Raw genomic sequence first — 55,657 nt, forward strand, 5'->3', positions numbered from 1 at the left:
TGCGCGCCCAATAGAAGCTCTGGAATGGGGCGGCGGTAAGAGCTGTTTTGTCTGACGAGAGCGGCACGGCATAAAGACGAAAAAGGACAAGCAAAAGCGATTGCTTCTTGCTTGTCCTTTTATGCATCCCGCAGCAGATGCTCTAGCGGGCTGCCGATTGCGCTTGCTTTCAGGCGGCTATCCGCCCCGGAACGCTCTAGTTACTCGTCCTCGGCTACGCCCTTCTTGTAGAGGTTAAAACGGAACAGCTTGGACTCATCCGCTTCTTTTTCGCACATAACAAAAGCCTCGGCGATTTTGCCACCCTCGATCAGGGCTGTAAGCCCTACCAGCTGGCAGAGTTTACTCTTCAGATTCAGCCGGTTGCCGTCCCGGGTCATGAGATAGACCTCGCCTTCACAGCTGTCCAGAACCTGCAGGAAGGACGGCACGTCAATGTCGTGTAGTTCCACCATTTTCGGGGACATTTGATCTCCTCCTTACATTTGGATACCTATGTAGGGCACTATTATAACACAGCTTCTGGAAAAAGGCAAGTCTCGAAAAAGAAGGGGACATGGACAGGCCGCAAAAGGCTATTTCCCGAAGATCCTCCCCAAAAGACCGGACTTTCCAAAAATTTTAACGCTTTTCAGCCAGGCGGGCTCGATCTTTTCCAGCACCACCTGGGGACAATCATACTGTCCTGGCTTTTTCTGGGTTTTTAGGTTTTCCAGCAGCTGGTTGTACTGGCGCACGGTGATTTCCTCGCAGTCTGGCCGCAGGACTTTATAATTACCCGGCCGGGTGAATTTGAACGCATAGAGAAAATCGGCCCATTCCGCATACTCGGTGAGATGGATGTATTTATCGGGTACTTCCAGAGTCAGCCGCACGGAACTGGAAACCTTACCGCCGGTGTTCTGTCTTTTCCCCTTCACCACAGCGAAAATCGGGCACTCGCAGTGCAGGCCGAGCATGTCGATCATGGCGTCGTATTCTCCCCGCAGAGACAAGTTTGGCTTAGCACGGTACACCTCGCCCGCTTTCAGCGTGCGCAGCACAAGTTTTGATTGATAGGTTTGCACAGTCATTCTTCGGTCACTCCTTTCGCCCTTTCCAGTTGGCTGGGCTTCTTGGTGGCCCAGTCGTAAAGATAAGTGTCAAAGTTGCCCAGACGGTTGGGCCGGATGAGAAACCGCCGCAGGAGGGCGTCCTCCTCCTGGCCGGTGCCGCCGTAAAAGGCGTCGGCAATCCCCCCGGCAATGCAGCCTACCGTATCCGTGTCGCAGCGCACGCTGTAGACGTTGCGGATGCAGCTTTCCCAATCCTCCGATTCCCAGAAGCATCGCAGAGCCAGGGGCATGGTGCCCATGGCGGTCACGTCAAATTTGCCAAAGGGACGGTACGTCAGAAGAGGGCGCAGCACGGTATATTTATACTTCTTGTGGATATAATATGCAATCTCCCGCTTACTGGCCCCTGTGCGGGCCATATAAACCGCTACGGCGGTAGCTTGCGCGGCCTTGATGCCCTCCGGGTGGTCGTGGGTGCAGCGGGAGCTGAGAGCCGCCTGAGCCTCCACCTCCTCCAGGGTCTGGAAATGCCAGCCGATATAGCTGACCCGCATGGCCGAGCCGTTTCCGTAGCTCTGATAGCCCCGGTCAGACTGGGCGTGAAGCCAATTTTTGAACATGGGCCCATAACCTGCCTGCATATACCGCCGCCCGAACTGCCGGTAGGCCAGATGATAGGGCGTTCCGGTAAGCACCGCGTATTTGGTGGCCACAGTAAGCACCGTATCATCGGTGTATTTGCTCATACCGGTGAACAGCTGTTCTGTTCGCCAGTTAAAATGCTCCGGCCGGGTAAACTCAAACCGCGAGCCCGCAATATCCCCCAAGATCGCCCCGTACATCCGGTCTGCCCCTTTCTCCCTCTTTTTTCTTATTCTAACATAAACGCGGGAGAATTTCCACCACAAAATAAAAAACAGGGAAAAGCCCGCTGGTAGGGTGCGGACAGGTTCAGGACTTTGCGGAAGGACAAAAGACAGCGGCACGGTGCTCAAAAATAGAGAAAAGCCGGGTCCAAAGACCCGGCAAAAGTCCCCTTGGCAAAAGGATTAGCCCTCCTGGAAGGTGCAGCATTCGGTGCCGCTTTTGCTGGTGGCGTCCTGGCAGCAGCAGCCTACGCAAACACATTCCGCCTCGCATTTGCAATTGTCATTATAAACGCAGTTGTGGGCCTTGCAGTCGATAGAGGTTTCCGGGGAAGGGGAGGAATAGCCGGAAACGGAGTTAGAGCTCCGCTGAGAGCGCTCCTCAAAGGATTCGCAGCAGGTCTGGCTGCTGCACCGGGCCCCGGGACCCTCCACCTTGATGCTGGGCAGGTCGCAGAGATTGTTGCTGTTGTGCAGGCAGGTGGTTACAGAACATTCCAGTCTGTTTTTCATGGCAAATACCTCGGCTCATAAAGATTTGTAAAACCGGTTTCAGCTTTACGGCCTTAGTCTGCCCGAAAAATTCACATTTATCATGAGCTTTTATCGTAAATGCGGTTCAAAAAAGACAGAATATCTTTTTTGAACCAAGCCGCGACGCGCGGTTACGATACGCCATGCCGGGAAAAGGCAGCGGCCTTAAAAGAGCCGATCCAGGTCCTCTACCCGGGCGTAGGTGTTGGCGGCCATGGTGCTGTTCAGGAAGAGCAGGTCCGTGATGCCGTTTTCCTGACAGAACCCTGGCAGATTGCCCTCAAAACTGCGAAAATCAATAGCGTACACCTGGTCGAAGCTGGCCGCCAGAAAGGCCCCGATAGCGTTGCCGTAGGACTCTTTTACCAGGGCCAGCCTTCGGCCGGTTTGGGCGCTCTCATTTACCACCCGCAGGCAGGGATTATCCCCCCACAGGAGCATACTGTAGCCCATAGAACTGTCGGTGCTGTTGATTCCCGCCAAGGGTGAAAAACTCTCTCCATCATAGGAGACCTCGGCGGTGTAGGGGAATCCAGGCTCATACAGCTCGATCTGCTCCGGGTGGGTCTCCAGGGAGCTGTCCCCAGTCATCTGGTATAGATAGCCCAGGAAGCCCGGATAGGAACTCTTGGTGAAGTCCGAGAGGGGGGCCGCCGGGACTCCCGCCTGGGAACAGAATACTTCATAGGCATAGTAGGCCCCCAGGGCGGTCCAGTGGGTGTCGGTGTTGAAGTAGATGGGCTCCTCCTTGTGCTGGTTCAGGGCGTCGTAGATGTCCACCGGGGTGACGCCGGAACCATAGCTCTGGTAGATGAAGGAGGTGTTCGCCCGCTGGGAGCCGCAGCCCAGGCCGTCCCGCAGGCGCTCCGGCAGGCCGAACTCGCTGTGGTTGGGCACCACCATATTGTACACCCGTACCCCCGGCAGCTTTTCGGCGTAGCCGGAGATGGCCTGGGCGTAGGGCTGGGCGGACTCGTCATAGCCGTAGAACAGCTCGAAGGCCATGTTGTTCCAGATGTACAAGCCCTCGGAGAGGTAGCCGTCCTCGCCGTTGTCCGGGATCGGGCCGGGGGTGGGCGTGGGCTCCGGGGTAGGCTCGGGGGTGGGCGTGGGAGGCGCCGTGGGGGTGGGCGTGGGAGGCGCCGTGGGGGTGGGCGTAGGCGCGGCGGTGGGCAGAGCTGTGGGAGCGGGCGTCTCTATGGCGGCTCTGCCGCCGGACCCCGGTTCAAATTTCTTCCACAGCAGAAACCCGGCGGCGACAAGTCCGGCCAGGACGATGAGAACGGCGGCGATGAGCCAGGGCGCGCGGGAGGGCTCCGGGGCGCGGTGTCTAGCGGGCATGAGGATTCCCCCTTTTACAGATGATATGGATTATTATATAGGAAATCGGGGGAAAAGGCAAGGGGTTTGGGGAGAAGGAGGCTGGTCCGCGGTTTTTTGGGGACGATGTTTTGGCCGCTGGCAGGGAGGGGCTTCGCCCCCTCCACCCCCACCACCTTTTGAAAAAGGTGGACGAAAACTTTACCCTGGTTGGCTGAGAGCGCCCGCACCCAGCTTGACAGAGTTTTGCGAAGCAAAACTCATGACACACCGCGAAACCTAGCCTGCTCATTTCGCCTCGCTTGGCGCGGTGTGCCGGAGGCCTCCCACTACTCAAAAAAATTTTTTCAGGATAAACTTCCCGGCGAACTGCATTACCAGAGCCGCCGCAAGGCATGTGATCAGGATTTCCGGGAGCATATAGGCGCCGTTATAGCAGATGGAATAGATGAGGGCCAGACTGTTCCCCGTGAGGCCCCCAAGGCCCGGGAAGAACCCGGCCACCAGCTCCTGCATGTAGTTCACCTCCATGAATTGCGCCCACAGCAGCCAGCCGGAGAGGATGGAGGAAATGTAGCGCAGCAGCATGGCCACAAGACAGCCCAGGGTGAAGGCGGCGGGGTCGTTCTGGATCCTGTTCCGGAAAATTCCGGCCAGGCCCAGCACGGAAAAGGCCAGGAGATAGTCTAAGAAGATGGAGCCCGCGATGGTGGCGCCGGAGATTCCCTTGAGCCCGTCCAGACCAAAGAGCAGTTGGAGCACGCTGAAGGTGAAGCCAGCCCCCAGGCCCCATCTGGTCCCGGCGCGGTAGGCGAAAAGCATCACGGGCAGCATGGAGCACAGGGTGACGGAGCCGCCCCAGGGCAGGTTCAGAAACTTTACAAAGGAGAGCGCGGTGCCCAGGGCGATGAGTACCCCGGCCAGCACCAGATTGTAGACCCCGGTTTTTTTGGTTGGCGCGGGAGAGGGATTGGTTGTGTTGTTCATATAAATTGTCCTTTCCAGAAAATTATTCTTTGAAAAATGAAAAGCGCCGCCTGGATTTTCTCCAGACGGCGCGCAGCGCATTTTCCGCAAAGGACAAGGGACTTTCCGGCCCCCGGAACGCCTGGCCCCGCTCCCCTGTTGAGAAAATGAAATGCTTCCTCCGTCGGTATGATCCGCATCAGGTTCGTAGGGTTTAAGCTCGAAGCTCCTCTCAGCCCGCACCGGGTTCGCTCCCGCTCTTCCACGCGGATCAACCATCGCTGGCGGATCGCGGCAAGAGTTTGCGAAGCAAACTCGGATACTTCATGGAACGCAGTTCCATGAACGTATAGGACACCCCTGCTTTTCACTTTTCGACATTCATTTTAAATCAAGAGAGAGGTTTTGTCAAGTTAGCCCTTGCATTTTGTCCCCGGATAGGGTATTATAAGTTTATAAAGAGTTTATAAACTTGCTGGGGTGTTTACCATATGAAAGCAAAAGACCTTGCAAAAAAACTAGGGGTTTCGCCCGCCACGATCTCTCTGGTGCTGAACAATAAGCCAGGAATCAGCGATTCTCTGCGGAAAAGCCTCCTGGAAAAGATACAGGAGCTGGGCCACGGGGAAATGCTCTGCCAGTCCTGCCGGGACGGCGTGGGGCCAGAGGCCAGGCCTGCGCCCCAGGAAAAGGAAAAGCCTGGGGGCTGTGCCTGCGATGTGATCGCCTATATCATTACCGATGACTTCTTCGCGGATCGGAACGATCCCTATAACTTTTTTTCCGGCGTGATGGCTGGTGTGGAGGCGGAGGCCTGGGAGAACGACTGCTGCCTGATGATGGTCCACAGAAACCGGTATAAAAACCTGAGCTTGGCCGAGCAGCTGCGGCGCACGGGAAATGTGGTGGGAGCGATTGTGCATCCCTGCCGGCTGACAAAAGAACTGGAACGGGATGTGGAGTCCAGCGGCATACCGTTTGTCTTTATGGATACATATACGTCAATCGGTTGGGAACCGCCCAGCGTATGCATCAGCAACCGGCAGGGGATTTTTAGTGTGGTAAATTACCTGAAGGAAATGGGGCATAAAGAGATCGGCTTTACATACAGCGGCTGGCAGGGCCAGGTGCGGGAGGACCGCAGGAAATGTTATCAGCAGGCTCTGAAGGAGCTGGGGCTGGAGGACCGGCCGGAATTCTACTTCTGCTCTGGCACAGGGGAGGACCTGTTTGAATATCAGCGGCTGGTGGAGGCTTTTCAGAGCGCCAAAGCGCTGCCCACGGCCTTGGTTTGCGAGAATGACCGGCAGGCCTGGCGGGCGGTGAAAGCCCTGAATCAAATTGGCAAGAAGGTGCCGGAGGACGTATCCGTCACGGGCTTTGACGATCAGCCCCTCTGCACCCAGATCAAGCCCAATCTCACCAGCGTACGCAATTCCCCCCAGCTGATGGGCCGGGAGTGTGTGCTTCTGCTGAAAAATCTGATCCGCCTTCGGGAGCTGGGCGAGAAGGACCCCTGGCTGCGCTATGAGCTGCCCGCCCGGCTGGTGGTGCGGGACAGTGTGAAAAACTTGAATGAAAAATAGGTAATAATGAATATACGTATTCTGGAATCGGGGAAAAGGTTTGTTCTCAGGGAAAATATTAACTTTTTTGTAACCCTTTTCGCCTTGACCTCAACTATAGAGGGGAGTATAATGCCAATTGGCCCGGTAAATCGTCTGAAAGCTGGGCGCTGCCTGCATCAAAAGAAAATGAAGAAAGGTGATTGCGTATGAAAAAGAATCTGGTTCGGATTTTGGCCGGGGTTATGGCGCTGGTAATGGTGCTGAGCCTGGCGGCCTGCGGCGGAAAGCCGGAGGGCGGCAAGAACGCCGACGGCAAGTATGTTTCCATCCAGGCTTTTCTGGAGGACCCGGAGGTTAAGCCCGAGATCGACGCCATAATTGAGACGCTGCTGTCCAGCGATTCTGGAATGTCCGCTGCGGTAACCGGCGAAGGGGAAAAGCTGGTGTATACATTTACTTTCTCTGAGGAGATTCTGCCCGAGGGCACCGACTTGGAGACAATCAAAACCGCCCTGGAGACGAATATGGGCACAGTGACTTCCACATTTGAGGGGATTGCCGCTGAGATTGCCAACGTGGTGGATGTGAAGGATCCCAAGGTTGTGGTAACCTATGAGACTTCCGGCGGTGAAGAGATCTATAGCGAAGAGTTCAGCGCGAAATAACGCGATCGGCGAATAAGGACGAAAAATCGAAAAGACAGAATGAAAACCAGAAAAGCCGCAGGGAGAAGTCCCTGCGGCTTTTCGTTTTGGACTTACATCTGCTCCGGCGCGGTCACCTTGAACAGGGCCAGGGCGTTTTCGATCACTGTTTTGGCGGCACCGCACAGGCAGAGCCGGGCGGCGGTGAGGGAGGGCTCTACGCCCTTTACCCGGCAGGTATTGTAGAATTTATGGAATAAAGTGGACAGATTCAATACATACCGGGTAATCCGGGCGGGGTCCATATTCCGGGCGGCGTTTGCCACCTCGTCCGTAAACCCAGAAAGATAGCGGATCAGCTCCACCTCCTCCGGAGCGGTGAGCAGAAGGAGCTCTTCGGGTTCGCAGTGCCGGGGCCGGATGCCGTCCGCCGCCAGATTCCGCAGGATGCTGCAAATTCTTGCGTGGGCATACTGCACGTAGTAGACCGGGTTCTGGGCGTCCTCTTTCACCGCAAGATCCAGGTCGAAGTCGATACGGGTGTTGGGCTCATAGGAGTTGAAAAGAAAACGAGCCGCGTCGATGGGAACCTCGTCCAACAGGTTCGCCATGGTGATGGCCTTGCCGCTGCGTTTCGAGAGCTTTACGGCCTCCCCGTCCCGCACCAGGCTCACCATCTGCATGAGCACCACCTTCAAACGGTTGGGGTCGATGCCCAGAGCCGCGATGGCGGCCTTCAGCCGGGGGACATAGCCGTGGTGGTCGGCCCCCAGCACATTGATGGCCGTGTCAAAATTCCGGGTCACCAGCTTGTTATAGTGATAGGCGATGTCCGGCACCACATAGGTGGGCACGCCGTTGGAGCGCACCAGCACGAAATCCTCCGAGCCAAAGGGCTCTCCCCGGAACCAGAGGGCTTCCTCTTTTTCATAGGTGCAGCCCTTCTCCTTGAGAAGTTGGATCACCCGGTCCACCGCGCCACTCTCGTGGAGGGAGGACTCGTGGAACCAGTTGTCATATTCCACCCGGTAGCGCTGGAGATCATCGTGGAGCACCTGGATGTTTTTGGGAATGGCATAGGCGATGAGGGCCTTGCGCCGGGACTCGCTGTCCAGGTTCACGAGCTCGTCTCCATGGACTTCCGAGAAAGCCTGGGCGTTTTCCGTCACATCCGCGCCCAGATAGCCGTCCTCCGGGAAGGGGAAATCCGGCTGGAAGAGCTGCATATACCGGGCCTCGATGGACAGGCCGTAGCGGTTTACCTGGTTGCCCGCGTCGTTCACATAGAACTCCCGCTCTACTCGATAGCCGGCAACCGCCAACGTGGCGGAGAGGGCGTCTCCCAGCACGCCGCCCCGGGCGTTGCCGATGTGCATGGGCCCGGTGGGGTTGGCAGAGACGTATTCCACCAGTACCCGCTGGCCCTGGCCCAGGCGGCTTCTGCCATAATTCGGGCCCAGAGCCTCAATATCCTGGAGGATTTTTCCGTAAAAAGAGGGGGCATAGGTGAAGTTCAGGAAGCCGGGCCCGGCGGTTTCGCATTTAGAGAAAAGGGTGCCCTCCAGATTCAGATGGGCCTGGATGGCTTCGGCGATTTTCCGGGGGGCGGCGTGGAAAGCCCGGGCCCCGGCCATGGCGGCGTTGCAGGACCAATCCCCATGGGCCCGGTCGGCGGGGACCTCCAGGGCGAAGCCGGGAAGCTCCGCCGGGGGCAGTTCCCCTGCGGCGATCGCTTGGGTCATGGCCTGGGAGACAGCCTCCCGCAGCTGCTGCCGGGCTTTTTCAACGAGTTGGGACATGATATTTTCTTCCTCTCTATTTTAGACGTTTGGTGAGTCTCTATAATGGATGGTCCATGCCGGCTACAGCCCTATCGGGGGCAGAGGGGTGACCTCCACCCGGAGTTCATTGCGGCTGGACAGGTTGGAGTCGATGTCCAGGGTGTACTTGATTTCCAGGGAACCGCCGGTATGGTCCAGGGCGGACCGGAGCTCGCTGGTGAAAACCCCTACTGTCATGGAGCCGAAGCCCGTGTCATATAGGCACAGATGCCGCCGGCCCTTTTCCAAAATTAGCCGGGTGGTGGAACCAGCCCGCATCATGGTGACCTTGCCGGGCTCCACCTTCAGCACCGCCGTGTGGGAGAGCCGGGCGTCCTCCTCATCGTACTCTTTATAAGCGATAAACTGAACTCCATCCCGTTCCTTGTAGGTGCCCACGGTGGAAAGGGTGATCTCTCCGGTGTCCTCCTCGTAGATCTGCTTTCCCTTGATATTGATGGTATAGTCCTCTTTCATTTCCCGCCCTCCTTTTCACTAAAACAGGGGCTTCTTTTTGTGTCAGTACTTTTCAATGTCCACACGGGTTCCCTCTACCGGATGGCCTAAAAAGAGCTTTGCCGCAGCGGAGAAGTTTTCCGGCGCGTCGGTAACGTAATATTGGGCCTGACGGGGAATGCCCGGCGGACAGAGCAGATCCTTTTCCCGGAGAGCCTCCCCCAGGGCCAGAGCGGCTTCTTTGCCGCTGTCAATCAGCGTGACGCCGGGCCCCATCACGCGGCTGATGGCCAGGCTGAGCAGGGGATAATGGGTGCAGCCCAGAATCAGCACGTCCACCCCGGCCTCCCGGAGGGAAGCCAGATACCGCTCCGCCACCAGCAGGGTTACCGGGTCCTCCGGAGAGACGAAGCCGCTCTCCACTAGAGGGACGAACAGGGGGCAGGCCATGGGGTAGACCTGGACCGCCGGGTCCGCCGTTTTCAGGGCCTGGACATAGGCTCCGCTGTGGATAGAGGCATTGGTGCCGGTGACGCCCACCTTCCCGTTTCGAGTGGCTCTGGCGGCGGCCCGGGCCGTGGGGGCCACCACGTCGAAATAGGGGACCGGCAACTGTGCCCCGATGTCTGCCGAGGTAGAGCTCACCGTACCGCAGGCGGCCAGAACGGCCTTTACGTCATGAGCGATCAGGAAAGCCATGTCCTGGCGAGCGTAGCGCCGCACGGCCTCCCGGCTTCGGGTGCCGTAAGGGACCCGGCCTGTGTCCCCAAAATAGACCACGCTCTCTCCGGGCAGGATCTCCTCCAGTTCCCTTACCGCCGTAAGCCCCCCCAGGCCGGAGTCGAATACGCCGATGGGCCGCTTATCCATGGGGGTTTCCCGCCCTCTCCAGGGCCAATTCTACCAGCCGGTCCAGCAGCTCGCCATAGGAGTACCCCTCGGCCATCCACAGTTTGGGGTACATGCTGATAGAGGTAAAGCCCGGCAGGGTGTTGATCTCGTTGAGCACCACCTTGTTTTCCGGGGTGACGAAGAAGTCCACCCGGGCAAGGCCCTGGCATCCCATCAGGCGGTAGGCCCGCAGGGCAGTCTCCCGGATCTCCTCCGCCACGGTCTCGGGGATGCGTGCGGGGATATAGAGCTGGCTGGTGCCGTTGATGTATTTGTCGTCGTAGTCGTAGAACTGGGCGGAGGCGCCGATCTCGCCGATCATGGAGGCTTTTGCATCTACCCGGCTGCCCAGCACCGCGCATTCCACCTCTTGTCCCTGCACCCCCTCCTCGACTACGACCTTGCCGTCCTCCCGGGCGGCCTTCTTGATGGCGGCGTCCAGCTCCTCGGGAGCCTCCACCTTGCTGACCCCTACAGAGGAGCCGGCATTGGCGGGCTTCACGAACACGGGGAAGTTGAGCCGGGCCTGGATTTTGTTGTGGATGGTTTCCGGGGCCACTTCATAGCGCTGGGAATAGAACCACAGGTAGTGGGCCTGTGGAATGTCTCCGGCGGAAAGCAGGGTGTGGGTGACAGCCTTATCCATACAGGCTGCGGAGCTAAGCACTCCGCAGCCCACATAGGGGATACCGGAAAGCTGGAACAGCCCCTGGATGGAGCCGTCCTCGCCATTTTTGCCATGAAGGGCAGGGAGGAGGCAGTCCAGCCGGATAATTTTGCCGCCGTCTGCCACCAGGCCATGAATGCTGGGATCAGGGGCAAGGAAAGCGGGAGTGGAGTTCTGCGGCCAGGAGCCGTCTGCGAGGCCGGAAACCGGGCCCTCATAGAGAAGCCAGCGGCCCTCCTTGGTGATGCCGACCGGGTAGATCTGATATTTTTCCGTGTCCAGGTTTTTCAGGATGGAGCCGGCGGACATAAGGGAAACCTCGTGTTCGGAGGACTGGCCGCCGAAAATAACGCCCAGGCAGATTTTTTCGCTCATGAGTATCACGCTCGATTCTTAAAAATATAAATATTTCCAGCTATCTAGCTATATCTATGCTCTGGTCCATCCCCGTCATTATACTATAGATGAAAGGATTTCGCAACTGTTTTGCGAGGGAATTCGTTGACAAAGGCGCGGGGGATTGGTATAATGAGAAAAATATGGGTGGACGAAACTTTTACCCTGGACGGCTTTGACCGGTCCAGCTGGTCTTAAGCTGGCGGGGAGTTTGAGGGCGAGAAGCCCTCAAGGTCTTGCCGGAGAACGCGTTTCTGTGCGTTCGGAGGCCACACAGTATTACTCTGCAAAATATACCTTTCATATAAAAAATCTGGAGTTGATTGATTTGAATTTTGACGCCTTTCAGCTGATCGAAAACGCCCTGGGCGCGGAGCTTTCCGGCCAGGGCTTCAAGGAGCCTGCGCCTTTGGAGGACCCCGCCGGGAGGGCGGCGATGTTCGCCACGGACGAAGTGGCCTACAGCCTTCTTTATGACGACAAGAAGCAGAGCTTTCTGCTGCGCTCCACTACTCTGAACGACAAGGGGGAGCCCGGGGATTGGCGACAGCTTTCCGTATGGCTTTTTGACAAGCGGACCGGGGAGCGGGATGACGCGGAGAGCATCATCAATGACTTCTTGGAGGTGGTCCGGGGACCCAAGCGGGTGGCTATTGTCCAGCAGAGGAAGAAGTCTGGCAAGGGCGAGGACCGGAACGTGGACCCCCTGTTCTTTATCAACCGGCTGGTGGGAATTTTCCCGGAGCTGAAAGAGGCCCTCAACGAGGAGAAGATTGTCTACGGGCAGGTGCGTTTTGTCACCTTTATCCGGGGCCATGTTCTGCCTTTGGCGGAGGACCTGCTTAAGCGCTATCCGGACAGCGAACCCGCGGATAAGCTGGGAGCCTTGCTGGAGGATATGTACAAAAACGGCGACATGGACCTGCGGTCCATCCTCACCTATGTGCTGCTGAACGGGCTCACCCAAGAGAGCTACGATGCCATCCAGCCTAAGCTGGGGGCCGACCTGCAAAAGGTAGCCAAATTCTCCCGCAGACTTATCGGAAAGAACATTAAGCCTGAAAAGAAAAAGAAGAAGCGGGGCAAAAAGGTGGAGGCCCGGCTGAGCTGACGCCCTCGGAATGAGAGAAGAAAGACCGGCCTGCATAGTCGCGGGCCGGTCTTTTTGAGTAGTGGGAGGCCTCCATGCGCACAGAAGAGTTCGCAAGCGAACTCTCGCGCATTCCGGCAAGACCGTGGGACTCTGTCCCACACCCTGCCACCTTTTGAAAAAGGTGGACGAAAACTTTACCCTGGTTAGCTATGTGCGATAAAGACAGACACATTGCGCGGTCAAAGACTTGGCGAAGCCAAGTCTCAGGCGTCTAGGCCCCTGGTGGGGTTTGGGGGTGAGTGTCTGCCAGTGGCAGACAAGCTACGAACCGACCGAGTCGGCAGGCGAGACCCTTTGCGACGGAGGCCTTCTATTACTTCCCCAAAAACACACGCCCAGGCCGTTCCCCGGGCCCAATCTCCTCTTGACAGTCTGGCCCGCTTGTGCTATAGTATAGATACCTCGAAAAGGGGGGTTCTTTTTTTGCGCCCTGCTTTCTGAGGGAGGCAGAGACGTTGAAACCGTTGTTTCAAGTCTCGACCAAAACCAATTTTATGGAGGTGCCGATATGCGAGTCAAGATCGTGCTGGCCTGCACAGAGTGCAAGCAGCGGAACTACCTGACCAAGAAAAACAAGAAGAACGATCCGGACAGGCTGGAGATGAACAAATACTGCCGGTTCTGCCGGAAACACACCCTGCACAGGGAAACAAAGTAAGGAGCGGGAATATGGCGGATAACGAGAAAAACGCTAAGAAGCCCGAGGCAAAAAGCAAAAAGCCCAATCCCGTGGCCGCTTTCGGCAAAAGGGTGGTTAAATTTGTAAAGGACTGCAAGGGCGAGATCAAGAAGATCGTTTGGCCTACGCCCAAGGCAACTTTTAAGAATACCGGCGTGGTGCTGGTCACCATCATCGTGCTGGGGCTTTTTGTGTTTTTGCTGGACACAGCCTTTATGAATCTTTTGGGGCTGGTAATGAACGTGGCCGCGTAAAAGCGGCGGACGGCAGTGTGGATTCGGAGGAGAACAGATGGCAGACGAAGCAAAATGGTATGTGGTGCACACCTATTCCGGCTATGAGAACAAAGTGGCCTCTAACCTGGAAAAAACGGTGGAGAACCGCCAGCTGCAAGAGCTGATCCAGGAAATCCGGGTGCCCACCGAGCAGGTGACGGAGATCACCGAGGACGGCAGGCGCAAGGAAGTGGAACGGAAGATCTTCCCCGGCTACGTGATCGTCAAAATGATAATGACCGACGAGAGCTGGTACGCCGTGCGGAATATCCGGGGCTGTACCGGCTTTGTGGGACCGTCCTCCAAGCCCGTGCCTCTCACTGAGACAGAGGTCGCCCGGCTGGGCATTGAGCAGCGTGAGATTGAGGTGAGCTACAAGGTGGGCGATTCGGTGAACATCACCGACGGTCCTCTGGAGGGCTTCATCGGCGTGGTGGAAGAGATGGACCCGGAGAAAAATCGGGTGCGGGTCATGGTTTCTATGTTCGGCCGGGATACCCCGGTGGAGCTGGAGCTGGATCAGGCCGAGCCGGTGGACTGATCGGCCCCTGGGAAGGAGGAACTGCTATGTCGGGAAAACGCTTTTTCGCGGCCTTGCTTTTGGCCGGAGCTTTCTCTCTGGCCGGATGCTCGGCCTCCCCTGGAATCGTCCACCCCTGGGTTCAGGAATATGAGCCCGGCCAGGGGAACGTGAAGGGGAATGTGGACGTGGACAAGTACACTGCCCTGGGCTCTTCCTTCGCTATTGGGGCGGACGCGGAGGGCTACGCGGTGTTCAAGGACCCGCAGGCCGCTTTCGAGGGGCTGAAGGAGAATTGCGGCCAAGGCCTGGCTTTGATTCAGGAGGAGTTCGTCCTGGGTCCCATTCGTAAGAATGACTATGCTGGGTATAAGATCTATGGCTGGCAGGTGACTGCCGGAAGCCAGGAGGAAAAGGCCCAGGCACGGTTTGTATCCAGTTTTCTGGATATCTATGAGAACAGCTTTGAATCCCGGTGAAATTTACTAGACCTCTTGCAAAGTCGATCAGATTGGGCAAATTACGCGGTCCAGGGGCGTTAGGCCCCTGGTAGGGTGTGGGGGTGAGTGTTCTGCCGGATACGTGGCAAAGCCAAGTATTGCAGACAATGCTGCGAACCGACCGAAGCGGGGAAGCTCCCCAGTGGGGAGCGTTCTGACCCGACCAAGTCGGCAGACGAGACCAGCTGAGACTCAAAGCCCCACGGTCTTGCCGCAGGCGGCGGTCTGTGCCGCCGAAGGCCCCTCAGTACTCAAAAAAATTATTTTCGCAAGAGCTCTGCTGGGAAAATGGCCTTACGCGCGGCCGGAGCCAAAGACGGCGCTGTCCGCGTTCAGTGTGGGAGGCATGGGTAAAATTTTCCTGCCCCTGCCGCTAAAACCACAAATATTGGAGGTAATGTAAAATGGCACAAAAGGTAACGGGCTTTATCAAGCTCCAGATCCCCGCCGGAAAAGCCACTCCGGCCCCGCCTGTGGGCCCCGCTCTGGGCCAGCACGGCGTGAACATCATGGCGTTTACCAAGGAGTTCAACGAGCGCACAAAGAATGACGTGGGACTGATTATTCCCGTTGTAATTACTGTGTACGCAGACCGCTCTTTCACCTTTATCACCAAGACTCCGCCCGCTGCGGTTCTCATCAAGAAGGCCTGCGGCATTGAGACCGCCTCCGGTGAGCCCAACAAAAAGAAGGTGGCCAAGATCACCAAGGAGCAGGTGCAGAAGATCGCCGAGACCAAGATGCCCGATTTGAACGCCGGCTCTTTGGAAGCGGCCATGAGCATGATCGCCGGAACCGCCCGCAGCATGGGCATCGAAGTAGTAGACTAAGGGAAGGGGGAAACTGCAATGAAACACGGAAAGAAATACAGAGAGAGCGCAAAGCTCATTGACCGCGCGAAGCTATATGATACCGCAGAGGCCCTGGACCTTTGCGTAAAAACCGGCACCACTAAGTTTGACGAGACGGTAGAGCTCCATGTAAAACTGGGCGTTGACGGCCGCCACGCGGACCAGCAGGTGCGCGGCGCCATCGTGCTGCCCAACGGCACCGGCAAGAACGTGCGCGTTCTTGCCATCTGCAAGGGCGACAACGTGGAGGCCGCCGAGGCCGCCGGAGCCGATTTCGTGGGCGCGGAGGAGATGGTCCAGAAGATCCAGTCCGAGGGCTGGATGGACTTCGATGTGGTGGTCACCTCTCCCGACATGATGGGCCTGGTTGGCCGTTTGGGTAAGATCCTGGGCCCCCGTGGCCTGATGCCCAACCCCAAGGCCGGCACCGTGACCCCGGACATCGCCCGGGCCGTGCAGGAGGCCAAGGCCGGTAAGATTGAGTACCGCCTGGACAAGACCAATATCATCCATTGTCCCATCGGTAAGGTTTCTTTTGGTGCCGAGAAGCTGGCAGAGAACTTCAACACGTTGATGGACGCCATTGTGAAAGCTAAGCCCGCTGCCGCCAAGGGCCAGTATGTGCGGTCCTGTGTGCTCAGCGCCACTATGGGCCCTGGAATTAAGATTAACCCGGCCAAGTTCGTTTAACGATCAAGAGGCGGATGTGGATTTGCCGCAATATGGCCGGTTTGTGGACGTGTTGTGTTCTTTACCGCTGATTTCTATCTGAAGAATCAAAACGGGCATCTTTTGATGCCCGTTTTTCTTGTCTGTTGAAGGCCAACACAGCTTCGCGCCGCTCCGGTTTTGTTCAAAATGGTCTCCGCTGCCCGCGTCCCTCGGGCTAGAGCCGTTATAGCTTAATGGGAACATGCCCTAGTTGAGCGCCTCTTCCAGGGCTTCTACCACGATCTTCAGCGCCTTGATACGGGCGTATTTTTTGTCCACGGATTCCAGAATATGCCAGGGGGCGTAGGTTGTGCTGGTCTTTTGCAGCATCTCGTCGACAGCTGCCTCATACACATCCCACTTCTCTCGATTGCGCCAGTCCTCGTCAGTGAGCTTCCACTGTTTGGAAGGGATGTTCTGCCGGTCGGTGAACCGCTGGAGCTGCGTATCCTTGTCGATCTGCACCCAGAACTTCAGCACCACCGCGCCCCAGTTGTGAAGTTCCTGCTCGAATTCATTCATCTCGTAGTAAGCCCGCTGCCAGTCATTTTCTGAGCAGAAGCCCTCCAGGCGCTCTACCATCACCCGGCCGTACCAGCTGCGGTCAAAGATGGCTACATGGCCGTCCTTGGGCAGATTGGTCCAGAAGCGCCACAGATAGTGCCGGGCCTTCTCGTGGGGCTCGGGGCTGGCAACCGGATGCACCTCAAAGCCCCGTGGGTCCATGGCCCCGGTAAGGCGCTTGATGTTCCCGCCTTTCCCGGCGGCGTCCCATCCCTCATAGACGATGACCACCGGCACCCGCTTGCGGTACAGCCGGTTGTGGAGCATCCGCAGCTTCCCCTGAAGCTTTTTCAGCTGCTCTTTGTACTCCCCGTCGCTGAGTGTCTTGTCTGCAAGAGAAACCTCGCTGAGTTTGGGCATTTTGATCAGGGGGAATACATTTTGCAGCAAGGGCACAGCTAGGCTTTCGTTGTGCAAGGCGGTTTCAATCCCGGTGCACAGGGTTTCCATCACCTGCAGCTCAGCGAATTTTTTGTTTTTAGCGTCTACAATGTACCAGGGCGCGCTGGGCGTGTTGGTGTCCTCCAGATAGCGGTCGAAAACCTCCAGACAGCGGTCATAGTGGGCATTTTGCCACACATCCCCCCGGCTGACTCGCCAGGCGGTATCCTTGTCGTCCATCAGGGCGTCAATCCGCCCGGCTTGTTCTTTCCTGCTGATCTGGAAAAAGAATTTCAGTACCAGATAACCGTTGTCGGTGAGCTGGCGCTCAAAGCGCTTCACGCTGTCAACGCGCTGGGCGTAGCCTTGGTCGGTGAGCACCCCGTTGAGGCGCTCTCGGGTAATTTCATCCATCCAGCCGGAATCCAGAAAGGTGAATTTCCCGGCTTCGGGAATCTTCTCAAAATAGCGGGTGAGAAAGGGCTTGCGGCGCTCTTCCATGGTGGGGGCGTTCATAGAAAAGACTTTGAAGAATCGGGGGTCGATGTGCCTGATGATCTGGCCGATGGCGCTGCCTTTTCCGGCGGCTCCCCAGCCTTCGATCAACACCAGCACAGGGAGCTTTTTATCCTTCAGCAGCATTTGCTGGGTTTCCAATTTCTCCTGGGCGGTTTTCAGGCGGGCTTTCAGCTCGTCTTGTTGGGGACGGCTGGGCTTGATCCAATTTTTCAACATAGAATTCACCTCGAAAACATTATAGCAGTTTTTGTGAGAAAAAGCTACCATTCTTTCTTAAAAGCTGTACCAATAGGATTTGTGTTATAGTTAACACACTTTCCCGTGCTCTGCCTGGAAAGGCCTGTGTTCTAACCGCTTCTCTCCCCGCATAGTCTGAATGGAAAGCGGGGCGGGGTTATGTTCTTTACCATAAAAATGAAGGGCAAGATTTGGGGCGGGGTGCTGGCGGCAGTGCTCCTGCTGGCGGCGGTGCTGCCAGCATTCAGCCAGGCTTGGGCCGCGGAAGCGGAGGGTTCGGAAAAGCCCAAAGGATTTATCAAATGGGTGGATTTCGACGTGCCCGCCAAGCTGCTGCAAATGGCGCTGGACGCGGACCAGGATGCCCATGACAGCGGCTCCCCCATCAGCTGGGTCGATCTGCTGGCCTATCTGGCGGCAAAATACGGTGGAGACTTTTCCCTGTTCCGGCAAAAGGATTTCGAAACCGGCCTGGAAAAGCTCCAGGCCGGGGAGGATCTCTCCTCTATGCCCTCCTTCCCCTACTACCAGGAGGCCTATGGCGCGGTACTGGGCGGCTTCGTGGGGGAATATGAGCTGGAAGAGGGGGAGGGCTGGAAAAGCTACTATGGCCTAAAGGCCTACTCCCCCATTGCGGAAACCTTTCCCTATAGCGACTACGACGACTTCGGGGTCAGCCGGGAATACGGCTACCACCGCCGCCATCTGGGCCACGACATGATGGCGGCGGTGGGGACCCCGGTGATCGCGGTTGAATCGGGTCGGGTTGAGGCCCTGGGCTGGAACCAGTATGGGGGCTGGCGAATCGGGATCCGCAGTTTCGACGGGCTGCGTTATCATTACTACGCTCACCTGCGGAAGGACCGTCCCTTTGCGGAAGGTCTTGCCCTGGGGGATACAGTTTTGGCGGGAGATGTAATCGGATATGTGGGCCGCACAGGCTACAGCGCCACAGAAAATGTCAACGGCATTGAGCAGAGTCATCTTCACTATGGCCTGCAAATTATCTTTGATGAAAGCCAGAAAGAGGGAAACGGAGAAATCTGGGTGGACGTGTACTCTCTGTGCCGCCTGCTTCGGGACCGTCAAAGCGCCGTGCAGCGCAATGATTCCACAAAGGAGTGGACCCGGACCCATGGATACCGGGAGGCCGTTCCATCGGAAGTGCCGGACCCGTCCGGTACAACTTAAGGCGTCTGCCGGATCCTTTTTCGCTATATAGTTAATTAACTATACTTTACTAATAGTACGTTTTGGCCTCCGGCAACTGGGGGGGCTTTTCACCTGCCGGTTCGGTTGGTGCTTGACGGTCCCCACCGGGGACCAGCACCCCCACACGACGACCAGCTGTAAACTTGGCGTTGCCAAGTTTTGACCAGCTGGACCGGCCAAGGCTATCCAGGTTAAAAGTTTCGTCCACCTTTTCAAAGGTGGTGGGGCTTTCAGGGGTGAAACCCCTGAACCGCCGGAGCCGCCGATCTGTGGCGGCGGAGGCCACACAGTATTACTCTCAAAAAGTATAAGAACCTGTATTCATTGTCGAAACTGCCGACTGTGAATACAGGTTCTTAATTCACTGAGGAGATTTATTCCACGTCCACCTTCCGCAGCTCTTTCTTTGCCAGGATATCATACATCGCGGGCACCACGAAGAGGGTCATCAGCGTGGCGTAGAGCAGGCCCCCAATGCACACAATGGCTACCGGCTGCATCATCTCGGCCCCCATGCCCGTGGCCAAAGCCATAAAGACCAGGCCCAGCACCGTAGTAAGCACCGTCATGAGGATGGGGCGCATCCGGGTGCGCCCCGCCAACAGAATGGCGTCTTGCCGGGACATCCCTGTCAGGCGCAGCTGGTTGATATAGTCGATGAGCACAATGCCGTTGTTCACGATGATTCCCGCCAGCATGATAAAGCCAATCATGCTCACCACGCTCACCTCCATGCCGCAGAGATACAGAGCCAGAAAGCCTCCTGTAAAGGCCAGAGGAATGGTGAACATCACGATAAAAGGCAGCAACAGTGATTGGAACTGGATCACCATAATCAAATAGATAATCAGGATCGCCAGGGCTGCCATCTGCATCAGCTGGCCCATGGCCTCCATAATCGTCTCGTTCTCTCCCGCCATCTCCCAGACCACGCCCTGGGGCGGCTGGTAATTCCTCAGGGCCTTTTCCGCCTCCCCGGTAACCAGGGTGACGTTGTATCCCTCCTCCAACTGAGCGCTTACCGTAAGGACCCGGTTCTGATTTTCCCGCCGGACGGCGTTCAGGCTCTGGCGGTCCTCAAATCTGGCAATGCGGATCAAGGGAACTTCCTCTGTCTCTCCGGTCAGCCGGTCTGTGGCGGATACCGTAAGGCTTTTGACATAGCCCTCGTCCATCTCTCCATCCTTGGGATGGACCACCAGCACATCCTGGGCGAAGCCTTCGATATTCATCGATGTAGCGGCTGAGCTCTCTCCAATCGCCGCGCTGACGCTCTGATAGACCTGGGCAATGGTGAGACCGTTTTCCATAGCCTTGTTTTTGTCCACCACAATGCGCAGCTCCGGGGAGGAATCCTCCAGGTCGCTCTCTACCTCCCCGACTCCGTCTACGTCCGCCAGAAGCTCGCTTATCTGATTGGCCGTGTCGATCAAGCTGTCCATATCGTTCCCCCGCAGCTTGACCTCCACGCCGGAACCGCTCATCGCAGACATATAGGCGCTCATATCCATACTTCCCTGGGCAGAAACCTGGCAGTCCAGATCTCCGCAGGCGGCTTCGATGTCTTTGGCGGCCTCGCTGTCCTTGACGCCCGTGTTTTCATCCAGAAGCACATAGATGGACACCGCGCCGTCTCCGCCGGCCATCATGCTCATCATGTCGCCCGCACCAGAGCCGGAACCGCCGGAGGCCATGGCTCCCACTGTGGTAACATAGTCCAGACCCAAAATCCGCTCTGTGATCTGGTCTGCCATGGCGGTGCGCTCTTCAAAGCTGTGGTCCTCCCGATCCTCCCCGGGAAGGGTAAAGCTGACCGTAAGCTGGCTGCCGCTCATGGCGGGCATGAAGATGAAACCACGGGATAAGGCCAGAACCACGCTTCCCGCCAGCAGTACCAGGGACAACGTCAGGCAGACCCATTTGTGCCGCAAAGAGGCCGCCCCCAGCCGCCCGTATCCATTGAGCACCCGGTCAAAAACCCCGTGGGATTTGGGGGTGCTGGCCCGCAAGGTCGTGGAGGTCATGGCAGGCACCAGGGTGATGGCCACAAAAAGGCTTGCCAGCAGGGAATAGCCGATGGTCAGGGCCATGTCTGTAAACAGTTGGCGGGTAACCCCATCCACAAAGACGATGGGCAGAAACACGCATACCGTGGTGAAGGTGGAGGCGACAATGGCCCCTGTGACCTGCACCGCTCCCTGGACAGAGGCCTTGGCGGCGGAGACGCCCTCATTTCGCAAGCGGTAGATGTTCTCAATAACTACCACGGAGTTATCTACCAGCATTCCCACGCCCACCGCCAGGCCCGAAAGAGAGATGACGTTCAGGGTGACCCCTGAGAAGTGCATGAGCACAATAGCTACCAGCAGGGAAATCGGAATGGAAAAGGCAATGACAATGGTGGGACGCAGATCCCGCAGAAAGAACAGCAGAATCAGCACCGCCAAACCCGCGCCCAAAATCAGGTTTTGCAGCACGGTGTCCACCACAATGTAGATGTAATCCCCCTGATCGGAGAGGGTGGAGAAGCGCATCCCCTCATATTCCTCCGAGAGCTTCTCAAAGCGCTCCTGGATGTTCCGGGAAACCTGAGCGGTGGAATAAGTAGACTGCTTGGTAAAGGACAGCAGAAGGCCGTCCTCGCCGTTAATTTTGGCATAGAGCTCAGAGGCGTTGCTTTCAACGGCCACATCGGCCACGTCCCGCAGATAGACCTTACCGATGCCGTCATCGCCGGTGTCGAAGAGCAGCAGGTTTAGAAGCTCCTCCGGATCCTCCAGCTCGTCGCCCACCCGCACCATGCATGAAACGCCGTCCTGCTCAATATATCCGGCCGGCATGGAGAAGTTCTGGGCTTTCAGGATAGAGGAGACCATCTCCATGGTGATCTCCAGCTTGGCATTTTGATAGGCGGCGGATTTCTGGCTGTCAAAATCCTCCCGGGCGGTGTCCAGCTGTTCCCTGGCGGCTTCCAGCTGCTGCTGGGCGGCGGCCACGGCGGATTGACCTGAGATGATCTGGGAGAGCCCGGAGCTGATCTGCATTATACCGCTGGCCTGCTGCTTTGAGAGCTCTTTGAGAGCCTGGTCTACCGTCACCCCGCCGGTCTCCAGCTGCTTGTTGGTGGCTTCCAGCTGGGCTTTCCCGGCGATGAGCTGGTCCAGGTTTTTTTGAGCCTCGTCGATGGAGGCGTCTAGCTTTTCCGGGTCAGCGCCCCCGGCGGAGGCCATGGCTTTCGCCTCCGCGATGGCCTTAGCTACCCTCTCCCGGCCGGCCTGGAGCTCGGCCAGCTTCTGGGGTGCTTCCCCGGCGGTGGTTTCAAAGGCGGCGAATCCCGCCTCTGCAGCGGCGATCTGAGGGGCAAGGGCTTCCAGCTGCGTCTGGATGGCGGCGGCTTCCGGGCTTTCCGGCTCCAGCCCGGCCATCTGCTCTTGGAGGGCCGCCCGCTGGGCTGTCAACGCCTGATAGCCGTTGAGGAGCTCCTGAAGCCCGGCGACAGCTTGGTCCAACGAGGCGAGCTGTTGGTTCAGTTGATCCAGGGAGAGCTTCAGGCTGTTCAGCTTATCTAAAGCATCCTCCAGCTGTTTCTGATTCTGTCCCATAGTGGTTAGCTGGGCTGTGATCTGGGCCTTGGCGGACTCCAGCTCCACCTTCTGAGAGATCAGCTGTCCCTGGGCTCCCGCCGTCTGCTGGACAAGCTGTTCCTGACCCTGTTCCAGCTGCTGGCGCTGTCCGGCCAACTGATCCGCTTGCTCCTGGGCTTCGGAAAGACCGTCCTCAATCTCCTTGCCGCTGCTGTCCAGCTCCTCCTGGGCTTCGGCGAATTTATTATCCAGCTTCTCTTTCATCCGGGCGTTGAGAGCGTCAATTTTGTCCTGACGCAGCCGGACGGCAACGCTCTCTTCCACATTGCCGCTGGCGGACACGCTGGCCACGCCTTCAACGCCCTCCAGTTTGGTCATCAGTTCAGAGTCCAGCAGATTGGTAAGGGCAGCGTTGTCCATGCCGTCCATTTCTACGGCGGCAACGGTAACGGGCAGCATACTGGGGTTGATCTTCATGATGTAGGGCGTGCCCACCATATCGTCCCAGCCGCCGGAGACAGAATTGAGCTTCTCCCGAATATCCGCGGTAAGGGTATCCATATTGGCGTCATCGGTGAGCTGGAGCATAACCTGGGAGGCGTTCTCCTGGGAGACGGAGTTGATCTCCTCCACATGATCCAGCGTAGCCATAGCCTGCTCAATGGGCCGGGTGACCTCCTGCTCTACCTCTTCCGGAGTCGCGCCGGGATAGGCTGTGACGATCACGGCATAGGGCAAATTGATGTTGGGAAGAAGGTCCGGGGTCATCCGGGAAAAAGCCACGGCCCCCAGGACCAAAGCAATCACAACGCCCACAAGAACGGTCATGGGCTTCTTAACGCTGAATCGGGAAAACATGGGGATCCCTTCTTTCTCTAAAGGTAAGGAGTTATAGCAGGCGCACTTGAAAGTGGATATTTACCGATTTTGAGCTGGGCGGTTCAGGAGGCTGTGACCTCCCCGCCGGGTTCCAAAAGGCCTTTTACCTCTTTTCAGCTGCGTTAACTATATATTCCTATTCTAGAATAAAACGACAAAACAAGTATAATCCACCCTGACGGCGGTTTCATGAACGATTTGTAAACCTTGTGAGAGGAAATCGCGGTTTCCTCAAAAACCTCAGAGAAAGCGCAAAAGCCGGCGCGGTTTCACACCGTGCCGGCCCCTGCCATATGATTGGATGACGCTTTTCCCTATGACTATATCTTAAATAGTAAATTGGCTTTAGAAACCATTTCTTTTGGGAGTTTTAAGACAGGCTCTAGCCCAGAATAAACCGTTCGACAGCTTTCGCCAGCCCGTCCTGGTCGTGGGCATCCGTTATGTATTTCGCGGCGGCCAGGGCCTCCGGAGACCCATCCCCCACTGCTACCGAGCAGCCTGCCGCTTCCAGCATGGTCACATCGTTGCCGTTGTCGCCCAGGGCCATGATCTGTTCCGCGTCAAGACCCAGCCTCTCTGCCAGAGCCGTCAGCGCCCCGCCCTTATGGGCAGCCTCCGCGTTGACCTCGATATTATCCGGGATGGAGGAGGTAAGCCGCAGGCCCCCCAGCTCCGCCAGCCGCGCCCAGATCTCCCGCCGCTGGCCGGCCTCCATAAATGGAAGGTTGATCTTTTCCGGGCAGAGGGCCGTCTCCCGAAGCATCTCTCCCAGACTGTCCACCAGGGTGTAGTGCTTCCCGTCCACAAAGCCCCATTTACTCTCCGGCAGGCCAAAATGGGTCCGGGCCAGCGCCGGCATATCCCGGCGGGTGATGGCCTCTCCCTGGGTGTAATACTCAATATAGATGTCGTAGTCCTCCAGGACTTTCTGGACCTCCCGCGCCTTCTCGTTGGGAATCAGGTTTTCCACAATAGGCTTTCCCGTGGAAATATCATAGACCGCGCCGCCATTGGAAGTGATGGCGTACCGCACGGGCAACTCTCGGATATTCTGGGGCAGAAACCCCATCATCCGCCCGGTGGCCGGGACCAGAATGACCCTTTTCTCCGCCGCCGTAAGCAGGGCCCGGCGGTTTGCCTCGGGCAGCAGACTGTGCTTCACCAGAGTGGTGCCGTCCAGATCAAAAGCCAGCAGCTTGATCGCCATTACGATTTCTCATCCTCCACCATATATTTCCGCCAGCCGCCCTCCACCTTCTCATAGCGCCTGCGACGGTTGATCTCCATCTTCCGTACCACTTCGTCCTCCAGGTCGTAGCCCAGAATCTCCGCCAGTCCCAGCAGGTAGATGGCAATGTCCGCCAGCTCCTCTCCCAGGTCGGGCTTATTGTCCCGCCAGGCGGCATGGGCCTCGGCCGTTTCCCTGTAGAGATAGCAGAACTCCAGATTGATATCCGTCACATTGAAATTGTGGTCCAGCTTGTTCTGATAGACCCGCTTCTGCAGCTCTTTCCAGTCTGCCATGGGACTTCGTCCTTTCTATAATCGCGAAATATGGAGTATCCGAACCACGCACTCTTTTAGTATAATATTTCGCCTCCGGCGGTTTAGAGTTGATCCAAATCAAAGATTTGGTCAACTCTTGGGTTCAAGACTTCGTCTTACGAACTCTACCCCTAAAAACCCCGCAACCTTTGAAAAAGGTAAGACTTCGTTTCACGAAGTCTACGAAACATTTTACTGTTCTCTTGCCGGAGCTTTTCCTTTAACTCCGCGCTTTGAACACTCCAGAAAAATTCGCTGTTTTTTATTTCTCCGATTTCCTGGCCAGATAGCGGCCCGTGGCGGCCATCAGTCCCAAGGCTTCCGGGGCCAGCTCCCGGGGGAAGATCTTGAGGAAGTTGTCCGCCTCAAAGGTGAAGTCCCCCTGGTAGCCGATGTCCCTCAGAGCGTCGGTGAGGGCCTGGAAGTCGATTTTGCCGGTAAAGGGCAGGGTGTGGCTGTCGGCGCGCAGGTCGTTGTCGTGGACGTGCAGGGCCCGCAGGCGCTCCTTGCCCATGGTCCGGATGAAATACCCAAGATCCTCGTCCGTCAGGGCCACATGGCCCACGTCCAGGCATCCCACGATCCAGGGGCTGCCGATCTCGTCCAGATAGCTGCAGAACTCCTCGGGCCGAGCGCAGGTGCTGGGGACGATCCGGCCGCTCTCCGGGCTCTGCTGCCACATATTTTCAGCGGCCACCTGGATGCCGAATTCTTGGCAGTAGGGGACCAGCGCCCGGTAGAACGCCACGTTCATCTCCCGCAGTTCCTGGATATGGGTGCGGTAGGGCAGGTGCTGCTTGGGATGGACCACAATGATCTTGGCCCCCACAATGGCGGCGCCCTCCATGGACCGCACGATGGAGCGGAAGATGGCCTTGTCCCGGTCCGGGTCGCCGGTGCTGGAGGCAAAGGGAGCGTGGGCCTGGTTGCACACGATGCCGCACTCGTCCGCCGTCCGGCGCAGGCTGGCGGCAAATTCCTTGTATTCCGGGCCGTTCATAGGATAGCCCGGATCGGAGAACATGGAGAACAGGCTCAGGTCGAAGCCATCGAACCCGGCCCCCGCCAGCATCCGGATGGCCTCCTTCTCGCCGTACAGGCCCGCCAGGGCCTCGGTCTGTGTTGATAAGAGCATGGATACACGCTTCCTTTCTCAAAAATTCACTGCTGTGTCATCGGAATTCCCCAAAAAGTCCAGCCCGTCCACCAGCCGGAAGCGGCTGTCCTCCTGAATCAGCCGACGCAGGATGTGCAGGTGCCCGGAGCCATAGAGCACGAACACTCGCTCATGCTCCTGGGCCAGCCGCTGGATGTTGGAGAAGATCTTCAGGTTCCGGGCGTACCACTGGGCCACGGCACGGGTTCCGGCCCCCGTCTGGTTGGCCCGCACATAGATGGCGTGGTTCCGTCGGACCCATTCCGGCCCGCCGCAGAAGCGGAGCTTTCCCAGCAGGCCTTCCAGCTCCCTGGCCCCGGCGTATTCCCCGAACTCCCCCATGGCCGCAGCTGTTTCCGGGGCAGGATTTTCAAAAGGGGCCCCGTCGATCTCGCTGTCGTCGTCCACGGCCCAGACCTTGGGCAGGTCCAGCAGCTTTCCCAGCCGGAACCCGATCTGCACCGTCTCGTTCCCGTAGTTCATGGGCACGTCCCGGCCGAACACATGGATGGTCCCCAGGGTTTGGGTCCGCATTTTCTCCGGGTCCTCCAGATCCTCCAGCCGGAAGCGTCCGTAGGCCTCCACCAGCACCCGCTGCTGGTGGGCGGCCGCCTCCAGCGCCAGGGCGTCCGGGGCGAATTCCGCCAGCCGTCCGGCCAGCTCCTCCAGCTCTTTCTGAAAGCCGGGGGCGAAAACATCCAGCCCGCTCTCCTGGAAGTGGAAGCAACCCAAAAGCAGAATCTCCCGCATAGCGCCCCTCAGCCCAGGATGTCTACGGCGAACTGGTGCTCCGCCTTTTCTCCAGGAGCCAGCAGGGCCATGCCTTTCTTCTCTATGAACTGGTCCCCCTCCTCTGTGCCGGTGGCGCAGCCGGTCCAGGGCTCCAGGCACACATAGGGGCCGTCATTAGCTGCCGACCAGATCCCCAACAGCGGGAATCCGGAAAAATCCATCTCCACTCCCCTGCCGGTAGACCGGTTCACCACCCGGACCTTTTTAGAGCGTAGGTTCTCAAAGACCAAGGCGTCCCGGTAGAAAAGAGAGTGCTGCAGGGGGATCTCCTTTCCTATTAGGCGGAAGCCCTGGCCGTTCCAGTTGATGAGCCCTGCCTGCATGTCGATCAACGGACAAGTCTGATCCTCTTCCTCCTCAAATTCAATGGTATAGTCCTCGAACGCCGCCGCCTCGTTCACCGGGATATTAAAGCCCGGATGCCCGCCGATGGAATAGGGCAGCTCCACGCCGCCGGTGTTCTCTACCGTAAATCGGGTGTCGATCCCCTTCTCGGTAAGAGTATAGGCGACGGTGAGGGCGAACTCAAAGGGATAGGCCGCTCGGGTGGAATCATTGGCCGTCAGGCGCAGCGCAATGCGGTCCTCTCCCTGCTCCGCAAGGGCAAATTCTGTCTTTTTGGCAAAGCCATGTCTGCCCATCTCATACCATTGGCCGTTAATCTGGGTCCTGCCCTCCCGGATAGCCCCCACAATTGGGAAGAGGACGGGGGCATGCTCCCTCCAGTAGCTGGGGTCGCCCACCCAAATATGCTCAAAGCCCCCCTCCTGGAGGGAAACAAGCTGGGCGCCCAGAGTATCGACCCTTGCGGTAAACCTGCCGTTGGATATTTCGTAGATCATGGAAAGGCTCCTTTCGGTTTTTCTGGTCTAAAGAGGCAAAACAGCTCTTTTGATCCAGGCGGAGAGGTCGCAGCCTCCTGATCCGCCCAGCTTGAAAACCGGTAAATCCCGATTTTCAAGTATGTTTGTTATAATTATAGCAAAACCGGCGGGGACTTGCAAGAAAAAACGGAAATTCCGGCTGGCGCAAAAGCCCCGCTCCCTTTTTTCTCCGCCCGCCTTGCAAGTACACCCTGTTTATACTATAATAGGGGCATACTCCCTATTCCCATTTCAGCGGAAACAGCGCGTCCTCATAGTCCCGCACGTAATACCGCAGATTCTTCCGCCCCCTGGCCGTGATGGTATGCCCCTCTGCCTCCAGCTTCTCCTTTTGAGCCTCCACTCCACCCGGATATTTGGGATTCAGTTCGCCCCCCGCCTTTAATGTCCGCCAGTAGGGCGTCTTGTCCGTCTCCCGCTGTTCGCTGGCCCAGGCCGCAATGGAGACAAAAATTCCCGCTGTGATGGGTTCCGTGAAATCCCCGCCGCTTTCCTTGGCCAGAAATTCCCGGATGTCCCCCACTGTTGTCACCTTGCCGAAGGGCACCTGGCGCATGATCTGGTCGTAGTCTGCCGGCGGGGCAAAATACATGGCATCCCCGCCGTATTTCTCAATGGTTCCCGGATCTGTCACCTTCTGGAATTTGGGCATATCTTTGGGATTGTTCAGCATCGCATTGAAGTCTTTTTTGTCCTCATTTGCCATTTCCATCGCCTCCTGCCTATCAGCATACCCCATTTCTGCCCTTCGCGCAATGAGGCGGTTGAAAAATTTATAAAAATTGGAGTGTGGTCCTTATGCGTGCAGTCGTCCAGCGGGTGGCCTCCGCCTGTGTCACCATCAACGGCGGGGAAACCCGGTCCATCGGCCCGGGCCTGGTGGTATTTCTAGGCGTCCTGAAGGGAGACGGCGAAGCCCAGGTCCAGTTTCTGGCGGGGAAAATCGCCGGGCTGCGGGTATTCTCCGATGCCGAAGGCAAAATGAATCTTTCCTTAAACGATATCGGAGGCCAGCTATTGGTGATCTCCAATTTCACCCTGGGTTCCGACTGCAAAAAGGGCCGCAGGCCCTCCTTCGACCTGGCCGCGCCGCCCCAGCTGGGAGAGGCGCTCTACCGCCTGTTTGTGGAGGAGGTCCGAGCCCTGGGCGTCCCTGTCTCCACAGGAGAATTCGGGGCGGAAATGCGGGTCCTGGTGGAAAACGACGGCCCGGTAACGCTGGTCATAGATACAGAAACGCTCGGCAAATAAATTTCTCAAATTCTCTAGGAGGACTTTCTATGAACAAAGAATTCTTGCAGCTCTTTCTGGAAAAAACCGGCTTCCCCCAGGAGGCCAAAGAGGCCTACGCCCAGGCTGTGGAAAAGCTGGATGGAGAGGCCATGGACGGCGCCATTGAATTTTTCTATGAGAACGACTTCTCCATCCCGCTGACCCAACCCCTTGTGGACGATATGGCGGAAAACGCCGGGCTCAGCCCCTACACAGTCTGGGGCCTGCTCCTGGTTCTGGCCGCGGAATCCGCCCGGCAAGACTATCTGGAAAACGGAATCTCAGAAGAAATTTTCTGGGACACCTTCTGCGACCTGCGCTACAAAGCGCTCGAGTGTAAGGAGAACTACGGCGTTTTTGGCACCTTTGTGGCTTTCTGGTATCCTATTTTCTACCGCTGCGATATTGTGAAGCTGGGACGGCTGGAATATGAAACCATTATCTACGATGGCCCCCCGCGCACTCTTTCCGGCCACACCATCCGCCCTGGGGACAAAGTGCTGAACATCCATATTCCTTCCAGCGGAGAGCCCTTCGACCGGGAATCCCGGTTGGACTCTTACCGCCAGGCCTACGCGTTCTTCCGGAAGCTGCGTAAGGATGGCCCCCTGGTATGCCTGTGCCACTCCTGGCTTCTGTACCCAGAGTATCGGAAAGCCCTGCCCAAAACCTCCAATATTCTGAGCTTCATGGACGATTTCACCATTCTGGAAATGGACGACGGTGGTTTCGACGATGCCTGGCGGGTATTCGGCCCCAGCGCCGAAGGTCCGGCAGCAGAGCTGCCAGAAAGGACCTCCATGCAGCGCGCTTTCAAGCAATACTTATTGTCCGGCGGGAAAACCGGAGCGGCCCTGGGCCTGCTCCTCTTTGACGGGGAAAGGTTGCTGTACTAGAAGCCTTTGAAAAGCAAAATAACCAAAAAGCGGCGTGCTATGTTCTATATGATACAGCCTCTAAACACTTGAATCCGCAAATTTATCCCGAAAAGAGGAATAAGCCATGGTCTGCCCCCGATGTAAAGCCCAGGTCCCCCAAGGAGCCTCCCACTGCCCAAAATGCGGCGCGAAATTCACACGGGGCGTCTACTGCCCCCATTGTCGAGCGGTTATCCCCGCCAGCTCTCCGAAATGCCCTCAATGCGGGAAGCCACTGCGGCAGGCTGGTACAGCCCCACCGGCCTCCAAGGGAAAAGAAAAAAAGCCGCTCACAAAGCGGTGGTGGTTCTGGGGAATCTGCGGGCTCCTTGTCCTGGGCATTCTGGGGAATATCGGACAAGCTCTTTCCGGCGGCGGAGATACCGATTCCATCTCTTCCAGCACGACATCCGCTCCGGAAACCGGCCTTCCTGTCTCCGAGTCCATGGTTACCCCCGCTCCCAGCTCCACACCTCTGAATCTCCTGTTAGCCGCAAACGTGCATGTAAACGATGTAATGAACGGGACAAAGACCGAAAAAATTGGCCAGCGGGCCCATATTAACATGCGAAAATCTGACGCAACGGCTGCCTCCATGGAGGAGTTCACGGCCTTTGTTCAGGAAAAAGTCCGGGACAGCGGCTACAACTGGTGGTCTATTCTCTTTGAGGACGGCACGGGAATCTGCTTCCCCGCCAGCAGCTCTTCAGCCGCCTCCTATGGAGAAGTCGACGAGGAGGGCTGCATTACCCAGGTGGAAGGAGACATCTTTCTGGCTTCCGGCACAAAAGGCTACACCTATGCCCAGCGAACTCCTGCGCCCGAGCCCACGCCAACCCCTGCTTCCACGCCCACGGCCTCTTCCGCGTCCGCTGCCCAAAGCCAAGCAAGTTCCGACACCAGCGGCAAAGCCACAGAAAGTCCGTCAAATGCTTCCAGTAGCAGGGAGACCGCCAGCGAGAACGGCGGCAACGCGGACAATTTTAATGCTCATGACAACCCAGACCAGCAGCAGACATCCGCAAAGTATGTGTTGAATACCAGCTCTATGAAATTCCACTATCCTTCCTGCAAAGACGTAAAAAAGATCGCCGAGAAGAACTACTCCACCTTTGATGGAACTCGGGAGGAGGCAGTAGCCGATGGTTACTCTCCCTGCGGCCATTGCAAACCTTAACCGAATCTCCAAAGGACATAGCCGCGATCCTGTAAATGGGATAAAAGCAATTCGGTCAGAATCGGTTCAAAGGTCAAAATTCTATCCAATTCCTACACCCGTTGCCAAAGCAGCATATTGTTTTCAAACAGAGCGTTCAGCCTGCCGGCGTCCTTCAGCCATGCCAGATAGGAACGGATGGTGCTGCCTACCAGGACATATTGCTCAAAGTTCATTGCCAGCCCATGGTCCGTAAACAGTTTTTGCAGGATGGTCTCAAAGCAGAGCGGCTCCCGGCAGATATCGACAATTTTTTCCGCAATCTCCAACACCTTGTCCATATTGTACTGCACGAGGCCGGCTATATCCTCCGCCGCTTCCGCATGGGCCGGGACGAACAGTTTTGCTTGCAGGAATTTCACCGTCTCCAGGGTTTTCAGATAGGCGGCAACGTCATAGATAAAGCCAATCTGATACTTGTCCAGCGTTTCCCGGCTGGACAGGCAATCCGCCAGATAGACCACATCGTCAGGCGTCCGAAAGCCCACCATGTCAAAAAAGTGTCCGGGCAGGGGGATAAGCTCAAAGCCCTCCGGTAGACATTCCTTCGTTAACTCCTGGGCATCGCTCTCTTGGGCCATGAGGAATTTATGCCGCAGCTCCTTACACGGATAGCCGCCGTATAAAAAGGACGGCTCCAGAATGGGGTGGCGGGTAAAGGCGCAGTCAATTCCCGGCGCGTAGATTTTGCATCCGGTCTGGCCCTGCAAATATCTGTTTCCGCCGATGTGGTCAGCGTTGGAGTGGGTGTTGTAGATGGCTGTGAGCCGCCAGCCGTTGGCATCCAAAAGCTGCCGGACCTTGCGGCCAGCGTCCTTATCATTGCCGCTGTCGATCAGGCAGACGTCCTGCCCGTCCAGCCGCACCAGCCCAATCTTCGCCGGGCTCTGGATGTAATAGCTTCGCTCCGAAACCTGGATCAATTCGTACATAGTTGACATCCTCCTATGGCTTGTTATTCAAAATTCGCAGTCATGGTTCCTTTTTGAAGAATATGGCCTTCCGCTTTCTTTAAAAAGGCTCTTTTTAGAGAATGAACACTTAATTGGACTTCGCAGTCCAGCGCATAGACAGTGAAGCGATAGGTATGTGTTTTCCCGTTTGGCGGTTTTGGCCCCGCGTACCGGTGAAAACCATACCCAACGCCTTGGCAAGCGCCACCCAATCCGGGCACATAACTCCCGGCAGAAATCCCACTGTCCACCCGATTGGCAGCGGGAATGTTCCATATAAGCCAGTGAGTAAAATTCTTGATAGGATGCGATACATCTTCCAATATGATTGCAAGTGTTTTTGCCTGTGGAGACAGGTTCATCAAAATGAACTCTGGCGATTTATCTTGTCCGCGCCCGGTATTTTCTGTTGGGAATATGCCGCCATTTTCTATGCCAGTACAGATAAACTCTAACGTGTCAGCTTTCATATTTGCCCTCCTAACGATTGGGATAAAATATGGTGTTGTAGACCTCGCACCTGTCCCCGGTCAAATTCTGATAGGCGTGGGGAATATCGGCCCGGAAACGGATGGCCTGTTTCTCGCTGACCTCCACCGGCCTGTCTCCCAGAACAAGCCGGAGCGTCCCCCGCAGGACAAAGATGTGCTCCTCCACTCCATCATTGTGCTTGTCTGAGAAATGGCGGCAGCCCGGGTCAAACTCAATGTAGAATGTCTCCACGCTCCGACCCGCCGGGTCATAGGTGAACAGCGGATAGGCTCTCATTTTACCGCTGTCCCCCAAGACCACGTTTGCCTCGTCCGGGCCGGCGGCGGTGTATTCCGTCTGCGGTTCTTCCAGAAAAGCTGACAGTGGTGTTTTCAGTCCCGTGGCGATCTTCCAGAGGGTCGTCACCGTTGGAACGGACTGCCCGCGTTCGATCTGGCCCAGCATGGGCTTGCTCACACCTGTCAGCGCCGCAGTATCATCCAGGGAAAGTGTGCGGGCCATGCGGATGCTTTTCAGCTTCTCACCAATTCTCAAATTCATAGGTTCCATTTTATATCCGCTCCGTATGTTTTCACAAACTAGAAAACTATTATAGCATATTTAACGGATAAATGGAAGCCCACAAAGAAAAAAGTTATTTCCCGTGGTCTTTCCTCTGGAGTCTGATTTAAAACCGAAAAAAGGTCGGGCCCTCTTAAGGAGCGCCCGACCTTTTCTTTATATAGTCACGCAGTTCAAAAGAGGTACTTTATCTCTATTTCAAGCGCGTTTACTATATTATGTTGCAAATGGTGCCAAAGTTACGCCAGCTCTCTCTTCCGCTTGCGACGCTTATAGACAATGATGGCGATATACACCCCCAGAAAGCCCAAGATGATAGCCACCAGCACCGCCGACTCCCCAGGACCGCCCATCTTCACCTCGGCCCAGAGGCTGTCCACCAGCTGGGCAGTCTCCCCCGGCAGGTTCACAAAGACCTGGGTGCGGGACAGCGTCTCCTGGCTGGGGTAGTGCAGCGGGCTCTTTGCCACCTCCGGGTCGATGTACTCCTTGGCGGCGGTCTCCGGGGTGGAATAGCCCACGTAGTCCATATTGGCCCCGGCAATCTCCGGGTCGCAGAGGAAGTTAATGTACTCCTCCGCCTCCGCCTGATGGTCGCTGGTCCTGGGGACGCAGGCTGCGTCCACAAAGAAGTTGGTCCCCTCCTCCGGCACCGCGAAGGAGATGTTCTCCGAGTTGTCCACCAGGATCGCCGCGTCCCCGGCGTAATAGGGGGCGATCCAGGCCTCGCCATTCTCCATCTTGTCGAAGATCTGGTCCATCACGTACCCCTGGAGAATGGGGCGCTGCTGCTTCAGAAGCTCCGCTGCGGCCTGCCAGTCCTCCGGGTCGATGGTGTTCACGTTCTGGCCCAGCAGGAACTGGGCGATGGCGAAGCTGTCCCGGGGGTTGTCGAACATGAGGATCTTCCCCGCGTACTCGTCGTCCCACAGGCTCTCCCAGCTGGTGACCTCCTGGATGTGGTCCGTGTTGTAGAACACCCCCACCACCCCCCAGGTGTAGGGCACGGAGTACCGGTTGTCCGGGTCGTAGTCCGGGTTCCGGAACTGCTGGTCCACATACTGGAAATTGGGGATATTCCCGAAATCCAGCTGCGCCAGCATGTCCTCGTCAATGAGCTTGGACACCATGTAGTCGGAGGGGAAGATCACGTCGTAGTCCGCGCCCCCTCCGGCCAGCTTGGAGTAGAGGGACTCGTTGCTGTCGAAGGTGGTATAGTTCACCCGGATTCCCGTGCGCCGGGTGAACTCCGCGTTCACGTCCATGCTTCCGTCCGTGCCGTTGGCGATGTACTCCCCCCAGTTGTACACATTGATGGTCACCCCCCGGTCTGGGGCGGCCCCGCCATCTTGAGCAAGGGCTCCCACCGGAAGCAGCAGCGCCCCCAGGCAGGCCAGAAAAACAGAAACCAGCCGTCTCATCATCCGTTCTCCTCCATTTCCTGAATCTGCCGGTTCACCTTGGCCGTGCGCACGTTCACCACAATGAGCAGAGCCATCACCGCCGCGAACAGCACCGTGGACAGGGCGTTGATCTCCGGGCTCACCCGCTTGCGGGTCATGGAGTAGATGTAGATGGGCAGGGTCTGGGTGGTGCCGCTGGTGAAGTAGCTGATGACAAAGTCGTCGATGGACAGGGTGAAGGCCATGATCATCCCGGTGACGATGCCCGGCATAATCTCCGGGAGCACCACCTTGAAGAAGGCCTTGACCGGAGGACAACCCAGGTCCTGGGCGGCCTCATAGAGGGCTGGGTCCATCTGCCGCAGCTTTGGCAGCACGGAGAGGATCACATAGGGCAGGCAAAAGGTGATGTGGGCCGCGATAATGGAAGTCATGCCCAGGCTACGCCCTCCGAAGAGCCCCACCGCGAACACAAAGAGCAGCATCATGGACACGCCGGTGACGATCTCCGGGTTCACCATAGGGAAATTGGTGATGTTCATCATAATGCGCTTAGGAAGGCGCTTCATAGAGCTAATGCCAATAGCCGCCACAGTGCCCAGCACGGTGGACACCACCGCCGCGGCCACAGCAATCAGCAGGGTGTTTCGTAGGGCCTCCAGAATCAACCGGTCCTCAAAGAGCTTTTCATACCATTTCAGAGAAAATCCGCTCCATACGGTGCGGCTGGAGGTCTCCGTGTCGTTGAAGGAAAACACGATGAGCACCAGAATGGGTGCATAGAGAAAAAGAAAAATCAAAAAGGTGTAGACGCGTCCGATTGCCTTGGTCACAGCAGCATCCCTCCTCCCGCGTTTGTTTCCCCGTCGTCAAACTGGTTCATAATTCCCATGCAGATCAGGATGATCACCATCAGCACCAGGGAGATGGCGGAGCCCAGGTTGGGGTTGTAGGCGCTGCCCAGGAACTGCATGTCGATCAGGTCCCCGATGAGCAGATTCCCGCCGCCGCCCAGCATCTTGGAGATAATGAAGGTGCTCACCGCGGGCACGAACACCATGGTCACCCCGGAGATCACCCCGGGCATGCTCATGGGCACTACCACCTTGAGAAAGACCTTTCTGCCGTCGGCTCCCAGATCCTGGGCGGCTTCAATCACGCTCTGGTCGATTTTCGTCAGCACCGAATAGAGAGGCAAAATCATGTAGGGGATGTAGTTGTACACCATGCCCAGCACCACGGCCCCGGCGGTGTTGATCATATGGACCCGAGGCAGGCCCAGGGCGGAGAGGGCGGCATTGATCAGGCCGTTGTCCTCCAGAAGGGTCATCCAGGCATAGGTGCGCAGAAGGAAGTTCATCCACATGGGCAGCATCACCAGCATGACCATCACGCTCTGGCGCTTGGCCGGGAGCTTGGAGATGCTGTAGGCCAGGGGGTAGCCCAACACCAGGGAGACTGCCGTGGCCACCGCCCCCAGCCAGATGGACCGGAGAAACACATTGGAATACTGCCCCACGCTGAGGATATTCTCTAGAGTAAAGGTCCCGGACTTGTCCGTAAAGGCGAACCAGGCCACCAGAAGCATTGGCAGCACGATAAATACCGTCATCCACACCGTATAGGGCGCGGAAAGGAGCTTAGAATTCGTTTTCATCGGTGACCTCCTCTGCCTCTTCGCTGGCGGCCATGTCCTCTTCCATCTCGTCGGAGAAGGTGCTGTAGTCGCCGAACATGCCGGAGTACTCCGATTTCGCCATAACGTGGATGTCATCCGGGGTTAGGGAAAGGCCGATCCGGTCCCCTACCTCCCGGTAGTCTGTGGACTGGATCATCCACTTGAAGCCCGCCACGTCCACGATGATCTCGTAGTGGACCCCCTTGAAGGTGACGTTGGTCACCTGGCCGGTGATGTGGGTAGAGTCCGCTTCCACCACATCAATATCCTCTGGGCGAATCACCACGTCCACGGGGCTGTTCTGTCCGAAGCCCTTGTCCAGGCACTGGAACACGTGCCCGGCGAACTTCACCTCGTAGTCCTTCACCATCACGCCATCCAGAATATTGGATTCGCCAATAAAGTCCGCCACAAAGGCGTTCCGGGGCTCGTTGTAGATGTCTGTGGGAGAGCCGATCTGCTGAATTACGCCCCCATCCATCACCACCACCCGGTCTGACATGGACAGGGCCTCCTCCTGGTCGTGGGTGACGAACACGAAGGTGATTCCGGTCTGCTGCTGGAGCTTTTTCAGCTCTACCTGCATGTCCTTGCGCAGCTTCAGGTCCAGGGCGGAGAGGGGCTCGTCCAGCAGCAGCACCTTGGGCTCGTTTGCCAGGGCCCGGGCCATCGCCACCCGCTGCTGCTGCCCGCCGGAGAGTTGTCCCACACCCCGGTGGGCGTAGCCGGTGAGGTTCACCATGCTGAGCATCTCGTGGACCGTGCGCTTCACCTCGGACTCCTTCTTCCCCTTCAGGCGCATCCCGAAGGCAATGTTGTCGTACACGTTCAGGTGGGGGAACAGGGCGTACTTCTGGAAGATGGTGTTCACCTCCCGCTTATGAGGGGGCAGGGCGGTGATGTTTTTTCCATAAAAAAAGACCTCGCCCCCGTCCGGCTTGATAAAGCCTCCGATGGTTCTGAGCACGGTAGTTTTTCCACAGCCCGAAGGGCCCAGAAGAGTAACAAACTCCCCGTCGTGGATGTCCAGGTTAAATCCGGACAAGACCTGCTCGCCATCATAAGACACGGCAATGTCTTTCATGGAGATGATAGAGCTTTCCCTTGTGTTCATTTCTGTGCGTCTCCTTTGCGGCCACCAAAGCAAGCGCTGGCAAGGAGAAAATACGCCTCTGGCCAAAAAATGCTTCTGGTGGATGATAAAATTAGGTTGCGTGTCTTTCGTTATTCACAACATAACCCGGTCCGGAATAGGGCCCGCTGCCTCCCGCAAAGGATTTTAGGTCCTCCCAATAAGGGATGGCCGGAGCAGCGTAACCGAACCGCTTTTATGGCCGCGGACCTCCTGAAAGCGCGGCCTTTTTACAGATGCAAACGCAATATACATACTATACGAAAAAACGCGGGATTTGTCAAGGGAGAAATTTGAGGGGCAGTGCGAGTGCTTTTTTGAAGTAGTAGGAGGCCTCCGGCGGGGAGGGGTTCCGCCCCTCCACGCCTCCAAACTTTTTGAAAAGAAGTTTAAGACGTTACCTTCGGTAAGTCTCAAAAACTTTTACCTTGGTTAGCTGATTGCGATAAAGCCAGACACATCGGCCGGTCCAGCTGGTCAAAACTTGGCAAGGCCAAGTTTACACCTGGTCGTCGTGTGGGGGTGCTGGTCCCCTGTGGGGACCGTCAAGCACCGACCGAACCGGCAGGTGAGACCGAAACCCCACGATCTTGCCGTAGGGGTGAGCGTGTGCCTGTGGCACACAAGCCGCGAACCGACCGAGCCGGCAGGCGAGAGTACGCCCTTTGGCCCGGAGGCCACTCCGTATGACTTTCAAAAACGATAACCCTCTAGCAAGCTGAGAGCGCCCGCACCCAGCTTGGCAGAGTTTTGCGAAGCAAAACTCATGACACACCGCGAAACCCAGCCTGCTCCTTTCGCCTCGCTTGGCGCGGTGTGCCGGAGGCCTTCTATTACTCAAAACAAAATTCCGCCAGTAGCGCCGTTCTGGGCAAAAAATTGAGCCGGCAATAAATGCCGGCTCAATTCGAGGTAAAATATGAAAGGACGAAAACCCTTATACTCAATATTTATGGCCAAAAGTTCCTTGCAGGCTCATATTTTTTCTAGGTCGATAGCTCTGGCGGCTCTTTTTATTGTCACACCCCGCACGCTTGGATCTGGCAAAAGCCAAAAACCCCGCCACCGGAATAACTAACATTGCAAGAAATCCTATGGAACTGGCTACAAAGGAGATTTCAGGACAACCCTCCGCCGGGGCTGAAAGCTCTGCCGTTTCCTCTTCTTGATCCCGTACCTGTCGAAGATACCGATCCGCAGCAGCTTCTGGGCTTACATGGCTGGCCGCGCTCAATACCGCCACCACGCCTAAAGTAACCACAAGCACCAACAGAAATGTAAGAAACTTTCCCAAACCTTTCCGAACCATCTTGGCCTCCCAACGTCCTACGGACGATGAATTATGTCTATCGAAAATTACATTTTAATCACAAGTGTTACAAATTGGTTACATTTTATCATGGATTGCGAGAAATTGCAAGCGTATTTCAAAATATTAACACTTTGTTCACAATTTTGCGAAAATCGAATAAACATTATAAAATATAGAAAGGACAGGCAAGCGCCACGCACCTGCCTGTCCCAGTTCTTTGCAAAACTTACTTCAGCTCAACCTCAGCGCCAGCCTCATCCAGCTTGGCCTTCAGAGCCTCGGCATCGTCCTTGGAGATGCCTTCCTTTACAGCCTTGGGAGCTCCGTCAACCAGAGCCTTTGCTTCCTTCAGGCCCAGGCCAGTGGCTTCCTTCACAACCTTGATCACATTGATCTTATTGGCGCCGGCGGACTTCAGGATCACGTCAAATTCCGTCTTTTCCTCGGCGGCAGGAGCATCGCCGGCAACGGGAGCGGCAACGGCAACGGCGGCGGGAGCGGCAGCGGATACGCCGAATTCCTCTTCCAGAGCCTTAACCAGCTCGGAGAGCTCCAAAACGGTAAGGGCCTTTACTTCTTCAATCAGGTTGGTTACTTTCTCAGACATGATAATTTCCTCCAAATCATTATAATTGTCTTTGCTCAAGTATTTCTTACGCAGGCACACAAACACAGCTCGCCTGCAAGGCAGTTCCATTCCTTATGCGGACTGCTTCTCGGCAATGGCGTTCAGCGCAATGACCAAACCGCGCATCACACCGCTGCACACATTGGCAAAGCCCTGGATGGGGCCATTCAAGCCGCCAAGGACCTGGGCCACCAAAACCTCCTTGGGGGGCAGCTTTGCCAGCCGCTCAATGCTGGCCGCGTCTACCGCGCCGCCGTCAATAAAGCCGGCTTTCACGGCAAAATCAGTGTTGGGATTGGCCTTTACATAGTCGGCAAAGATCTTCGGGGCCTCGGTGTATCCCTTGTCGCTGTAGGCAATGGCAGTTGAGCCGCTCAGGTACTGGTCCAGGCCGTCAATCCCCGCTTCTTTGAACGCACGGGAAAGCAGGGTGTTCTTCACAACCTTGTACTCGCAGCCAGCCTCCCGCAGCTGCTTACGCAGCTTAGTGTCCTTTTCCACGGAAATGCCGCTGTAATTTACCAGCACGCCTACATTGGCGGCTTTGAAAGCCTCGCAGAGTTCAGAAACCTGCTGCTTCTTCTGCTCCAGAATTTTCTCGCTGGGCAATTTGTTTCACCTCCGTCACATGTGGTTCGTCCAAAACAAAAGCGCCCCTCCCGGCGGAAAGGCGGGAAAAGCGCTGGAATTTAATCTGTCAACCGGAGGCGGACCTCCTGTTCCATACGCTTATCTTCCCTCGGCAGGCCGGATATCCGTTTACCGGCGCGAAACCGCGCCGTACCTGCTGTCTTTGGTTGGACAGCTTGTTTATTATAGCACTTTCCAGAAGATCTGTCAACTCCAAATTCAGTCACTCCCTCTGAAATCCTGGTCTTGACAAGCTCTCTTTCTTATAGTATACTTTACTTTATTATAGCAGCGAGGTGAATCGCATGATTGCAATCATTGACTACGGCGCGGGGAACCTGCAGAGCGTGGAAAAGGCCCTGCGTCATATTGGCTGCGACTGCCTGGTGACCAGCGACCCCCAGCGGCTGGCAGAAGCCCAAAGCGCAATTTTGCCAGGCGTGGGAGCCTTTGGGGAGGCAATGTCCGCTCTTCGATCCCGAAGGCTGGAACCGGCCATTGGGGACTTTGTGGCCTCCGGCCGCCCTTTTTTGGGAATCTGCCTGGGCCTGCAGGTGTTGTTTGATACCAGCGAGGAATCCCCCGGCGTAGCGGGCTTGGGACTGCTGCGGGGAAAAATTCTGCGCCTGCCGGAAGATTCCGGGCTGAAGATCCCCCACATCGGCTGGAACTCCCTGGAGATCACCCGTCTTGGAAAACTTCTTTCGAACCTTCCTCCAGAACCCTACCTTTATTTCGTCCACTCTTATTATTTACAGGCGGAGGGCAGCGTGGTTGCCGCCACAGCCCAATATGGAGCCACCATTCATGCGGCGGTAGAGTACGGGAACCTGTGGGCCTGCCAGTTCCACCCGGAAAAAAGTGGAGAAACAGGTTTGCAAATCCTACGCAATTTTGCCGCCCAAAAGTGAGGGCCCCTGCCAATGGAATGCCGCGCGGGCAAAATCTAGGGCGTGTTTCCATAAGATTGGTACGCGGATTTTCGAGCAAAAATTTTGCAGGATTCAAGGCGAAAACCGCAAGAAAACCTGTCTGTCGGTTTTCGAGGATTTTTAACATAGAAGCCTGTAAAATTTGCCGAAAAGGCGTGTGCGTTAGCTTTATATGAACACGTCCTAACTAAAATCTGCGAAGGGAGAGCGCAATATGTACGCAAAACGGATCATTCCCTGTCTGGACATCAAAGACGGCAGGGTGGTAAAGGGCACCAATTTCGTGGGCCTGCGGGATGCGGGGGACCCTGTGGAGGCCGCCAAAGAATATGACCGCCAGGGCGCGGACGAGCTAGTACTGCTGGACATCAACGCCTCCGCCGACAGCCGGGGAATCTTAACCCAGGTGGTGGAGGGGGTTGCCAACAGCATTTTTATCCCCTTTACGGTGGGAGGCGGCATTCGAACGGTGGACGACTTTACCGCCATTCTTCGGGCCGGAGCGGACAAGGTGTCCATAAACTCAGCGGCCCTCCGGCGGCCCCAGCTGATTCAAGAAGCCGCAGAGAAATTCGGCAGCCAGTGCGTAGTGGTGGCCATGGACGCAAAGCGCCGTCCAGAAGGAGGATGGACTCTCTATCTGAACGGCGGTAGGGTGGACACCGGCAAAGACGCGGTGGAATGGGCCCGGGAGGTCCAGGCACTGGGCGCGGGGGAAATCCTGCTGACCAGCATGGACCGGGACGGCGTTCAAACCGGCTATGACCTGGAGCTGACCCGGGCGGTTTCAGAAGCGGTAAGCATTCCGGTGATTGCTTCCGGAGGCGCGGGAGAACTGGGCCATTTCTATGACGCTTTTACCGCCGGAAAAGCGGACGCGGTTCTGGCTGCCTCCCTGTTCCATTTCGGGCAGATGAGCATCCCCCAGCTGAAAACGTATCTGGCTGGGCGAGGAGTGCCGGTGCGGCCGGCGGAGCCGGCGTAACCGGCCCGCATCCTAAATCAAATTCTAATCCTCCAGATAGCTCACATACTCTTCCAGGCACATGGAGAGCTGCTGCATGGCGGCGGCATTCTTTCCTCCCACATACCGCAGCACTGTGGGATCAGCTTTCATATTCGTATAGTCCTCTTTGTCCTCCGGATACCGGAACACAAAGCCATAGCGGCCCATATTGGTCTTGAGCCAGGTGTAGGTTTTGGACTGGGCAAAGGTTTCGCTGTCCGCCGCCAGCCGCAGACAGAGCCCTGTCTGAAAATCACTCTCCCCCGCCCGGGGGGCTTGGGCCCTAGCGTCTGTCTTAGCCATCACCTTGCTGGTGTTGCCCTCGTCCAGCAGCTCCTGCACTTTTGCCTGAAAGCGCTGCTCTTGATCCTCAAAAGAGACATAGCCATCGGTAAAAAACAGCACCAGGTCGTCCTCTTTTGCGGCGGAGGTAAGCTGGCGCAGAGCGTCGGTAATCCGGGAGTCCACCTGGATATTCTCCATCTGGGCTAATTTGGGCTGGTAGGTTGGATTGGGAAAGATCTCGTTGATTAAAAACAGGCTCACCGCGTCATCGTAAACAGGTAGGCCCATGTCGTCATACTCGGGAAGCGGCTCCGCCTCGTCCGGCTGGCCAGCTGCTTCCACTGGGGTAATCAGTTCCTGATGGAAATAGGGGACCAACCCAAACCAAACAAGAAGCCCGGCAATAACGGAGACGCCCAGAATAACCGCCGCGGCTACCAGTCTGGACCAGATTTTCAACCGTCGGGCAGCCTGATGCTGGGCCTGCTTTTCTTGAGAGACAAACATGCTCCGGCGGCCCAGACCCAGCTGGCCCCGGCTTCCATTGCCGATAGAATATTGTTTTCGCCTGCGCCTTGCCAAGCCCCCACCTTCTTTTCTTAGAATTGCTGTTTCTTTTATTATACACCAACCGGGCGAAAAAAGAAACTGCAATTTTTATGTATAGCTTTTGAAAGTAATACTGTGTGGCCTCCGCCGCCACAGATCGGCGGCTCCGGCGGTTCAGGGGTTTCACCCCTGAAAACCCCACCACCTTTGAAAAGGTGGACGAAACTTTTAACCTGGATAGCCTTAGCCGGTCCATCTGGCCAAAACACACTCTTAAAAAGTATACATTCATTCTAAAGACCGTCATGATCCGCCTTGGCTGGGATTCACAAAAACGGTCTTATAGTTCACGTAGATCACCATACCGGGCCGGGCGCCCTGGGGCTTGCTCACATGGCGCACCTGGGTGTAGTCCACCGGCACCTGGGCGGAGTCCTTGGCCTTGCTGTGCCGGGCCGCCAGCACCGCCGCCTCCTCCATGGCCTGGGCCGTGGGCTCCCGGCCCTCGGTCACCAGCACCGTATGGGAGCCGGGGATGTTCTTCGTGTGGAACCAGATGTCGTTGTTGTTGGCCAGCTTCATGGTCAGCCGGTCGTTCTGGCGGTTGTTCCGGCCTACCAGCACTGTGAAGCCGTCGGAGGTGGTAAAGCGCAGGGGCTCGCTCACCGCCGGGGGCTTCTCCTTTTTTCCCCTGGCCCGCACATAGCCCTGCTCCCGCAGCTCCGCCCGGATCTCCGCCAGATCCCGCTCCGTCTGGGCCCGTGCCAGGGCGTCCAGCACCGAGTCCAGATAGACCAGCTCCTTCCCCGCCAGCTCGATCTGCTCCGTGAGCTTCTCCTCGGCGGTCTTGGCCTTGCGGTACTCCTTGTAGTACTTCTGGGCGTTCTGGTTGGGGGTGAGGGCCGGGTCCAGCTTGATGTGGCACAAGGGCTGGCCCTCCTCGTAGAAATTGGGCAGGTCGGCGCTCTCGGCCCCCTTCTCCAGATTGTAGAGGTTGGCGCTGAGAAGGTCCCCGGCCACCCGCAGGGTCTCCCGCTGGGCGCACTGGTCCAGCTCCCCCCGCTGGGCGCTGATCTTCCGGGCTAGCCGCTCCGAGTGATTGGAGAGTAGCCGCAGCAGGTCCTGCTCCCGCACCCGCATCCGCTCCAGCTGGTCCCGCTCCCGGTAGAAATCGTCCAGCAGCTGGGAGAAGCTCTCCCCCTGACGGACCACCGCCGAGGTGCCGTACTGCCGGATGTCCACGAAAGAGAAGTCCATGGGCTTCTTTTGCAGATTCACCGCCATGTGGGGTGTGCCGGACACGTCCAACACCGTTTCCCGCAGCTTCTGGTAGAAGAAGCCCAGCCGGAAGGCCTCCTCCTCTCCCAGAGTCATGGTGGTGAGCTCCCGGCCCCGACCCGCCTGGTGGGCCAGTTCCCGGCATACTACCGGGGACGCCCCCTGCAAAACCGCCAAAAGTCCCTTGGAGAGCTCCAGGTCCCGGGGCAGGGCCCGAAGGGCCTCCAGCACCTGCTGGGAGGAGGCTGTGAGCATACAGAGCTTGTCCTGGGGGGGCGGCAGGCGGTAGGTGAGCCCGGGCAGCACCAGCCGCTGGGAGCTCATCTCCGCGTCCACCCGCTTCAGGGCATCGATGATCTTTCCGTCCGGGCCGGTGAAGATCAGGTTGCTGTACCGGCCCATGATCTCCATGGTGAGGGTGAGGGTCACGTGGTCCCCCAGCTCGTCGATGGAGTCGAAGTCAAAGTGCAGCACCCGTTCCAGCTCCGGCTGGCGGATGGCGGTGAGCCGGGCTCCCTGGAGTTTCTTGCGCAGCAGCATGCAGAGCATGGGGGGCTGCTTGGGATTTTCCAGGGGGATGGCGGTCAGGTGGACCCGGGCGCTGTTGGCCCGGGCGGAGAACAGCACCTTTCCGGCGGTGTCGTACCCCCGGAAAGCCACCACCAGTTCCTCCCGGTTGGGCTGGTGGATTTTGTCCACCCTGGCCCCCAGGAGCTGATTCTCCAATTCCTTTTTGATATGGCGCAAAAACGCCCCGTCTAGTGCCATTTTCTGTTCCTTTCTCTATTACAGGTTTCGTTCCATGACCTTTCTCCGCTCCTGGAAGCCCCGGCTCTCATACAGGCCAATGGCCGGAAGATTCTCGCTGAGCACCCCCAGCTCGATAAACTCTGACCCCCGGTCCCTGGCCCAGTGCTCCACGGCGTCTAGCAGGGCCTTGCCCACACCCTGGCCCCGGCGGCTCTCGGTGACTACAAGGTCCATCAGGCAGGTATAACGGCGGGGGCGGAAACAGGGGTATTCCGGGGTGTTCTGGCAGCGCACCAGGGCGAAGCCCAGCACCTCTCCGGAGGGCTCCCTGGCCACCAGGATGTCCCCCTCCGGGCTGTCCAGCATGGCGCGGAGAAAGTCTGGGCTCTGGGAGGCGGGCCGGAAATTCTCCGGCTGCAAAGCGGCCATACGGGCATAGAGCTCCTCATAGAGCCTCCCCACGGTCTCCAGGTCCCCGATATTTGCCGGTTCAATTCTCATGGCGTCCTCCTTCGCTGGTATGACTTCTCAGGACTTGATTATGTAATAGACCACGTATACCCAGCTCAGAAGGCCGTGGAAAATTGCCCAGCCCACAGAGTGCCAGTTACAATAGCTGATCACCATGGCCAGGGCGCTGCCAAAGGTAATGCCGGTTTTCACCGACTTTTTGAGGCCATCCTTTTTGCCGTCTCTGTTGGCTTCATACGTTTCTTGTGCTTCGTGGTTTTCCATTGTTCTCTCCTTGTGTCAGATTATGTTATGAAGGGCTGCACACCGCGCCTAGGGCGTGCGAACACTTGTGTGAACACGCCCTAGTATGTGGGATGCTGATTTTCTGCTGCCAAAGCGCTGTCACATTTTATTATAGCAAATCCCAATAAATTAGCAACTATTTTTTGAAATCTTACGCATCAGCAGCTTTCTCCTCATCCCCCTCATTACAAGGGGTTACCGCCATGTTCAAATAACCAGCAGGCAGGAACATTTTCCCATCTCCATGACAAGCAGGAATCTGAAAATCATATATAGAGAAATTTTCCATACGTATTGAATATGCTCTTATATATCTTTCTCTCAAGAGGCTAATCTGTTTTTGCTGTCCATCCACTGCCACACACTCGCAGCCTTTAAAAAGAGCGCTGGTCTCCAATGGAGACCAGCGCCGTCCGAACCGAGGAAGTTCCTGGGTGGGGAGCGTTTTGACCTGACCGAGTCGGCAGACGAGACCAGGTGAGAGGAAATCCCTAGCCGCCGGAACCGTCTCCTTATGGCAGCCTGTTTCCGGCGGCCAGATACAGGGCATACCAGTCCTGGCGGGAAAGGTTTACGTCGCAGGCGGTGCAGAAGTCTTGGAGGCGCTGGACATTGGTAGTGCCGCAAATGGCCTGAATCCGCGCGGGATGGCGGAGAATCCAGGCAATGGCCAGAGTCTGAGGGCTTGCTCCATATTTTTCCGAAAGCTCCCGGAGCTTCTGGTTCAGCTCCGGACACTTTTCGTTATCCAAAAAGACGCCTTCAAAAAAGCCGTACATTAAAGGGGACCAGGCCTGAACGGTAATCCTGTGGAGACGGCAAAAGTCCAGAACCTCTCCGTCCCGGTCTGCAGCGCCGGGGAAAGGGGTGTTGGCGCTCAGGGCATGGGTGACCAGCCCGGTACACATAAGGCCGAACTGAAGCTGGTTTACCAACAGCTTCTGCTTGAGGCCGGACTGCAAGAATTCCAGCTGCCGGGCGCTGAAATTGCTTACGCCAAAGCGTAGCACCTTGCCGGAGCTCTCCAGGGCGTTGAAAGCGGCGGCAACCTCTTCCGGCTCCATCAGGGCGTCGGGGCGGTGGAGAAGGAGCAGATCCAGCCGGTCGGTGCCCAAACGGCGGAGGATGCCCTCCACGCTCTCCAGAATGTGTTCCTTGGAGAAATCATACATCTCCTTGCGGATGCCGCATTTTCCCTGAATAATCACCTTGTCCCGCAGGCCGGGCTCTTCCGCCAGCACCCGGCCGAAGGCCTCTTCGCAGGCTCCCCCGCCATAGATATCCGCGTGGTCAAAAAAATTCGCGCCGCCGTCCAGGGCGGTGTGGATGTACCGGGACAGGGCCGGATGCTCCAAAGACGTGATGCGCATACAACCCACAGCAATGGCAGGGGCTTTCAGCTCCCCGCCGATATGGATATATTTCATAGTTCAATCCTCCTTGGAAACAATGAATGCAAAAAACGGCATGTCCACCCGCAGGCGGCGCATACCGTTTCCCGTTCGTAGCCCGCTTACTGAATAGAGCAGTCCAGATAATGCTCCAGTTCCTCTTCGTCCTTCTTATGATCCAGATAGAGCATCAGGGCGGTTATAGAGGCTGCCACAGCCGCGATGGCGGTGATCAGGCCGATCAACAGAGTGAGCTTGGTTCCCTTCTTCATAGATGGACACCTCCGGTGAGAAAGATGATAGAAAATTCTAAAGAAATAATACCCAAATTTTCAGAAAAAGTCAACAGGCCCGTGGAGATTTTTTAAAAACAAAAAGGCCCGGCGCCCAAGGAAACCGGGCTCCAAGCCTCTGCGGCGAGAATAAAAAATTATGCGCCGACGCTCAGCTTCTTGTCCAGAGCGGCCTTTTTGTGGGCGGCGTTGTTCTTGTGGATAATACCCTTGGCGGCAGCCTGATCTATCTTCTTCATGGCGATGCGCACCTCGGCCAGCTTATTATCGGCATTGCTGTCGATGGCGGCGTTGGCCTTTTTGATCTGGGTTTTCAGCTGGGAATTGGCGGCCCGGTTCTGCAGGGTCTTTGTGGCGATAACCTTCACGCGCTTTTTAGCGGATTTGATGTTTGGCAAGCGTAACACCTCCTTACCCATCGGCTTACTGGAGATAATCATAGCACAAAGCGCCGGAAAATGCAAGGCTTTTTTTCTTGTCCGCGCGGTCCGGCCTCTTTTGGGCTTTCCGGCGTTTTTCTTTAATTTATATGGTCGCGCCCCGGCCTTTGGGAAAGAGAGGGAGGCTTTCGGCCCGCGGGGAAGGCGGCCAGGCTCTCCGCGCGGGCCGAAAGCCTTTCCGGGTCCACCTGGATTCGGCTGTGCGCCAAAAAAACATCCGGGAAATATGACGGAATTGTTAAAAGTCAAAAAAATCCAAAAAGACTCTTGACTTTTACTGACCATGTGATTAGAATAGGTTTAGCACTTGGAAGTTGCGAGTGCTAAAACGCCGGGGAGGAAGCCCGGCAGGTAAAGCTGGTATTTCTATTTTACCGGTTATCCGGTTCTCGCCACCCCGCAGGCGAAAAGCGCGGGGAGAAAGGAAGGGCCCGGCAAACAAATTATGGGCCCAGGGTGTTTGATATGAAGGTAAAGCCTCTTCTGGACAGAGTCCTGATTCAAACCGAGGATGCCGAGGAGACCACAAAGAGTGGCATCGTGCTGGCTGCCAAGAGCCAGGAGAAGCCCCAGATCGCCCGCGTGGTGGCCGTGGGCCCCGGCGGCGAGGTGGACGGCAAGGAGATCAAGATGTACCTCAAAGAGGGCGACCGGGTGATCTCCGCCAAGTATAGCGGCACCGAGGTGAAGATCGACGGCCAGGAATACACCATCGTCAAGCAGAGCGACATCTTGGCTGTGGTGGAGTAAGACAAACGGGATAGGGGTCTCCTGCGAGAGGCTTTGTCTCGCCTGCTCCGCAGTCGAGATAGGGAACCCCCGACGAGGGTTCCCTACGCAAAACGTCCCACCGGGACGTTTATGCTACCCTCCTGCGTTGTTTTCTCAGGAGTATAAGGGCAAGACCGTGGGACTCCGTCCCACACCCTGCAACCTTTGAAAAGGTTGACGAAACTTTTACGTTGGCTGGCTAGGCGAAAACGTGAAAATTTCTGCGACGAACGAAGTGAGGAAGCAGGGGAAAAGTTTTTGATCAAACTTTTTTCAAAAATTTTGCGGAGTGTGAGGCGGAGCCTCACGACCTTAAATAAAGAAAGGAACGATGCGATATGGCTAAGAAAATTGTGTACGGCGAGGACGCCCGCAAGGCTCTTCTCAGCGGCGTGAACCAGCTGGCCGATACCGTGAAGATCACTCTGGGCCCCAAGGGCCGCAACGTGGTGCTGGATAAGAAGTTCGGCGCGCCCCTGATCACCAACGACGGCGTGACCATCGCCAAGGAGATCGAGCTGGAGGACGCCTATGAGAACATGGGCGCCCAGCTGGTGAAAGAGGTCGCCACCAAGACCAACGACGTGGCCGGCGACGGCACCACCACCGCCACCCTACTGGCCCAGGCCCTGGTCCGGGAGGGCATGAAGAACGTCACCGCAGGGGCCAACCCCATGGTTCTGCGCAAGGGCGTGCAGAAGGCCACCGAGGCCGCTGTGGAGGCCATCGTGAAGAACTCCAACAAGGTCAGCGGCACCAAGGATATCGCCCGGGTCGCCGCCGTCTCCTCCAGCAGCGACGAGATTGGTCAGCTGATCGCCGACGCCATGGAGAAGGTCACCTCCGACGGGGTTATCACCGTGGAGGAGAGCAAGACCGCCGAGACCTACAGCGAGGTGGTCGAGGGCATGATGTTCGACCGGGGCTATGTCACCCCCTACATGGCTACGGATACCGACAAGATGGTCGCCGAGCTGGATGACCCCTATATCCTCATCACCGACAAGAAGATCTCTAATATCCAGGAGATCCTGCCCCTCTTGGAGCAGATCGTCCAGAGCGGCAAAAAGCTGCTGATTATCGCCGAGGACATCGAGGGTGAGGCCCTCACCACCCTGATCCTCAACCGCCTGCGGGGCACCTTCGTGTGCGTGGCCGTTAAGGCTCCCGGCTTCGGCGACCGCCGCAAGGAGATGCTGGTGGACATCGCCACCCTCACCGGCGGACAGGTGATCTCTGAAGAGGTAGGCCTGGATCTGAAGGACACCACTATGGACCAGCTGGGCCGCGCCCGCCAGGTGAAGGTGGACAAGGAGAACACCATCATCGTGGACGGCGCCGGGGACAGCGAGGCCATCAAGGCCCGTGTTGGCCAGATCCGCAGCCAGATCGAGACCACCAGCAGCGAGTTCGACAAGGAGAAGCTCCAGGAGCGCCTGGCCAAACTGGCCGGCGGCGTGGCTGTGATCAAGGTGGGCGCTGCCACCGAGATCGAGATGAAGGAGAAGAAGCTGCGCATTGAGGATGCCCTGGCCGCTACCAAAGCCGCTGTGGAAGAGGGCATCGTGGCCGGCGGCGGCACCGCCCTCATCGATGCCATCCCCGCCGTAAAGGCCTATGTGGACTCTGCCGAGGGTGACGAAAAGACCGGCGCGGCCATTGTGCTGAAGGCTCTGGAGGAGCCCGTGCGCCAGATCGCCGCCAACGCCGGCATCGAGGGCTCCGTGATCGTGGAGCGCCTTAAGACCGAGCAGAAAACCGGCTATGGCTACAACGCCCTCACCGGCGAATTCCAGGACATGATTGAGGCCGGCATCGTGGATCCCACCAAGGTGACCCGCTCCGCCCTGGAGAACGCCTCCTCCGTGGCCGCCACCATCCTGACCACCGAGTCCCTGGTCGCGGACATTAAGGAGCCCACGCCTCCCGCCGCTCCCGCTCCCGACATGGGCGGCATGTACTAAGAAAGATAAGCCAATCATAGTCCCGCGCTTTTGGCGATATTAAATTGAGAAGCCAGCGCTCACTTCACCGGTGGGTGCTGGTTTTCTTTCACCCAGGGGTTCGCCGCCTAACTTTTAGAATCCAATTTTCCGGCTCTATAGTGCCGTAGCGTCCTCCATAAGGCCCGTCCGCAGAGGCCCGCGAACGTTTACCGCGCTGACCACGTACTCCGGCAGCTTCCGGTAGCCGGGCGCCACGCATTCACAGCAGCCGCCGGACTTAAAGTCATCCGCCAGATCCTCCAGCAGCTGCCGGGCCCCCGCCGGATCGGTCTTTCGCAGCACATACCAGACCCACCCGCTGGCAGTAGCCCAATAGGCCCCGTTTTGATACTCGCCGGGAAGGACCTCGATCAGCAATTTCTGCCAGGGGGCGGCGTCGGGCAGATGGCAGGCCTGGCCCCGATACAGATACCGGGACTGATTCTCCGTGAGCCAGCGGGCCAGGGCTTGACGCCGTTCCTCAGAGGCGGGAAAGCCAATATACAGCAGGAACGCCGCGCCCCACACGTCCGGCTGGCGGCAGTCCAGTTCCGCCGCGAAATATAATCCGCTCTCCGGATCGTAGAGCTGTTCCAGATGCTGTTCCACCCGCCGGGCCCGATTTTCATATCCGGCGGCCAGCGCTTCCCGTCCTCCGCACCGGCGGAACAGCTCCGCCAGCTGGCGGCAGGCACGCCAGTACAGCAGCGACTCATAGAACAGCCGTCCGGTTTTACACACCGTATCGGTGAAGCCATAGGGAGAATGAGGGTGGGCCGGGTCGTTATATACCAGACCATCCGGGCTCAGGGGGATGCAGGCCATGCCCTTGTCCAGCGCGTCCACCCACCGGCCTAGGGCAGCGGCGGAGGCGCCGGGCAGCTCCAGATAGCTGTGGACCACGGACACCAGAAAAGGCGTGTTGTCCAGGTTTGCCAGCCCCACCGGAGAGCCCTTGGCCCCGGCGGAATACACCGGGCAGCCGTCGGCCTCCACCCGGTCGGGAATCCAGCCGTCCTGCCGCTGGCCCAGAAGAATGAATTCGATGCACTGTTCCAGCTCTTGGGGCCGAAACAGGTCCCCGCAGTACTCTGCCATATATCCCAGGTCCCGAACCCACAGGGCGTCGTAGTTGCCCACGCCGTCGGGGGTGAAGAGCACTGTGCCGTCAGTGGCGGTCTTTTTGCAGCCTTCCAGCAGCCGCCGGGAAAGGCCGGTAAAATAGTGGAGGTATTCTGTCATAGCAGGTGATGCCTTTCTGCAATAGATTAAGATTTAGGGTCAACCTATTATACAGTGCGGTAAAGCGGATGTAAAGAGAAAATGTAAAATTGGAACAGAACCGTTCTGGTGTATAATAATATACTTTATCTAACAGCCAGCGGCTTACGCACGTTATCTCTCAAAAACCTATACTTCAATTTGGAAAACAGAAAGGGGATGCCACAATGAAAAAATACGCGCTGGCCTATGCGGCCAATGATTCGCTGCCTGTCTTTACCAGAGAGGATTTGAACTGTCTGACGCACATTAACCTGGCCTTCGGTCTGGTAAACGGCTGCCGGCTCGACATGAGCCAGCTCACCAACATCGGCCTGATGAAACAATTCCGGGAGTGGAACCCTGGCATTAAAATCGTGCTCTCCATAGGGGGCTGGGGCGCGGGCGGCTTTTCTGAAATGGCAATGACAGAGGCCGGGCGGGACAGCTTTGCCAAGTCCTGCCTGGAGGCCGCGGAGCGTTTCGGGTTGGACGGGATTGACATTGATTGGGAATACCCTTGCAGCAGCCAGGCCGGGATTGCATCCGACCCCCGGGACAGGGAAAACTTCACCTTGCTGCTGCAAGCGCTGCGGGCCTATCTGGGGAGCCGCAGCCTGTCCATTGCCGCCGGAGCCGGCAGCTATTTTATTCAGGGCACGGAGATGGACAAGGTGGCCGGAGTCGTGGATTATGTGCAGATTATGACCTATGATATGCGCAACGGCTTCACGGGGCAGGCGGGGCACCACGCGGCGCTCCGGGCCGGCGCGGGGGACGCCAGCGGGCTGAACACGGTGGACATGGTGGATCTGTTCCACCGAGCCGGCGTGCCGCTGGAGAAGCTGGTGATCGGCGCGGCGTTCTACTCCCGGCGCTGGGACGGCGTGGAGGGGGGAAACAACGGTCTGCTTCAGCCTGCGGCCACCACCGGCCAGAGCGGCCCCGGCTACAGTGATATTACCGGCGAATTTATCCGGCGAGGCGGCTACAAGAGCTGCTGGGATGCGGAGGCCCAGGCCGCGTATCTGTGGAACGGCAGCACATTCATCAGCTATGAAAGCCCGGAAGCCGTGGCGCTGAAATGCCGGTATGTGAAGGAAGCGGGCCTGCTGGGCCTCATGTACTGGGAGCATGGCTGCGACAAGACCCACACGTTGCTACAGGTGATCGGCCGGGAGCTGGCCTAGGGCGTGTTCCCATAAAGTTAACGCACACGCCTTTTCGGCAAATTTTACAGGCTTCTATGTTAAAAATTCTCGAAAACCGACAGGCTTTCTTGCGGTTTTCGTCTTGAATCCTGCAAAATTTTACTCGAAAATCCGCGCGCTTATCTTGTGGGAACACACCCTAGAACCGCCGGTTCAAAGGAATTCCCGAATGGCAAGAAAAACATGTAGAAAAATTCCAGAAGATGTGATATACTAAATATAGAAAAGTATTGCGGAGCTGTGTTCGGAATCTGTCAGATACCCGCGGACAGATTCCGGACAGGCTCTTATTCCAAAAAAGGTGAGGTGAGCCAAGTGAACGTTCCCCGAAGTAACGACAGCGCGGAGCCCCGAGAACGAACCGCCCGGCCCCTTGGCTCGCCTGTGATATAGGAAACGCACTTGAAAATCGGCGTGCTGCATTCTATTTGGCACGGCTTCTGACTATGGAATAGACCAGAAGGATACGGCCCCGGGGCGCAACGGGCTGGTTTGCGCGCTGTGTACTTCTCCCCATGCAAAACCAAAAGCAAAGGAGGATACACGGATGAATTATGATGAGAACAACGAAATGCTGGAGCGCCTGGAGGCGCTTTTGGACCAGCGGAACTACAACCAGGCGGGAGCGCTGGTAAAAGACATGAACCCTGCCGACGCCGCCTTTCTGCTGGAAGAGCTGTCCGAACAGAAGATGCCCGTCTTTTTCCGGCTGCTGCCAAAGGAGCTAGCCGCCGACGCTTTCGCCTATATGTCCCCGGAGGCCCAGGAGGTGCTGGTGCGGGGCTTCAGCGACCGGGAGCTGGAAGAGGTGATGGAGCAGCTTTTCTTGGACGACACGGTGGACATGATCGAGGAGATGCCCGCCAATGTGGTGAAGAAAATTCTGCGCCATGTGGATGCGGAAACCCGGAAGAGGATCAATCAGGTGCTGAACTACCCCAAGGACAGCGCCGGAAGCATTATGACCATGGAATATGTGGATCTGAAGCGGAGCATGACCGTGGAGCAGGCCTTTGACCGCATCCGCCGCACCGGGGTGGAAAAGGAGACGGTGTATACCTGCTATGTCACCGACAGCCGCCGGAAGCTGGAGGGCATTGTCACGGTGAAAGACCTTCTGCTGGCGGAGAAGGACCAGGTGATCCGCAATATCATGGAGACGAACGTAAAATCCGTCAGCACCCATACGGACCAGGAGGAGGCCGCCCGGGAGCTGAGCCGCTACGACTTTCTGGCCCTGCCTGTGGTGGACGCGGAGGGGCGGCTGGTGGGGATTGTCACAGTGGACGACGCCATAGACGTCATCCAGGAGGAGGCCACGGAGGACATTGAGAAGATGGCGGCTATGGCCCCCTCGGACCGTCCCTACCTGAAAACCAATGTCTGGGAGACCTGGCGCAAGCGGGTGCCCTGGCTTTTGATTCTGATGATCTCCGCAACGTTCACCAGCGGGATCATCTCCGCCTATGAGAGCGCTCTGGCGGCCAGCGTGGTTCTGACCAGCTTTATCCCCATGCTGATGGACACGGGGGGCAACTCCGGGGGCCAGGCCTCGGCCACGATTATCCGAGGCCTTTCCCTGGGCGAGATTCACTACCGGGACGTGCCCAGGGTGCTGCTGAAGGAATGCGCCGTGGCCCTGCTCTGCGGGGGGACCCTGGCCGCTGCCAGCTTTTTGAAGCTGCTCTTTCTGGACCGGGTGGGCCTGCCGGTGGCCCTGGTGGTGGCGGCAACGCTGGTCTCCGCGGTGGTGGTGGCGAACCTGGTGGGAAGCAGCCTGCCCATTCTGGCAAAGCGCCTGGGGCTGGACCCCACGGTGACGGCCAGCCCGCTGATCACCACCCTGGTGGACGCGGCGGCGCTGATGATCTATTTCAATGTGGCGAAGCTGGCCCTGGGGATTTGAAAAATACCCCTTGCATACCGGAATTTTCCATGCTATACTGAGGGTGAAATCGATCCCCCGGACAGCCCGAAGAAGGCCCTGCCGAGGAAATAAGGAATCACTGATTTAATCACGCCTAGCGGCTTGGCACACAACTTGCGTGTGTATTTGTGCGCCAGATTAAATCAGCGCTTCCTTAACGAAAACTTTATTGGAGGTACAAAATGGGTAAAATTGTGAACGTCGCCGTGGTGGGTTACGGCGGCATGGGCGGATGGCATACAAGGCGCCTGCAGGAGATCCCGGAGGTCCATCTGGCCGGAGTTTACGACATCCTGCCCGAGCGCAATCAGGCTGCGGAGGAGGCGGGGATCCACGCCTACGCCTCGTATGAGGAGCTGCTGGCCGATCCCGCCGTGGACGTGGTCACCGTGGCCATCCCCAATGACGCCCACCGGGACGTATGCATAAAGGCTTTGGAGGCCGGAAAGCTCGCCATCAGCGAGAAGCCTGTCACCATGTCTACCGCAGTGCTGGAGGAGATGATCGCCGCCTCCAACCGCACGGGCTCTAAGTTTACCGTGCACCAGAACCGCCGCTGGGACGAGGACTTCCTGGTGGCCAAGAAGATCGTGGAGGACGGCCAGCTGGGCCGGGTATTCGCCATCCAGAGCCGAGTCCACGGCAGCCGGGGCATTCCCGGAGACTGGCGGAACACCAAGGAGCACGGCGGCGGCATGGTGCTGGACTGGGGCGTGCACCTGCTGGACCAGATGAACATGATGATGGGCCGGATGCCGGAATCCGTCTACGCCACCCTGTCCAACGTGACCAACGAGGAGGTGGACGACGGCTTCACCGCCACGTTCATGTTCCCCGATGAGAACGGCGGCATTGTGTTCACCGTGGAGGTGGGCACCAGCAACTTCATCAACCTGCCCCGGTGGTATGTGGAGGGCCTGAACGGCACCGCCGTCATCGAGGACTTCGCGGTCAACGGCAAGATCGTGGTAGCCACCAGCGACGAGAAGCACGACGCGGTG

At 57.3% G+C, this 55,657-nt stretch carries 58 protein-coding genes and 1 other annotated feature (2 of these 59 running past the window's edge); of the genes, 21 read left to right on the top strand and 37 right to left on the bottom strand.

What is annotated here, in order from left to right; all coding sequences use genetic code 11:
• Positions 1-14: the end of a purine-nucleoside phosphorylase gene (locus tag D7X94_RS00585; protein ID WP_120425745.1), read on the top strand. Its footprint begins 808 nt before the window's first position; only the last 14 of its 822 coding nucleotides appear in the window; its start codon lies beyond the left edge, outside the window; its stop codon occupies positions 12-14.
• A gap of 186 nt (positions 15-200) precedes the next feature.
• Here the strand turns inward: D7X94_RS00585 and D7X94_RS00590 are convergent, their stop codons facing one another.
• The 6 genes from D7X94_RS00590 to D7X94_RS00615 all read right to left on the bottom strand — a co-directional run bounded on the left by D7X94_RS00590 (position 201) and on the right by D7X94_RS00615 (position 4,762).
• A complete protein-coding gene (locus tag D7X94_RS00590; protein ID WP_120425746.1) occupies positions 201-467 on the bottom strand; it encodes a hypothetical protein in 267 nt (88 codons plus the stop codon).
• A gap of 108 nt (positions 468-575) precedes the next feature.
• The gene (locus D7X94_RS00595; RefSeq protein WP_120425747.1) at positions 576-1,073 is read right to left on the bottom strand and encodes a hypothetical protein; all 498 of its coding nucleotides are present in this window, start codon (positions 1,071-1,073) and stop codon (positions 576-578) included.
• Positions 1,070-1,897, bottom strand: coding sequence for an ADP-ribosylglycohydrolase family protein (locus D7X94_RS00600; RefSeq protein ID WP_120425748.1), 828 nt, complete (start codon positions 1,895-1,897; stop codon positions 1,070-1,072). The genes D7X94_RS00595 and D7X94_RS00600 overlap by 4 nt, the downstream gene beginning before the upstream one ends.
• A 207-nt stretch (positions 1,898-2,104) precedes the next feature.
• Positions 2,105-2,434, bottom strand: a complete 330-nt coding sequence (locus tag D7X94_RS00605) for a DUF1540 domain-containing protein (RefSeq protein ID WP_120425749.1) — start codon at positions 2,432-2,434, stop codon at positions 2,105-2,107.
• Between the two features lie 186 nt (positions 2,435-2,620).
• Positions 2,621-3,796 (bottom strand): DHHW family protein, encoded by a 1,176-nt coding sequence (locus D7X94_RS00610; RefSeq protein ID WP_120425750.1) that lies wholly within the window; start codon positions 3,794-3,796, stop codon positions 2,621-2,623.
• A 312-nt stretch (positions 3,797-4,108) separates the two neighbouring features.
• Positions 4,109-4,762: an energy-coupled thiamine transporter ThiT gene (locus D7X94_RS00615; protein WP_158590836.1), complete on the bottom strand. Its 654-nt coding sequence runs from the start codon at positions 4,760-4,762 to the stop codon at positions 4,109-4,111.
• Positions 4,763-5,232: 470 nt separating this feature from the next.
• Here D7X94_RS00615 and D7X94_RS00620 point away from each other — a divergent pair, with 470 nt between their 5' ends.
• Together D7X94_RS00620 and D7X94_RS00625 are read left to right on the top strand one after the other, a co-directional pair.
• The gene (locus D7X94_RS00620; RefSeq protein ID WP_120425752.1) at positions 5,233-6,327 is read left to right on the top strand and encodes a LacI family DNA-binding transcriptional regulator; all 1,095 of its coding nucleotides are present in this window, start codon (positions 5,233-5,235) and stop codon (positions 6,325-6,327) included.
• A gap of 188 nt (positions 6,328-6,515) precedes the next feature.
• Positions 6,516-6,974 (top strand): DUF4854 domain-containing protein, encoded by a 459-nt coding sequence (locus D7X94_RS00625; RefSeq protein ID WP_120425753.1) that lies wholly within the window; start codon positions 6,516-6,518, stop codon positions 6,972-6,974.
• A gap of 92 nt (positions 6,975-7,066) precedes the next feature.
• On the opposite strand, the gene argS is transcribed toward D7X94_RS00625, so the two are convergent.
• From argS to D7X94_RS00645, 4 genes are all read right to left on the bottom strand, one after another.
• Entirely contained in the window at positions 7,067-8,752 is a 1,686-nt protein-coding gene (gene argS, locus D7X94_RS00630) for an arginine--tRNA ligase (protein WP_120425754.1), read from the bottom strand.
• A 63-nt stretch (positions 8,753-8,815) separates the two neighbouring features.
• A complete protein-coding gene (locus D7X94_RS00635) occupies positions 8,816-9,250 on the bottom strand; it encodes a DUF1934 domain-containing protein (protein ID WP_120425755.1) in 435 nt (144 codons plus the stop codon).
• Positions 9,251-9,292: 42 nt separating this feature from the next.
• Complete coding sequence (murI, locus tag D7X94_RS00640; protein ID WP_120425756.1) at positions 9,293-10,099, bottom strand: glutamate racemase; 807 nt, start codon at positions 10,097-10,099, stop codon at positions 9,293-9,295.
• The gene (locus D7X94_RS00645; protein ID WP_120425757.1) at positions 10,092-11,162 is read right to left on the bottom strand and encodes a D-alanine--D-alanine ligase family protein; all 1,071 of its coding nucleotides are present in this window, start codon (positions 11,160-11,162) and stop codon (positions 10,092-10,094) included. The genes murI and D7X94_RS00645 overlap by 8 nt, the downstream gene beginning before the upstream one ends.
• A gap of 349 nt (positions 11,163-11,511) precedes the next feature.
• Here D7X94_RS00645 and D7X94_RS00650 point away from each other — a divergent pair, with 349 nt between their 5' ends.
• The 7 genes from D7X94_RS00650 to rplA all read left to right on the top strand — a co-directional run bounded on the left by D7X94_RS00650 (position 11,512) and on the right by rplA (position 15,851).
• Positions 11,512-12,294, top strand: coding sequence for a DUF7674 family protein (locus D7X94_RS00650; protein WP_147401633.1), 783 nt, complete (start codon positions 11,512-11,514; stop codon positions 12,292-12,294).
• 550 nt (positions 12,295-12,844) lie between these two features.
• Positions 12,845-12,994 (top strand): 50S ribosomal protein L33, encoded by a 150-nt coding sequence (gene rpmG, locus D7X94_RS00655; RefSeq protein ID WP_066539368.1) that lies wholly within the window; start codon positions 12,845-12,847, stop codon positions 12,992-12,994.
• 11 nt (positions 12,995-13,005) lie between these two features.
• Positions 13,006-13,269 carry a preprotein translocase subunit SecE gene (gene secE / locus D7X94_RS00660; RefSeq protein ID WP_120425759.1) on the top strand — a complete coding sequence of 88 codons (264 nt, stop codon included), beginning with the start codon at positions 13,006-13,008 and terminating at the stop codon, positions 13,267-13,269.
• Between the two features lie 37 nt (positions 13,270-13,306).
• Positions 13,307-13,831, top strand: a complete 525-nt coding sequence (gene nusG / locus D7X94_RS00665; RefSeq protein WP_120425760.1) for a transcription termination/antitermination protein NusG — start codon at positions 13,307-13,309, stop codon at positions 13,829-13,831.
• Between the two features lie 26 nt (positions 13,832-13,857).
• Positions 13,858-14,289 carry a hypothetical protein gene (locus D7X94_RS00670; RefSeq protein WP_243111056.1) on the top strand — a complete coding sequence of 144 codons (432 nt, stop codon included), beginning with the start codon at positions 13,858-13,860 and terminating at the stop codon, positions 14,287-14,289.
• 425 nt (positions 14,290-14,714) lie between these two features.
• Positions 14,715-15,140, top strand: coding sequence for a 50S ribosomal protein L11 (rplK, locus tag D7X94_RS00680; RefSeq protein WP_120425762.1), 426 nt, complete (start codon positions 14,715-14,717; stop codon positions 15,138-15,140).
• Between the two features lie 18 nt (positions 15,141-15,158).
• Positions 15,159-15,851, top strand: a complete 693-nt coding sequence (gene rplA / locus D7X94_RS00685; RefSeq protein WP_120425763.1) for a 50S ribosomal protein L1 — start codon at positions 15,159-15,161, stop codon at positions 15,849-15,851.
• A gap of 228 nt (positions 15,852-16,079) precedes the next feature.
• Here rplA and pap read toward each other — a convergent pair whose 3' ends face one another.
• Complete coding sequence (pap, locus tag D7X94_RS00690; RefSeq protein ID WP_120426004.1) at positions 16,080-17,552, bottom strand: polyphosphate:AMP phosphotransferase; 1,473 nt, start codon at positions 17,550-17,552, stop codon at positions 16,080-16,082.
• A 180-nt stretch (positions 17,553-17,732) separates the two neighbouring features.
• On the opposite strand from pap, the gene D7X94_RS00695 reads away from it, so the two are divergent.
• A complete protein-coding gene (locus tag D7X94_RS00695; RefSeq protein WP_120425764.1) occupies positions 17,733-18,764 on the top strand; it encodes a M23 family metallopeptidase in 1,032 nt (343 codons plus the stop codon).
• Positions 18,765-19,159: 395 nt separating this feature from the next.
• Here the strand turns inward: D7X94_RS00695 and D7X94_RS00705 are convergent, their stop codons facing one another.
• From D7X94_RS00705 to D7X94_RS00740, 7 genes are all read right to left on the bottom strand, one after another.
• Positions 19,160-23,227 carry an efflux RND transporter permease subunit gene (locus D7X94_RS00705; RefSeq protein WP_120425766.1) on the bottom strand — a complete coding sequence of 1,356 codons (4,068 nt, stop codon included), beginning with the start codon at positions 23,225-23,227 and terminating at the stop codon, positions 19,160-19,162.
• Between the two features lie 403 nt (positions 23,228-23,630).
• Positions 23,631-24,458 carry an HAD family hydrolase gene (locus tag D7X94_RS00710; RefSeq protein WP_120425767.1) on the bottom strand — a complete coding sequence of 276 codons (828 nt, stop codon included), beginning with the start codon at positions 24,456-24,458 and terminating at the stop codon, positions 23,631-23,633.
• A complete protein-coding gene (locus tag D7X94_RS00715) occupies positions 24,458-24,775 on the bottom strand; it encodes a MazG-like family protein (protein ID WP_120425768.1) in 318 nt (105 codons plus the stop codon). Before D7X94_RS00715 ends, D7X94_RS00710 begins: the two co-directional genes overlap by 1 nt.
• Before the next feature lie 283 nt (positions 24,776-25,058).
• Positions 25,059-25,931, bottom strand: coding sequence for a sugar phosphate isomerase/epimerase family protein (locus tag D7X94_RS00720; RefSeq protein ID WP_120425769.1), 873 nt, complete (start codon positions 25,929-25,931; stop codon positions 25,059-25,061).
• Between the two features lie 18 nt (positions 25,932-25,949).
• On the bottom strand, positions 25,950-26,702 hold the full coding sequence (locus D7X94_RS19430; protein ID WP_147401634.1) for a DUF5694 domain-containing protein: 753 nt from the start codon (positions 26,700-26,702) through the stop codon (positions 25,950-25,952).
• A gap of 8 nt (positions 26,703-26,710) precedes the next feature.
• Positions 26,711-27,586 carry an aldose 1-epimerase family protein gene (locus D7X94_RS00735; RefSeq protein WP_120425772.1) on the bottom strand — a complete coding sequence of 292 codons (876 nt, stop codon included), beginning with the start codon at positions 27,584-27,586 and terminating at the stop codon, positions 26,711-26,713.
• 262 nt (positions 27,587-27,848) lie between these two features.
• Complete coding sequence (locus D7X94_RS00740; RefSeq protein ID WP_120425773.1) at positions 27,849-28,334, bottom strand: MGMT family protein; 486 nt, start codon at positions 28,332-28,334, stop codon at positions 27,849-27,851.
• Between the two features lie 92 nt (positions 28,335-28,426).
• Here D7X94_RS00740 and dtd point away from each other — a divergent pair, with 92 nt between their 5' ends.
• The 3 genes from dtd (at position 28,427) to D7X94_RS00755 (ending at position 30,994) form a co-directional block, all read left to right on the top strand.
• Complete coding sequence (gene dtd, locus D7X94_RS00745; protein ID WP_120425774.1) at positions 28,427-28,879, top strand: D-aminoacyl-tRNA deacylase; 453 nt, start codon at positions 28,427-28,429, stop codon at positions 28,877-28,879.
• A gap of 29 nt (positions 28,880-28,908) precedes the next feature.
• On the top strand, positions 28,909-29,796 hold the full coding sequence (locus D7X94_RS00750; RefSeq protein WP_120425775.1) for an acyltransferase domain-containing protein: 888 nt from the start codon (positions 28,909-28,911) through the stop codon (positions 29,794-29,796).
• Positions 29,797-29,902: 106 nt separating this feature from the next.
• Positions 29,903-30,994, top strand: coding sequence for a zinc ribbon domain-containing protein (locus tag D7X94_RS00755; protein WP_120425776.1), 1,092 nt, complete (start codon positions 29,903-29,905; stop codon positions 30,992-30,994).
• A gap of 92 nt (positions 30,995-31,086) precedes the next feature.
• Here the strand turns inward: D7X94_RS00755 and D7X94_RS00760 are convergent, their stop codons facing one another.
• From D7X94_RS00760 to rplJ, 10 genes are all read right to left on the bottom strand, one after another.
• Positions 31,087-31,965, bottom strand: a complete 879-nt coding sequence (locus D7X94_RS00760) for an MBL fold metallo-hydrolase (RefSeq protein ID WP_120425777.1) — start codon at positions 31,963-31,965, stop codon at positions 31,087-31,089.
• Between the two features lie 23 nt (positions 31,966-31,988).
• Entirely contained in the window at positions 31,989-32,456 is a 468-nt protein-coding gene (locus D7X94_RS00765; protein WP_120425778.1) for a YbhB/YbcL family Raf kinase inhibitor-like protein, read from the bottom strand.
• Positions 32,457-32,466: 10 nt separating this feature from the next.
• A complete protein-coding gene (locus D7X94_RS00770; RefSeq protein WP_243111058.1) occupies positions 32,467-33,018 on the bottom strand; it encodes a helix-turn-helix domain-containing protein in 552 nt (183 codons plus the stop codon).
• Positions 33,019-33,278: 260 nt separating this feature from the next.
• Entirely contained in the window at positions 33,279-34,463 is a 1,185-nt protein-coding gene (locus D7X94_RS00775) for an ABC transporter substrate-binding protein (RefSeq protein WP_120425780.1), read from the bottom strand.
• Positions 34,460-35,275, bottom strand: a complete 816-nt coding sequence (locus D7X94_RS00780) for an ABC transporter permease (protein WP_120425781.1) — start codon at positions 35,273-35,275, stop codon at positions 34,460-34,462. Before D7X94_RS00780 ends, D7X94_RS00775 begins: the two co-directional genes overlap by 4 nt.
• Positions 35,272-36,099 (bottom strand): ABC transporter permease, encoded by an 828-nt coding sequence (locus tag D7X94_RS00785; protein WP_120425782.1) that lies wholly within the window; start codon positions 36,097-36,099, stop codon positions 35,272-35,274. The genes D7X94_RS00780 and D7X94_RS00785 overlap by 4 nt, the downstream gene beginning before the upstream one ends.
• Positions 36,083-37,234 carry a spermidine/putrescine ABC transporter ATP-binding protein gene (gene potA, locus D7X94_RS00790; RefSeq protein ID WP_120425783.1) on the bottom strand — a complete coding sequence of 384 codons (1,152 nt, stop codon included), beginning with the start codon at positions 37,232-37,234 and terminating at the stop codon, positions 36,083-36,085. Before potA ends, D7X94_RS00785 begins: the two co-directional genes overlap by 17 nt.
• 961 nt (positions 37,235-38,195) lie before the next feature.
• The gene (locus D7X94_RS00795) at positions 38,196-38,561 is read right to left on the bottom strand and encodes a hypothetical protein (protein ID WP_120425784.1); all 366 of its coding nucleotides are present in this window, start codon (positions 38,559-38,561) and stop codon (positions 38,196-38,198) included.
• Positions 38,562-38,790: 229 nt separating this feature from the next.
• Positions 38,791-39,174, bottom strand: coding sequence for a 50S ribosomal protein L7/L12 (rplL, locus tag D7X94_RS00800; RefSeq protein WP_442857874.1), 384 nt, complete (start codon positions 39,172-39,174; stop codon positions 38,791-38,793).
• A 90-nt stretch (positions 39,175-39,264) separates the two neighbouring features.
• Complete coding sequence (rplJ, locus tag D7X94_RS00805) at positions 39,265-39,801, bottom strand: 50S ribosomal protein L10 (protein WP_120425785.1); 537 nt, start codon at positions 39,799-39,801, stop codon at positions 39,265-39,267.
• Between the two features lie 26 nt (positions 39,802-39,827).
• Positions 39,828-40,007: a sequence feature (ribosomal protein L10 leader region), on the bottom strand.
• A 120-nt stretch (positions 40,008-40,127) separates the two neighbouring features.
• Between rplJ and hisH the strand changes: the two genes are divergently transcribed.
• Together hisH and hisF are read left to right on the top strand one after the other, a co-directional pair.
• Positions 40,128-40,733, top strand: coding sequence for an imidazole glycerol phosphate synthase subunit HisH (hisH, locus tag D7X94_RS00810; protein WP_120425786.1), 606 nt, complete (start codon positions 40,128-40,130; stop codon positions 40,731-40,733).
• Between the two features lie 235 nt (positions 40,734-40,968).
• Positions 40,969-41,739 carry an imidazole glycerol phosphate synthase subunit HisF gene (gene hisF / locus D7X94_RS00815; RefSeq protein WP_120425787.1) on the top strand — a complete coding sequence of 257 codons (771 nt, stop codon included), beginning with the start codon at positions 40,969-40,971 and terminating at the stop codon, positions 41,737-41,739.
• A gap of 24 nt (positions 41,740-41,763) precedes the next feature.
• Here hisF and D7X94_RS00820 read toward each other — a convergent pair whose 3' ends face one another.
• The 8 genes from D7X94_RS00820 to rpsT form a co-directional block, all read right to left on the bottom strand.
• Positions 41,764-42,627 (bottom strand): M15 family metallopeptidase, encoded by an 864-nt coding sequence (locus D7X94_RS00820; protein WP_120425788.1) that lies wholly within the window; start codon positions 42,625-42,627, stop codon positions 41,764-41,766.
• 270 nt (positions 42,628-42,897) lie between these two features.
• Positions 42,898-44,640 (bottom strand): Rqc2 family fibronectin-binding protein, encoded by a 1,743-nt coding sequence (locus D7X94_RS00825; RefSeq protein ID WP_120425789.1) that lies wholly within the window; start codon positions 44,638-44,640, stop codon positions 42,898-42,900.
• Positions 44,641-44,658: 18 nt separating this feature from the next.
• Entirely contained in the window at positions 44,659-45,123 is a 465-nt protein-coding gene (locus tag D7X94_RS00830) for a GNAT family N-acetyltransferase (RefSeq protein WP_120425790.1), read from the bottom strand.
• Between the two features lie 27 nt (positions 45,124-45,150).
• Positions 45,151-45,357: a hypothetical protein gene (locus tag D7X94_RS00835; protein WP_120425791.1), complete on the bottom strand. Its 207-nt coding sequence runs from the start codon at positions 45,355-45,357 to the stop codon at positions 45,151-45,153.
• 172 nt (positions 45,358-45,529) lie between these two features.
• On the bottom strand, positions 45,530-45,739 hold the full coding sequence (locus D7X94_RS00840; RefSeq protein ID WP_120425792.1) for a hypothetical protein: 210 nt from the start codon (positions 45,737-45,739) through the stop codon (positions 45,530-45,532).
• Between the two features lie 151 nt (positions 45,740-45,890).
• Positions 45,891-46,805 carry an aldo/keto reductase gene (locus tag D7X94_RS00845; RefSeq protein WP_120425793.1) on the bottom strand — a complete coding sequence of 305 codons (915 nt, stop codon included), beginning with the start codon at positions 46,803-46,805 and terminating at the stop codon, positions 45,891-45,893.
• Between the two features lie 86 nt (positions 46,806-46,891).
• Positions 46,892-47,041 (bottom strand): hypothetical protein, encoded by a 150-nt coding sequence (locus tag D7X94_RS18700; RefSeq protein ID WP_199714973.1) that lies wholly within the window; start codon positions 47,039-47,041, stop codon positions 46,892-46,894.
• 158 nt (positions 47,042-47,199) lie between these two features.
• Positions 47,200-47,460 carry a 30S ribosomal protein S20 gene (rpsT, locus tag D7X94_RS00850; protein WP_120425794.1) on the bottom strand — a complete coding sequence of 87 codons (261 nt, stop codon included), beginning with the start codon at positions 47,458-47,460 and terminating at the stop codon, positions 47,200-47,202.
• 507 nt (positions 47,461-47,967) lie between these two features.
• On the opposite strand from rpsT, the gene D7X94_RS00860 reads away from it, so the two are divergent.
• Both D7X94_RS00860 and groL read left to right on the top strand, forming a co-directional pair.
• Positions 47,968-48,252: a co-chaperone GroES gene (locus D7X94_RS00860; protein ID WP_120426006.1), complete on the top strand. Its 285-nt coding sequence runs from the start codon at positions 47,968-47,970 to the stop codon at positions 48,250-48,252.
• A gap of 359 nt (positions 48,253-48,611) precedes the next feature.
• On the top strand, positions 48,612-50,237 hold the full coding sequence (groL, locus tag D7X94_RS00865) for a chaperonin GroEL (RefSeq protein WP_120425796.1): 1,626 nt from the start codon (positions 48,612-48,614) through the stop codon (positions 50,235-50,237).
• A gap of 135 nt (positions 50,238-50,372) precedes the next feature.
• Here the strand turns inward: groL and D7X94_RS00870 are convergent, their stop codons facing one another.
• Positions 50,373-51,500: a hypothetical protein gene (locus tag D7X94_RS00870; RefSeq protein WP_120425797.1), complete on the bottom strand. Its 1,128-nt coding sequence runs from the start codon at positions 51,498-51,500 to the stop codon at positions 50,373-50,375.
• Between the two features lie 206 nt (positions 51,501-51,706).
• On the opposite strand from D7X94_RS00870, the gene D7X94_RS00875 reads away from it, so the two are divergent.
• The 3 genes from D7X94_RS00875 to D7X94_RS00885 all read left to right on the top strand — a co-directional run.
• Positions 51,707-52,708, top strand: coding sequence for a glycoside hydrolase family 18 protein (locus D7X94_RS00875; RefSeq protein WP_120425798.1), 1,002 nt, complete (start codon positions 51,707-51,709; stop codon positions 52,706-52,708).
• 568 nt (positions 52,709-53,276) lie between these two features.
• Positions 53,277-54,635 carry a magnesium transporter gene (gene mgtE, locus D7X94_RS00880; protein WP_243111060.1) on the top strand — a complete coding sequence of 453 codons (1,359 nt, stop codon included), beginning with the start codon at positions 53,277-53,279 and terminating at the stop codon, positions 54,633-54,635.
• A 203-nt stretch (positions 54,636-54,838) separates the two neighbouring features.
• Positions 54,839-55,657 carry the 5' portion of a Gfo/Idh/MocA family protein gene (locus tag D7X94_RS00885; protein ID WP_120425799.1) on the top strand. It continues 237 nt past the right edge of the window, so 819 of the gene's 1,056 nt are visible here — the first part of the coding sequence; its start codon is at positions 54,839-54,841; its stop codon lies beyond the right edge, outside the window.

The sequence above is a fragment of the Acutalibacter sp. 1XD8-33 genome (genome assembly GCF_003612555.1).
GTDB lineage: Bacteria > Bacillota > Clostridia > Oscillospirales > Acutalibacteraceae > Acutalibacter.

Excerpts from the sequence above, each read along its gene's own strand:
- D7X94_RS00590 (WP_120425746.1), bottom strand. The coding sequence starts at position 467 with ATGTCCCCGAAAATGGTGGAACTACACGACATTGACGTGCCGTCCTTC.
- D7X94_RS00595 (WP_120425747.1), bottom strand. The coding sequence starts at position 1,073 with ATGACTGTGCAAACCTATCAATCAAAACTTGTGCTGCGCACGCTGAAA.
- D7X94_RS00600 (WP_120425748.1), bottom strand. The coding sequence starts at position 1,897 with ATGTACGGGGCGATCTTGGGGGATATTGCGGGCTCGCGGTTTGAGTTT.
- D7X94_RS00605 (WP_120425749.1), bottom strand. The coding sequence starts at position 2,434 with ATGAAAAACAGACTGGAATGTTCTGTAACCACCTGCCTGCACAACAGC.
- D7X94_RS00610 (WP_120425750.1), bottom strand. The coding sequence starts at position 3,796 with ATGCCCGCTAGACACCGCGCCCCGGAGCCCTCCCGCGCGCCCTGGCTC.
- D7X94_RS00615 (WP_158590836.1), bottom strand. The coding sequence starts at position 4,762 with ATGAACAACACAACCAATCCCTCTCCCGCGCCAACCAAAAAAACCGGG.
- D7X94_RS00620 (WP_120425752.1), top strand. The coding sequence starts at position 5,233 with ATGAAAGCAAAAGACCTTGCAAAAAAACTAGGGGTTTCGCCCGCCACG.
- D7X94_RS00625 (WP_120425753.1), top strand. The coding sequence starts at position 6,516 with ATGAAAAAGAATCTGGTTCGGATTTTGGCCGGGGTTATGGCGCTGGTA.
- argS (WP_120425754.1), bottom strand. The coding sequence starts at position 8,752 with ATGTCCCAACTCGTTGAAAAAGCCCGGCAGCAGCTGCGGGAGGCTGTC.
- D7X94_RS00635 (WP_120425755.1), bottom strand. The coding sequence starts at position 9,250 with ATGAAAGAGGACTATACCATCAATATCAAGGGAAAGCAGATCTACGAG.
- murI (WP_120425756.1), bottom strand. The coding sequence starts at position 10,099 with ATGGATAAGCGGCCCATCGGCGTATTCGACTCCGGCCTGGGGGGGCTT.
- D7X94_RS00645 (WP_120425757.1), bottom strand. The coding sequence starts at position 11,162 with ATGAGCGAAAAAATCTGCCTGGGCGTTATTTTCGGCGGCCAGTCCTCC.
- rpmG (WP_066539368.1), top strand. The coding sequence starts at position 12,845 with ATGCGAGTCAAGATCGTGCTGGCCTGCACAGAGTGCAAGCAGCGGAAC.
- secE (WP_120425759.1), top strand. The coding sequence starts at position 13,006 with ATGGCGGATAACGAGAAAAACGCTAAGAAGCCCGAGGCAAAAAGCAAA.
- nusG (WP_120425760.1), top strand. The coding sequence starts at position 13,307 with ATGGCAGACGAAGCAAAATGGTATGTGGTGCACACCTATTCCGGCTAT.
- D7X94_RS00670 (WP_243111056.1), top strand. The coding sequence starts at position 13,858 with ATGTCGGGAAAACGCTTTTTCGCGGCCTTGCTTTTGGCCGGAGCTTTC.
- rplK (WP_120425762.1), top strand. The coding sequence starts at position 14,715 with ATGGCACAAAAGGTAACGGGCTTTATCAAGCTCCAGATCCCCGCCGGA.
- rplA (WP_120425763.1), top strand. The coding sequence starts at position 15,159 with ATGAAACACGGAAAGAAATACAGAGAGAGCGCAAAGCTCATTGACCGC.
- pap (WP_120426004.1), bottom strand. The coding sequence starts at position 17,552 with ATGTTGAAAAATTGGATCAAGCCCAGCCGTCCCCAACAAGACGAGCTG.
- D7X94_RS00695 (WP_120425764.1), top strand. The coding sequence starts at position 17,733 with ATGTTCTTTACCATAAAAATGAAGGGCAAGATTTGGGGCGGGGTGCTG.
- D7X94_RS00705 (WP_120425766.1), bottom strand. The coding sequence starts at position 23,227 with ATGTTTTCCCGATTCAGCGTTAAGAAGCCCATGACCGTTCTTGTGGGC.
- D7X94_RS00710 (WP_120425767.1), bottom strand. The coding sequence starts at position 24,458 with ATGGCGATCAAGCTGCTGGCTTTTGATCTGGACGGCACCACTCTGGTG.
- D7X94_RS00715 (WP_120425768.1), bottom strand. The coding sequence starts at position 24,775 with ATGGCAGACTGGAAAGAGCTGCAGAAGCGGGTCTATCAGAACAAGCTG.
- D7X94_RS00720 (WP_120425769.1), bottom strand. The coding sequence starts at position 25,931 with ATGCTCTTATCAACACAGACCGAGGCCCTGGCGGGCCTGTACGGCGAG.
- D7X94_RS19430 (WP_147401634.1), bottom strand. The coding sequence starts at position 26,702 with ATGCGGGAGATTCTGCTTTTGGGTTGCTTCCACTTCCAGGAGAGCGGG.
- D7X94_RS00735 (WP_120425772.1), bottom strand. The coding sequence starts at position 27,586 with ATGATCTACGAAATATCCAACGGCAGGTTTACCGCAAGGGTCGATACT.
- D7X94_RS00740 (WP_120425773.1), bottom strand. The coding sequence starts at position 28,334 with ATGGCAAATGAGGACAAAAAAGACTTCAATGCGATGCTGAACAATCCC.
- dtd (WP_120425774.1), top strand. The coding sequence starts at position 28,427 with ATGCGTGCAGTCGTCCAGCGGGTGGCCTCCGCCTGTGTCACCATCAAC.
- D7X94_RS00750 (WP_120425775.1), top strand. The coding sequence starts at position 28,909 with ATGAACAAAGAATTCTTGCAGCTCTTTCTGGAAAAAACCGGCTTCCCC.
- D7X94_RS00755 (WP_120425776.1), top strand. The coding sequence starts at position 29,903 with ATGGTCTGCCCCCGATGTAAAGCCCAGGTCCCCCAAGGAGCCTCCCAC.
- D7X94_RS00760 (WP_120425777.1), bottom strand. The coding sequence starts at position 31,965 with ATGTACGAATTGATCCAGGTTTCGGAGCGAAGCTATTACATCCAGAGC.
- D7X94_RS00765 (WP_120425778.1), bottom strand. The coding sequence starts at position 32,456 with ATGAAAGCTGACACGTTAGAGTTTATCTGTACTGGCATAGAAAATGGC.
- D7X94_RS00770 (WP_243111058.1), bottom strand. The coding sequence starts at position 33,018 with ATGAATTTGAGAATTGGTGAGAAGCTGAAAAGCATCCGCATGGCCCGC.
- D7X94_RS00775 (WP_120425780.1), bottom strand. The coding sequence starts at position 34,463 with ATGATGAGACGGCTGGTTTCTGTTTTTCTGGCCTGCCTGGGGGCGCTG.
- D7X94_RS00785 (WP_120425782.1), bottom strand. The coding sequence starts at position 36,099 with ATGAAAACGAATTCTAAGCTCCTTTCCGCGCCCTATACGGTGTGGATG.
- potA (WP_120425783.1), bottom strand. The coding sequence starts at position 37,234 with ATGAACACAAGGGAAAGCTCTATCATCTCCATGAAAGACATTGCCGTG.
- D7X94_RS00795 (WP_120425784.1), bottom strand. The coding sequence starts at position 38,561 with ATGGTTCGGAAAGGTTTGGGAAAGTTTCTTACATTTCTGTTGGTGCTT.
- hisH (WP_120425786.1), top strand. The coding sequence starts at position 40,128 with ATGATTGCAATCATTGACTACGGCGCGGGGAACCTGCAGAGCGTGGAA.
- hisF (WP_120425787.1), top strand. The coding sequence starts at position 40,969 with ATGTACGCAAAACGGATCATTCCCTGTCTGGACATCAAAGACGGCAGG.
- D7X94_RS00825 (WP_120425789.1), bottom strand. The coding sequence starts at position 44,640 with ATGGCACTAGACGGGGCGTTTTTGCGCCATATCAAAAAGGAATTGGAG.
- D7X94_RS00830 (WP_120425790.1), bottom strand. The coding sequence starts at position 45,123 with ATGAGAATTGAACCGGCAAATATCGGGGACCTGGAGACCGTGGGGAGG.
- D7X94_RS00835 (WP_120425791.1), bottom strand. The coding sequence starts at position 45,357 with ATGGAAAACCACGAAGCACAAGAAACGTATGAAGCCAACAGAGACGGC.
- D7X94_RS00845 (WP_120425793.1), bottom strand. The coding sequence starts at position 46,805 with ATGAAATATATCCATATCGGCGGGGAGCTGAAAGCCCCTGCCATTGCT.
- D7X94_RS18700 (WP_199714973.1), bottom strand. The coding sequence starts at position 47,041 with ATGAAGAAGGGAACCAAGCTCACTCTGTTGATCGGCCTGATCACCGCC.
- D7X94_RS00860 (WP_120426006.1), top strand. The coding sequence starts at position 47,968 with ATGAAGGTAAAGCCTCTTCTGGACAGAGTCCTGATTCAAACCGAGGAT.
- groL (WP_120425796.1), top strand. The coding sequence starts at position 48,612 with ATGGCTAAGAAAATTGTGTACGGCGAGGACGCCCGCAAGGCTCTTCTC.
- D7X94_RS00870 (WP_120425797.1), bottom strand. The coding sequence starts at position 51,500 with ATGACAGAATACCTCCACTATTTTACCGGCCTTTCCCGGCGGCTGCTG.
- D7X94_RS00875 (WP_120425798.1), top strand. The coding sequence starts at position 51,707 with ATGAAAAAATACGCGCTGGCCTATGCGGCCAATGATTCGCTGCCTGTC.
- mgtE (WP_243111060.1), top strand. The coding sequence starts at position 53,277 with ATGAATTATGATGAGAACAACGAAATGCTGGAGCGCCTGGAGGCGCTT.